Below are 57,671 nucleotides of genomic sequence, written 5' to 3' on the forward strand. Positions count from 1 at the left end.
GTGTGTGGGAGCTGAGCTTGCTCGCGATGGCATTGGATCGGGCGATATCTCTGTCGCCTGACATGATGCTATCGCGAGCAAGCTCGGCTCCCACAGTGGCCGGGGCAATTAGATATTGGCGGTTGAAGCCATCGCGAGCAGGCTCGCTCCCACAATGATCCGGGGCGAGCCTGCTGCGGTGGTTGTAAGGGACTCAGCGGAACCGATCGACTTCCTGGCGCAGGTCCTGCGCCAGTTTTTCCAGTTCCTTGGCAGTGACCGCCAGGTTCGAGACCACTTCGCGCTGCTCGCTGTTGGCCATGGCGATACTCTGCAGGTTGCTGCTGAGCAGGGTTGCCGTGCTGCTTTGTTCTTGGGTAGCGGTGGTAATTGCCGCGAACTGCTGGCCAGCCGAACGGCTCTGCTCATCGATGCGAGCCAGCGCCGAGGCCACGTTGGCGTTGCGCGACAGGCCTTCTTGCATCAACAGGTTGCCCTGCTCCATCGTACTGATGGCGTTGCCGGTTTCCTGCTGGATGCTGGTGATCATGCTGGAAATCTCGTCAGTGGCCTGACGAGTACGGGAGGCCAGGCTACGGACCTCATCCGCCACCACGGCGAAACCACGCCCCTGCTCACCCGCGCGAGCGGCTTCGATGGCAGCGTTCAGGGCCAGCAGGTTGGTCTGCTCGGCGATCGAGGTGATCACGCCGACGATCCCGCCGATTTCCTGGGAACGCTGACCCAAGGTGTTGATAACCGTGGCAGTGCTGTTCAGTGCGCCGGCGATCTGTTCCAGGGACGAAGAGGCTTCATCCATCGATGTCCGACCGATACGCGTCTGCTGGGCGTTTTCCTGGGCCAGGCGCTCGGTATTGCCCATGTTGTCGGCAATGTTCAACGAGGTAGCGCTGAACTCTTCCACCGCGCCGGCCATGCTGGTGATTTCGCCGGACTGCTGCTCCATCCCCTCATAAGCACCGCTGGACAACCCGGACAGGGCCTGGGCACGACTGCTGACCTCCTGGGAGGCCTTGCGGATATGCTCGACCATGGTCGACAACGCCTGGCTCATCTGATTGAAGGCACGGGACAGTTGGCCGATTTCGTCATGGCTCGACACGCTCAGGCGCACACTCAGGTCACCGGCGCCCAATGCTTCGGCCTGGCGCACCAGATCGCCCAGGGGCGCCAGCTTGCTGCGCAACAGCCACATCGCTGCGCCAACCGCCAGCAGCATTGCCAGCAAGCTGCCAATGGCCAGTTGCGTACCGACGCTCCAGGTCACCTCGCGAATCTCGGCCTTCGGCATGCTCGCCACCACCGCCCACGGCCCGCCCTCGAACGGTACGGCGACGCTATAGAAATCTTCGGCGGTGTCGCTCCAGAACGCGCCCTTGCCCGGTTCTTTCACCAGGCCAACGACGGTCGTGACAGCGGCATCCAGCGCCTGGACGCCGGCCGGCGGTACCAGCCATTTGCTTTGTTCATCCAGCAGGGCCAGCGAGCCGGTCTTGCCAATGCGGAAGCGCTTGAGGTTCTCGAACTGGGCATTCTGCGCATCGGTGTAGTCGAAACCGACGTACAGCGCGGCGATGATCTTGCCACCGCTGTCACGAACCGGGCTGTACTGGGTCATGTAGTAACGGCCAAAGAGCAAGACCCGGCCAATATAGCTCTGCCCACTCATCAAGCGGGCGTAAGCCGGGCTGGCGTGGTCCAGCATGGTGCCAATGGCTCGCGAACCGTCCTGCTTGGCCACCGACGTACTGACGCGGATGAAATCGTCGCCGCTGCGCACGAACACCGTGGCGGTCCCGGCGGTCATCTGCTTGAACTCGTCAACTTCCTTGAAGTTGTTGTTCAGCACTTCGCTACCCAGGCTCAGGCTCGGCGTCTGTATGCCCGCCACCGCAACCGGCTGGTCCGGGTGCACGTTCAGGCCCGCGCTGAAGCGCTTTTCGAACAGGCCAGCCAGGCGCTGGGTGCTCTCGCGCAAGGTGCCGTGGAAGGTATTGAGCTGATCGGCCATCAGACGCGCTTCACTGGCCAGATGCTCTTCACGAGTGGCAAGGTTGGCGGCGTCCAGCGAACGCAAGGCGAAGACGGTACTGCCGGAGATCACGATCGCCAATATCACGGCGAGGGCAAGGCCTAGCTGTGAGGCGATCCGGGCACGGGGTTGAGACATGACGGCTCCTGGCCGAGACACCGGATCATCCTGATCACGTCGCACGCTCGGCATTTTATTCAAGGTAGGTATATGTTTTGCCCTTTCTGAACGAGGGTTCCATGTCACGGGTTCGGCCGCAAAGCGAGATACTTGAGCGGCCAGCAAGGATTAATACAGGCTGCTATCACCCTTACTGCAACGTTTCAGCCAAGACGCTCCACCGCGGGCAGTTGCATGGCCTTGACTTCACCTTGCAGAAAATCGCTGAGCCGACGCAAACGTTCACCTCCCGGACGGGTTTTGGGCCAGACCAGGTAATAATGCTCGCCACTGGCGACGGCGGTCGGCCACGGCAGGCTCAAGCGCCCCTGAGCCACATCTTCGGCCACCATCAACAGGTCGCCCATGGAAACACCGTAACCGCGCGCCGCTGCAATCATGCCCAGCTCCAGCGTATCGAACACCTGCCCGCCCTTGAGCGAGACCTTGTCGGACAAGCCCATGCGCTCCAGCCAACTGCGCCAGTCGCGACGGTCTGGCGTGGGATGGAGCAGTTCGGCGTTGGCCAGCCGCTGCACATCCCACGGTTGATCGTTCAACAGGTTCGGCGCGCCCACGGGAATCAGCTCCTCGGGAAACAGGAAACTGGCCTCCCAATCCGCTGGAAAATGTCCATTGCCCAACAACACCGCACAATCGAAAGGCTCGGTGTTGAAGTCCACCGAATCGACGTCCATCCAGGCGCTGGTCAACTGCACCTCATTGCCCGGCTGCAAATGTCGAAAGCGACTCAGGCGCGCCAGCAGCCAACGCATGGTCAGGGTCGAGGGGGCCTTCATGCGCAGGATGCCGTCCTCACCCGACAGCGTATGGCAGGCCCGCTCAAGTGCCATGAACCCATCGCGGATACCTGGCAGCAGCAACCGCGCCGCTTCGGTCAATTGCAGATTGCGACCGCTGCGCTGGAACAGCCGGCAGGCAAAATGCTCCTCGAGCGTGCGGATGTGACGGCTCACCGCACTCTGGGTAATCGATAACTCTTCTGCGGCCCGGGTGAACGAGCTGTAGCGCGCCGCTGCTTCGAATGCCCGCAGCGCATAAAGAGGTGGGAGACGACGCGACATCGGGAAACGCTCCAATGACGAGGGCCTAGCAGAAAGAACCCATACATGAGTTTTAATCATATCTGCCATCGTTTTTATCCTTTTGTGCAAAGCGTCGCAAGCACCGAGAATCGACGGTTTACAGCCTCGTCTGAACATGGAGCGTGATGATCATGCAGCATCCTGTGCGTACCGAACTCCGGGCTATCCTGCGGCTGGCGGGGCCGTTGATTGCCTCGCAGTTGGCGCACATGTTGATGGTCCTCACCGACACCTTGATGATGGCGCGCCTGAGCCCCGAAGCCCTGGCCGGCGGTGGACTGGGGGCGGCGAGTTATTCGTTCGTGTCGATTTTCTGCATCGGCGTGATCGCGGCAGTGGGTACCCTGGTGGCGATCCGTCACGGTGCCGGCGACATCGAGGGGGCCACCCGTTTGACCCAGGCCGGGTTGTGGCTGGCCTGGCTGATGGCGCTGGCAGCCGGGTTACTGCTATGGAACCTCAAGCCGGTGCTGCTGATGTTCGGCCAGACCGAAACCAACGTGCTGTCCGCCGGACAGTTCCTGCTGGTGTTGCCGTTTGCCCTGCCGGGCTATCTAAGCTTCATGGCCCTGCGCGGCTTTACCAGCGCCATCGGCCGGGCCACGCCGGTCATGGTGATCAGTCTGGGCGGCACGGTGGCCAACTTCCTGCTCAATTACGCGCTTATCACCGGTATGTTCGGGCTGCCGAAACTGGGCTTGATGGGCATCGGCCTGGTTACTGCCATTGTTGCCAGTTGCATGGCCCTGGCGCTGGCCTGGCATATCCACCGGCATCCGGCATACCGCGCGTATCCACTGCTTGAGGGGCTGTTCCGGCCGAATCGCCAGTACCTCAAGGAGCTGTGGCGCCTGGGCCTGCCGATTGGCGGCACCTATGCCGTGGAAGTCGGGCTGTTCGCGTTCGCCGCGCTGTGCATGGGCACCATGGGCAGCACGCCGTTGGCGGCCCATCAGATCGCCCTGCAGATTGTGTCTGTGGCATTCATGGTTCCGGCAGGGATGTCGTACGCCATCACCATGCGCATCGGCCAGCACTACGGCGCCGGACAACTGCTGATGGCCCGACTGTCCGGACGGGTCGGCATTGGTTTCGGCGCTGCGGTGATGCTGGCTTTTGCCATGGTGTTCTGGCTGTTGCCGAATCAGTTGATCGGCTTGTTCCTGGACCACAACGACCCGGCGTTCCGTCCGGTGATCGACCTGGCGGTGAGCCTGCTGGCCGTGGCGGCGTGGTTCGAACTGTTCGACGGCACGCAGACCATCGCCATGGGCTGCATTCGTGGGCTCAAGGACGCCAAGACCACGTTCCTGGTGGGCCTGGGTTGTTATTGGCTGATTGGCGCGCCGGCGGCCTGGTGGATGGCGTTTCACCTGAGCTGGGGACCGACCGGCGTCTGGTGGGGGCTGGCCCTGGGGCTGGCCTGCGCGGCGGTAAGCCTGACGTTGGCGTTCGAAGGGAAGATGAAGCGGATGATCAGGGGCGAGCCGGGACAACAGGGTTTCGAGAACGTCCAGACTGAATGAAACCCCTGTGGGAGCGAGCCTGCTCGCGATAGCGGTGTGTCTGATACATCGATCTGACTGATCGACCGCCATCGCGAGCAGGCTCGCTCCCACCGGGGATTGTGTAAGCCCGCGGGGTGGGGTCAGCCCACCACGTCCCGCGTTGCCTGATGACCATCGAACGTCAGGTATTCCACCAGTTCAGGCAGCGGCAACGGTTTGCTGATCAGGAAGCCCTGCACCTGATCGCAACCGAAACCGCGCAACAGGTCCAGTTGCTCGCGGGTTTCCACACCTTCGGCCACCACCTCCAGGTTGAGGTTGTGGGCCAGGTTGATCATCGCGTGCACCAGCTTGCGGTTCTCTTCGCGTTGCTCCATACCGCCGACGAAGCTCTTGTCGATCTTCAGCAGGGCGATGGGAAGGCTGTTGAGGTGCACGAACGAGGAAAATCCAGTGCCGAAATCGTCCAGGGAGAAACGCACCCCCAACCGGCCGAGGGCATCCATCGTCTGCTTGACCAACTCGCTGCGACGCATGACCGCGGTTTCGGTGAGTTCGAACTCCAGCCATTGGGCTTCGACGCCCCGCTCGCTGATCAACCGACTCAGGGTCGACAGCAACTGGCTGTCCTGGAACTGCCGGAACGACAAGTTGACCGCCATGTGCAGCGGCGCCAACCCGCGCTCGCGCAGGGCCTGCATATCCCGCAGCGCACGGGAAATCACCCAGTAGCCCAGCGGTACGATCAGGCCACTCTGCTCGGCCAGCGGCACGAATTCACTCGGAGGCAGCAGCCCGCGCTCACCGTGACGCCAACGCACCAGGGCTTCGAGGCCGACGATGCGACCGCTTTCGAGGTCCAGGCGGGGCTGGTAGTGCAGCTCCAGTTCGTCGCGACGCAGCGCCCGGCGCAGTTCGCTTTCCAGATCGGCGAGGCTGCGGGCGTTGCGGTTGATGCGCTCGTTGAAGACATGAAAGGTGCAACCCTGGGTGCTCTTGGCCTGCTGCATGGCGATGTGGGCATGCCACATCAACGGATCGGCACCCGCCTGGGCCCGAGCATGGGCGATGCCCAGGCTGCAGCCGATCAGCAGGCTTTCGCCGTCCACCCAATAGGGCTCGGCCATGGCTTGGGTGATGCGCTCGGCCATCCATTCGGCCCGCTGAGGTGCCCGGCGGGTATCGATCAGCAAGGCGAACTCGTCGCTGCCCAGCCGTGCCAACTGATCGCCGGCTTCGAGCGCCCCCTTGAGACGCGATACCACCTGCAGGATCAAGCGGTCGCCGGCTTGATGCCCGAGGGCGTCGTTGGCGTGACGGAAGTTGTCCAGGTCCAGGTGACCGAGCGCCAGGCCACGGCCTTCGCTTTCAGCCAGGCGCGCCGCCAGCAGGGTCTGGAACCCCTGACGGTTCGCAATGCCGGTCAACGGGTCCTGTTCGGCGAGACGTTGCAAGGTGTTTTCCAGTACCCCGCGTTCACGTACATGACGCAGGCAACGACGCAGGGTCGCACTGTCGAGCAGGTCACGCACCAGCCAGTCGCTGGCGCCGTCGGGCAGCGACGCGGGCTCGTGATCAAGCAGCAGGATGGTCGGCAGAGGGCAGCGGCCGGGCGCTGGTTGCAAGGCCGCGACCGTCAACAGGACCGCGTTGCGGTTGTCTTCGAACAGGCTGTTGACCGACTCCCAGCTCGGGGCAATGATCAACACGACCGAGCCCGCCATAGGCGCCAGGCACTCGCGTAATATCGCTGACCACTCAGGCTCTTCGGCCAATAACAGCAAACGCAAGGGTTCGACAGGCGTGGACAAGCTGACTCCGTAGACTCTGCAAGGGGGGGTGCGCTGGGCATTATGACCTGCCGACCGACAATGACCAGTGCCAATAGTTCTCAAAAACGGGCTTCTGGCGATTTTTTTCCATTCCCAGGCCGAACATCAGCGCCAATCCACTCCAAATCCCAGCCTCAAGGCAGCGAAGCCTCGTCATACCGCGTCACAAGTCGGACAGAGCAGCACAATTCTCCAAGCCTGTTAAAATGCCGGCCCATTTTCGCAAACGACTCCCTGACCCTGTCATGTCCCGACTCAATCCCCGGCAGCAAGAAGCCGTGAACTATGTCGGCGGCCCTCTTTTGGTGCTCGCCGGTGCAGGCTCCGGCAAGACCAGCGTGATCACCCGCAAGATCGCGCACCTGATCCAGAACTGTGGCATCCGCGCCCAGTACATCGTCGCCATGACCTTTACCAACAAAGCCGCCCGGGAAATGAAAGAACGGGTTGGAGGCCTGCTGCGCGCCGGCGAAGGCCGTGGCCTGACGGTCTGCACCTTCCACAATCTGGGCCTGAACATCATCCGCAAGGAACACGTGCGACTGGGCTACAAGCCGGGCTTCTCGATTTTTGACGAGACCGACGTCAAGGCCCTGATGACCGACATCATGCAGAAGGAGTACTCGGGCGACGACGGCGTCGACGAGATCAAGAACATGATCGGCGCCTGGAAGAACGACCTGGTGCTGCCCGCCGAAGCCCTGGAAAACGCCCGCAACCCCAAGGAACAGACAGCCGCCATCGTCTACACCCATTACCAGCGCACGCTCAAGGCGTTCAATGCGGTGGACTTCGACGACCTGATCCTGCTGCCGGTCAAGCTGTTCCAGGAACACGCCGACATCCTCGAAAAATGGCAGAACAAGGTTCGCTACCTGCTGGTGGACGAATACCAGGACACCAACGCCAGCCAATACCTGCTGGTGAAGCTGCTCATCGGCAAGCGCAACCAGTTCACCGTGGTGGGCGACGACGACCAGTCGATCTACGCCTGGCGTGGCGCGCGTCCGGAAAACCTGATGCTGCTCAAGGAAGATTATCCGTCGCTCAAAGTGGTGATGCTGGAACAGAACTACCGCTCCACCAGCCGCATCCTGCGCTGCGCCAACGTGCTGATTTCCAACAACCCCCACGAGTTCGAAAAGCAGCTGTGGAGCGAGATGGGTCACGGCGACGAGATCCGCGTGATCCGCTGCCGCAACGAAGACGCCGAAGCCGAGCGCGTGGCCATGGAAATCCTCAGCCTGCACCTGCGCACCGACCGGCCGTACAGCGATTTTGCGATCCTGTACCGCGGCAACTACCAGGCCAAGCTGATCGAGCTGAAGTTGCAGCATCACCAGGTTCCCTATCGCCTGTCGGGGGGCAACAGCTTCTTCGGCCGTCAGGAAGTGAAGGACCTGATGGCCTATTTCCGCCTGATCGTGAACCCGGACGATGACAACGCCTTCCTGCGGGTGATCAACGTCCCGCGTCGGGAAATCGGCTCGACCACGCTGGAAAAACTCGGTAATTACGCCACCGAGCGCAAGATCTCGATGTACGCCGCCACCGACGAAATCGGCCTCGGCGAACACCTGGACAGCCGCTTCACCGACCGCCTGGCGCGCTTCAAGCGCTTCATGGACCGGGTCCGCGAGCAGTGCGCCGGGGAAGATCCGATCGCGGCACTGCGCAGCATGGTCATGGACATCGACTACGAGAACTGGCTGCGCACCAACAGCTCCAGCGACAAGGCCGCTGACTACCGCATGGGCAACGTCTGGTTCCTGATCGAGGCCCTGAAGAACACCCTGGAAAAAGACGAAGACGGCGAAATGACCGTCGAGGACGCCATCGGCAAGCTCGTGCTGCGGGACATGCTCGAGCGTCAGCAGGAAGAGGAAGACGGTGCCGAAGGCGTGCAAATGATGACGCTGCACGCCTCCAAGGGCCTGGAATTCCCTTACGTGTTCATCATGGGCATGGAAGAAGAAATCCTGCCGCACCGTTCCAGCATCGAGGCCGACACCATCGAAGAAGAACGGCGCCTGGCCTACGTGGGTATTACCCGGGCCCGTCAGACGCTGGCCTTCACCTTCGCCGCCAAGCGCAAGCAATACGGTGAAGTGATCGACTGCGCGCCGAGCCGCTTTCTCGATGAGCTGCCGCCGGACGACCTGGCCTGGGAAGGCAACGACGACACCCCGACTGAAGTAAAAGCCGTTCGCGGCAACAGCGCTTTGGCCGATATACGAGCGATGCTAAAGCGCTAGAATCGACTACTTTTTTCCGCCTTCAGAGCCCTTGAGGCGTTATCAGAGGAGGCTTCATGGAAGCCCTGCACCAGAAAATCCGTGAGCAAGGCATCGTGCTTTCCGATCAGGTCCTGAAAGTCGACGCTTTCCTGAACCACCAGATCGACCCGCAGTTGATGAAACAGATCGGCGATGAATTCGCCGCGCTGTTCAAGGATTCGGGCATCACCAAGATCGTCACCATTGAAGCCTCGGGTATCGCCCCGGCCATCATGACCGGCCTGAACCTTGGCGTGCCGGTGATTTTCGCCCGTAAGCAACAGTCCCTGACCCTGACGGAAAACCTGCTGTCGGCGACCGTGTATTCGTTCACCAAGAAGACCGAGAGCACCGTCGCCATCAGCCCTCGTCACCTGACCAGCAGCGACCGGGTGCTGATCATCGATGACTTCCTGGCCAACGGCAAAGCCTCCCAGGCGCTGATTTCCATCATCAAACAGGCCGGCGCCACCGTGGCCGGACTGGGGATCGTGATCGAGAAGTCGTTCCAGGGTGGCCGCGCGGAACTGGACGCCCAAGGCTATCGTGTCGAGTCCCTGGCGCGGGTGAAATCCCTGGCGGATGGGGTGGTGACCTTCATCGACTGACCGCACAGTTCCCCCTTTGTGGGAGCGAGCCTGCTCGCGATGAGGCCTGCACATCCAACATCAGTGTTGGCAGGTAGTCCGTCATCGCGAGCAGGCTCGCTCCCACAGGAAGGTCAGGTTGATTGTTGTTGCGCCGTGGCTTTGAGACCCGCCAGCAACAAGCGCTGGAACAGATCTTCCTTCAGCCCCTCCGTGCTCGCCAGTTGCATCCGCTCCAGATGCTCGGGGTACAACGAGGGCTCCGGGGCATCCAGCGCAGCCTTGCCCAACTCGAGTATTTCGGTGAGCTTGAACTTGCTCTTGAGCCAGTTCAGCGCCCGCAACAGGTCCCGCTCCACTCCGTCGAAATCAGCACCCAACGGATACTCTGGAAACAGATTCGGATGCCGCGCCTGGATCGCCTGCAAGCGCTCCGATGTGTTGTCGGCGAACCGCGGATCGAGGCGAAAATCCTTCGGTAGCTTTCCAGCATTCTGCGCCTGCTCGATCAACCCCGGTTGGAAGCGTGAATCACTGATGTTCAGCAACGCTTCGATCACCGCGGCATCGGTCTTGCCCCGCAGATCGGCGATGCCGTATTCGGTCACCACGATGTCCCGCAGGTGCCGAGGAATCGTGCAATGGCCATACTCCCAGACAATGTTCGAGCTGATCTCGCCCCCGGACTCCCGCCAACTGCGCAGGAGCAAAATGGAACGCGCACCTTCCAGCGCATGCCCCTGGGCGACGAAGTTGTACTGCCCGCCGACACCGCTGAGCACCCGTCCGTCCTCCAACTGATCGGACACCCCAGCGCCGAGCAGAGTCATGGTGAACACGGTATTGATGAAGCGGGCATCGAGACGCTGCAAGCGCTTGAGGCGCTCCTGGCCATACAACTCGTTGATGTAGCTGATGCGGGTCATGTTGAATTCGAGCCGACGGCTCTGCGGCAACTCGTGCAAGCGCTGGTAAAAACTGCGTGGCCCGAGAAAGAAGCCGCCATGGATACAGACGCCGTCGGGCTGGGCCGCCTCGTCGAGCGTGCCCGCGTTGGCCTGCTCCTGGGTCGGCTCATCGGGGTAGACCTTGCGCCGGATGATCCCGGCCTCCGCCAGCACCAGCAGACCGTTGACGAACATTTCACTGCAACCGTACAACCCCTTGGCAAATGGCTCGACCCCACCCTCACGCTCGATCAGTTGCGCCCACTGGCTGAGGTTCAGGTCCGCCAGTAACGCCCGATATCCGGCGTTATCCGCCTGACGCGCCAGCAGCGCCGCCGTCAGCGCATCGCCCATGGAACCAATACCGATTTGCAGCGTGCCGCCGTCACGCACCAGGCTGCTTGCGTGCAGGCCGATGAAATGGTCCTGGAACCCCACCGGCATGTTCGGCGTGGAAAACAGCGTGTGGTTGTCCTTCTCGTCGATCAACAGATCGAAAGCGTCGATGCCGATTTCAGCATTCCCCGGCATGTAGGGCAGATCGCTATGAACCTGGCCGACCATGAGGATGGTCTCCCCCGCCGCCCGCCGCTTCTCGATCATTGGCAACAGGTCGAGGGTGATGTCGGGGTTGCAACTCAGGCTCAGGCGATCCGGGTGCTGTGGATCGCTCGCCACCAGTTGCGCGATCAGGTTCAAGCCTGCGGCGTTGATGTCCCGGGCGGCGTGACTGTAGTTGCTGCTGACGTAGTTCTGCTGGGCCGATGCGCTGTGCAGCAGGCTGCCCGGCTGCATGAAGAACTGCTCGACCCGAATGTTGGACGGCAGGCTGTCCCGCTGCAGGTCGGCCAGGTAATCGAGTTCCGGATAGTCGCCGAAAACCCGTTCAATGAAGGGCTCGAGAAAGCGCTTTTGCAAACCGTCGCCCAGGTTCGGCCGACCCAGGCTCAGGGCTGTGTAGACGGTCAGTTGTCGTTCGGGCAGTTGGGCAACGCGCCGGTACAGCGCGTTGGCGAACAGATTGGGTTTGCCCAACCCCAGGGGCATGCCGAGGTGGATATGCGCCGGCAGGCGTTCCAGGACGTCATCCACTGCCTGCTCGATTGAACACAATTGCACCATCCTACCCTCCGGGTCATTCCGTGAATGTGGATTGGACCGAGCTTGCCGGGTCTTGGTTGCGATGAACAGCCCCGAGTGTTCGTTTCCGAGGCGCAAAAAAGCCGCTCGTAAGCGGCTTTTTTGAAGGATGCTGGCTTTATTTCAGGCCGGACATCTTCTGGATGGCGCCTTTGAGCTCTTCATCCGAGCAATCGGCGCAGGTGCCTTTAGGTGGCATGGAATTGATACCAGTAATGGCTTTCGCAAGAATGCCATCCAAACCACCTTGATGGTCAGCGCGCTCTTTCCAGGCGGCTGTATCACCTATTTTTGGAGCGCCCAGCAGGCCGGTGCCATGGCAAGCGTTACAGTGTTTTGCAATCACGTCATCGGGCGTTTTCTTAGCCCCACCACCCGCCGCAACGGCAACTTCCATGCCCTTGCATTCCTTCCCCGCAACGCAAACCTGGCCGACCGGCTCGAGGCGCTTGGCAATTTCGTCGTTGGTCGCCGCTTGGGCACTGACTGCCCAAAGGGCCAATACGGTTGCTGGTGCAGCCAGCATTTTCATAATTAGGTTCACGCGTACACCCTCATGGTGGCTAGTCACGCCTGCGGCCACGGTTGCAGGCGGGCGCAAGTATAGCGGTAAGCCTGTCACACTGAAACAACCCTAAAGTCACAAGGGTCTTGTTCGTTGTGACAGCTTCCCCCCCTGGCCGCCGCTGCCCGTGCGGGCTTGGCGCCTCTTCCTTAGAAATTGGCCGGTGTGGCTGCGCTGATCAGTCGCGCCGGCACATCGAACGGATTACGGAAACGGTGTGGCTTGGTGCTTTCGAAATAGTAGCTGTCCCCGGCTTCGAGCACGAACGTTTCGGCGCCGACGACCAGCTCCAGACGCCCTTCCACCAGAATCCCGGTTTCCTCGCCTTCATGGGTGAGCATCTCGTCACCGGTATCGGCGCCAGGCGGATAGATTTCGTTCAAAAAGGCAATCGCCCGACTCGGGTGTGCCCTGCCCACCAGCTTCATGGTCACGGCGCCGTCGGAGATATCGATCAGTTCGTTGGCTTTGTAGACGATCTGGGTCGGCTTCTCCTGGAGGATTTCTTCGGAGAAAAACTCGACCATGGACATGGGGATGCCGCCAAGGACCTTGCGCAGCGAGCTGATCGAGGGGCTCACGCTGTTTTTCTCGATCATCGAAATGGTGCTGTTGGTGACGCCCGCACGTTTGGCGAGTTCACGCTGGGAAAGGCCTTTGAGTTTACGAATGGCTTGCAGTCGTTCACCGACGTCCAATGCTGGAACCTCCAGGGGATCAGGTTGTGTGGAAAGTGAGCGTTATCATGGCGACAGCGTTCAGTATTTACAACACTTTGACCCGAATCCTGCGCGGTGAAGCGACCTTCGGTCGATCCCGCGTTGCGTCAGCCCCCGGAATAGAGCCGCGGCACCCGCCGCAGGTTGCAGAAAATCTGATAGGGAATGGTGCCGGCAGCCTTCGCCACATCGCTGGCGAGCACATGCTTGCCCCACAACTCGACGGTCGAACCGAGCCCGGCATGGGGGACATTCGTCAGGTCGACACACAGCATGTCCATCGACACGCGTCCGAGCAATTGGCTGCGCTGGCCGTCCACCAGCACCGGAGTACCGCTCGGAGCCTGGCGCGGGTAGCCGTCGGCATAGCCCATGGCGACCACCCCGACCCGGGTCGTCTGGGTGGTCACGTAACGGGCGCCATACCCCACCGGTTCGCCGGCCGGCAGCTCGCGCACGCAGATGATCTTCGACTCCAGGGTCATCACCGGCTGCAGGCGCGAAGCGGTGGCGTTGGCTTCATCGAAAGGCGTCGCGCCATACAGCATGATGCCCGGACGAACCCAGTCACTCGGCATCTGTGGCCAGCCCAAGACCGCCGGGGAGTTGCGCAGGCTGGTCTCGGCCGTCAATCCCTGGCAGGTCGCTTCAAACACTTCCAGTTGCCGGGTGCTGCTGGGATCATGCAGCTCGTCGGCACGGGCAAAGTGGCTCATCAACACGATTTTCGCCACTTTGCCGCTGGCCAGCAGCCGACGATAGGCGGCCTGGTAGTCTTGCGGATGCAGGCCGACCCGGTGCATCCCAGAGTCCAGCTTGAGCCAGACCGTGATCGGCTTGCCCAGCGCCGCTTTTTCAATCGCTTCGAGCTGCCACAACGAATGCACGACGCACCAGAAATCGTGCTCGACGATCAACGACAGCTCATCGGCTTCGAAAAACCCTTCCAGCAGCAACACCGGCGCACGAATACCGCCGGCCCGCAGCTCCAGGGCTTCCTCGATGCATGCCACGGCAAATCCATCCGCAGTGTCCTGCAAGGCTTGGGCGCAACGTACCGCGCCATGCCCGTAGGCATCGGCCTTGATCACTGCAAGGGCCTTGGCCCCCGTGACGTCACGAGCCAATTGGTAGTTGTGGCGCAGGGCTTGAAGATCGATAAGGGCACGGGCAGGACGCATGACGGCACGCTTCTAGGCAAACATGAAAAAAACCGGCGCGGGCTGATGGCGTGAACCACCCACAGCGCCGGGAGAGGGATCGTTTCGACAGCTTTAAGGCAGCGCGGCCACGACTGACAGCTCCACCAGGATTTCCGGCTCGCAGAGCTTGGCCTCTACCGTGGCGCGGGCCGGAGCCACCCCCTTGGGCAGCCACTTGTCCCAGACCGAGTTCATGCCTGCAAAGTCGGCCTCGATGTCTTTCAGGTAGATCGTGACCGACAGCAAGCGGCTCTTGTCAGTCCCGGCCAGGTCCAGCAAACGCTCGATATTGGCCAGGGTTTCGCGGGTCTGCTGCTCGATACCGGCGCCCATGTCGTCGCCGACTTGCCCGGCCAGGTAAACGGTGCCGTTGTGCACGACCACCTGGCTCATGCGGTCATTGGTGAGCTGGCGCTGGATTGACATGTTTTGCAGACTCCTGATGTTTGCTGCCATAACGGGAAATATCGAGACCTTCGGCGCTGATCTGCGGCTTTTTCTTCGCCATCAGGTCCGCCAGCAGGCGACCGGAACCACAGGCCATGGTCCAGCCGAGGGTGCCATGGCCAGTGTTCAGGAACAGATTCTTGAACGGGGTGGCGCCGACGATCGGCGTGCCATCCGGCGTGGTCGGGCGCAAGCCGGTCCAGAAACTGGCCTGGGCCAGGTCGCCGCCCAGAGGATAAAGGTCGTTGACGATCATCTCCAGGGTTTCACGGCGACGGGGATTGAGCGACAGGTCAAAACCGGCGATTTCCGCCATGCCACCCACGCGAATACGGTTATCGAAACGGGTGATCGCGACCTTGTAGGTTTCATCGAGAATGGTCGAGGTCGGCGCCATCGCCGGGTTGGTGATCGGCACGGTCAGGGAATAGCCCTTGAGCGGATACACCGGGGCACGGATACCCAGAGGCTTGAGCAATTGCGGGGAATAACTGCCCAGGGCCAGGACGTAGCGGTCGGCGGTTTCCAGCTTGCCGTCGATCCAGACGCCGTTGATACGGTCACCGGCCTGGTCCAGCCGCTGGATATCCTGGCCGAAACGGAACTCCACACCCAACTTCACAGCCATTTCCGCCAAGCGCGTGGTAAACATCTGACAGTCGCCGGTCTGATCGTTGGGCAGACGCAAGGCACCGGCCAGAATGTCGGTGACATTCGCCAACGCCGGCTCGACCCGTGCGATGCCTTCGCGGTCGAGGACTTCGAACGGCACACCCGATTCTTTCAATACGGCGATGTCCTTGGCCGCGCCGTCGAGCTGTGCCTGGGTGCGGAACAATTGTGTGGTTCCCAGGCTACGGCCTTCGTAGGCAATACCGGTTTCGGCGCGCAGTTCGTCGAGGCAGTCGCGGCTGTACTCGGACAGGCGCACCATGCGTTCCTTGTTGATGGCGTAGCGGCTGGCGGTGCAGTTGCGCAGCATCTGCGCCATCCACAGGTACTGGTCGATGTCGGCGGTGGCCTTGATGGCCAGCGGCGCGTGGCGCTGCAAGAGCCATTTGATGGCCTTGAGCGGCACGCCCGGCGCGGCCCACGGCGAGGCATAGCCTGGCGACACCTGGCCGGCGTTGGCGAAACTGGTTTCCATGGCGGGCGCCGGCTGACGGTCGACCACCACCACTTCGAACCCGGCACGGGCCAGATAGTAAGCACTGACGGTACCGATGACGCCGCTACCCAAGACCAGAACGCGCATGTTGTTGCCCTCATCGCGGGTGAACCGCTGACGTTTGTTGTACAGAACCGTAATGAGCGCAGTGTAAAAAAGAATAGGCAGTGCTTTTCACTATATAACTGCCTATATTTGGCGAGAATTCTCGGCAAAAACCCTTTTCACGGAGGCGCATCCCCTGTGCGTACCAATACCCAGACCAAGCGCGAGCTGGACAAGATCGACCGCAACATCCTGCGTATCCTTCAGGCGGACGGGCGGATCTCCTTCACCGAACTGGGGGAAAAGGTCGGTCTCTCGACAACGCCCTGCACCGAGCGGGTACGGCGCCTGGAGCGCGAAGGGATCATCATGGGCTACAACGCCCGGCTCAACCCGCAGCATCTGAAGGGTAGCCTGCTGGTGTTTGTCGAGATCAGTCTCGATTACAAATCCGGCGACACCTTCGAAGAATTCCGACGTGCCGTGCTGAAATTGCCTCACGTGCTGGAATGCCACCTGGTGTCGGGGGACTTCGACTACCTGGTCAAAGCACGGATTTCCGAGATGGCCTCATACCGCAAGCTGTTGGGCGACATTCTGCTCAAACTGCCCCATGTGCGGGAGTCCAAGAGCTATATCGTGATGGAAGAGGTGAAAGAGAGCCTGAACCTGCCGATTCCGGATTGATCGCTCCCGCGCGGAGCGTAGATCGTTCCCACGCTCCGCGTGGGAATGCAGCCAGGGACGCTCCGCGTCCCGAAAAAGCCAAACGCGGAGCGTCCGATGAGGCATTCCCACGCAGAGCGTGGGAACGATCTCGCTAGACCAACACCTGCCGATTGGCAGCCATGTACTCATGAATCTGCTGCTCGACCCGGGGATGGATCAACTCCACCGGTCGCCGCCCATTGGGGCACGGCAGCGTCGCCGTGGTGCCGAACAACCGACAGATCAGCGGCCGCTCGTCATACACGGTGCAGCCGTTCGGCCCCAGGTGCACGCAGTCGAGAGCCTCCAGGGCAGCGTCCTGCTCGGCGCGGGTTTTGCGCGGCAGGCGGGCCATCTCCTCGGGTGACGTGGTCACCGGCCCGCAGCAGTCGTGGCAACCCGGTACGCACTCGAACGAGGGAATCTGCTGGCGCAGCGTGCGGATTTTCTGACTGTTGCAGCTCATCGAGGCGTCACCTGGTGGGGATTGCTCCGGATTCTGCCCTAAAAGCCCTGTACCAGACAGCGCCAGCCGACCACTGTTGCCCACGGAGGAATCCGCGGCTTATGCTCCGTAAAATTTCTCAAACACAATAATCAGGATTACGCACATGAACGCCCGTGTTCAGCAACCTGTCCCGAGCCACGCGCACGCCGCCTCCTACTACGCCGCCAGCAGCCTGCCGCAACCGGACCATCCGTTGCTGCAGGGCGAGCTGGTGGCGGATGTCTGCGTGGTCGGTGGCGGGTTCTCGGGGTTGAACACGGCCATCGAACTGGCCGAACGCGGCATGAGCGTAGTGTTGCTGGAAGCACACCAGATCGGCTGGGGGGCCAGTGGGCGTAACGGCGGCCAGTTGATCCGCGGCGTCGGCCATGGCCTGGATCAATTCGCCCCAGTCATCGGCGCCGAAGGCGTCCGCCAGATGAAGCTCATGGGCCTTGAGGCAGTGGAAATCGTCCGGCAGCGCGTCGAGCGTTTCCAGATCGCCTGCGACCTCACCTGGGGTTATTGCGACCTCGCCAACAAACCCGCCGACCTGGAAGGCTTCGCCGAGGACGCCGAGGAACTGCGCAGCCTGGGCTATCGTCACCCGACCCGGCTGCTGCAAGCCCATGAGATGCACAGCGTGGTGGGCTCGGACCGCTATGTTGGCGGCTTGATCGACATGGGCTCTGGCCACCTGCATCCACTGAACCTGGCCCTGGGCGAAGCCGACGCCGCGCAGCGACTGGGGGTCAGGCTGTTCGAGCAGTCGGCGGTCACCCGGATCGATTACGGCCCTGAAGTGAAGGTGCATACCCGACAAGGCTCGGTTCGCGCCAAGACCCTGGTGCTCGGTTGCAATGCCTATCTCAACGGCCTCAACCAGGAATTGAGCGGCAAGGTACTGCCCGCTGGCAGCTACATTATCGCCACTGAGCCTTTGAGCCAGGCTCAGGCCCAGGCGTTGTTGCCACAGAACATGGCGGTCTGTGACCAGCGGGTGGCTCTGGATTATTACCGGCTTTCGGCGGATCGCCGCTTGCTGTTCGGCGGGGCTTGCCATTATTCGGGCCGCGATCCACAGGACATCGCCGCTTATATGCGTCCGAAAATGCTCAAGGTCTTCCCGCAGTTGGCACCCGTGAAGATCGACTATCAATGGGGCGGGATGATCGGCATCGGCGCCAACCGCCTGCCGCAGATCGGCCGCCTCAAGGACCGGCCCAACGTGTATTTCGCTCAAGCCTATTCCGGCCACGGTGTGAACGCCACGCACCTGGCCGGCAAGCTGTTGGCCGAAGCCATCAGTGGGCAGCAAGGCGGTGGGTTTGATCTGTTCGCCCGGGTCCCGCACATCACCTTTCCCGGCGGCAAGCACTTGCGCTCGCCGCTGTTGGCGTTGGGGATGTTGTGGCACAGGTTGAAAGAGCTGGTCTGATCCGAATGACACTGTAGGTAAGCCTGATGCTGTTTTTGTGGCGAGGGGATTTATCCCCTCGCCACAGCAAGCTCCCTCGCCACCTTTTGGTTGGATCAACCCCGCCAGAACGGCTTGAGGGCCTCCTCCCGCGCCTGCTGCGGATCCATCCCGATATCACGCAACTGTTCGGGTGTCAGCTCCAGCAAGACTCGACGTGTATGCAGACGATGCCAGAACAGGCCCCAGCGGCCCAGGCAGGTCGGAGCATTTCGAAACCTTGCGCCTCGAAGTTCCTTTTCCTGCCCAGCCTCCAGTTCCTGACTGTGTAACGTCAGCCGCACATCGCTCAAGCCGTTCATTTTCATTGCTCCTGTTTACTTGGGTAGCCAGAGGTTTCATGATGCGCGGACGGCCAAAATCGATACAGATTCAACGTCTGTATTTTATTTGCATACAGATAAAGCCTTTTTGCCACTGAATGCTGTTTTTACCGGCCAACTGTATTGGTTACCTGCTTCCCAACTTATCGAGAGCGCGCCATGACCCTCTACGTGAACCTCGCCGAATTGCTCGGCACCCGCATCGAACAGGGTTTCTACCGCCCCGGCGACCGGCTGCCATCGGTGCGGGCACTGAGCACGGAACATGGGGTCAGCCTGAGCACGGTGCAGCAGGCCTATCGCGTGCTGGAAGACAGTGGGTTGGCGATGCCGAAGCCCAAATCCGGCTATTTCGTCCCGGTCAGTCGCGAATTGCCAGACCTGCCGGCGATAGGCCGTCCGGCCCAACGGCCGGTGGATATCTCACAGTGGGACCAAGTGCTGGAGCTGATACGCGCCGTGCCGCGCAAGGATGTGGTGCAACTGGGACGCGGCATGCCGGACATCCACTCTCCAACCATGAAACCGCTGCTGCGCAGCCTGGCGCAGATCAGCCGTCGGCAGGACATGCCTGGCCTGTACTACGACAATATCCACGGCAACCTTGCGTTGCGCGAACAGATTGCCCGCCTGCTGCTGGATTCGGGCTGTCAGTTGGGGGCCAATGACCTGATTGTCACCACCGGCTGCCACGAAGCGCTGTCGGTCAGCATTCGCGCCACCTGTGAACAAGGCGACATCGTCGCGGTGGACTCGCCCAGCTTCCATGGCGCCATGCAAACCCTCAAGGGTCTGGGCATGAAGGCCATGGAAATCCCTACCGACCCACTCACCGGCATCAGCCTGGAGGCATTGGAACTGGCGTTGGAACAATGGCCGATCAAGGCCATACAGTTGACGCCCAGCTGCAACAACCCCCTGGGCTACATCATGCCGGAAGCGAACAAACGTGCGCTGTTGACCCTGGCACAGCGCTTCGATGTGGCAATTATCGAAGACGATGTGTATGGGGATCTGGCCTACAACTACCCACGACCCCGCACAATCAAATCCTTCGATGAAGATGGCCGCGTCCTGCTGTGCAGTTCGTTTTCCAAGACCCTGGCGCCGGGCCTACGAGTGGGCTGGGTTGCGCCGGGCCGGTACTTGGAGCGGGCGCTGCACATGAAGTACATCAGCACCGGCTCCACCGCGCCGCAGCCGCAGATCGCCATCGCCGAGTTCCTCAAGAACGGGCATTTCGAACCCCATTTGCGGCGGATGCGCACACAGTACCAGCGTAATCGCGACATGATGATTGACTGGGTCAGCCGCTACTTTCCAGCAGGCACCCGCGCCAGTCGCCCCCGGGGCAGCTTCATGCTGTGGGTCGAATTACCCGAAGGTTTCGATACGCTGAAGCTCAACCGGGTCTTGCACGACCAAGGTGTACAGGTCGCGGTCGGGAGCATTTTTTCGGCATCGGGCAAGTATCGCAATTGCTTGCGGATGAACTACGCTGCCAAGCCAACGGCACAGATCGAGGAAGCGGTGCGCAAGGTAGGGGCCGCCGCCATTGCGCTGTTGAACGAAACCCAGGACGGCGGCGTCTGAATGCTAAGCAGGGAAGCAGCACCCGACAGCCAATCAACGCCAACAAGCGGAACGATCCTACGTGAGATCCAAACCGGTCCTGCCTACGCTACTGCTTGTCGCCTCACTGTTGGGAGGCTGTGCCAGCGTTGATATCACCCGCGAGCCTTCCCAGACATTGCCGGCTTCCGAATCGTCATTCGGACGCTCGGTCCAGGCCCAGGCCCTGCCACATGAAGGGCGCTCGGGGTTTCGCCTGCTCTCCGACAGCACCGATGCCTTTACCGCCCGGGCCGAGCTGATTCGCAATGCCCAACGCAGCCTGGACTTGCAGTACTACATCGTTCACGACGGCATCAGCACCCGGATGCTGGTGGATGAATTGCTCAAGGCCGCCGACCGGGGCGTGCGCGTGCGGATCCTGCTGGACGACACCACCAGCGATGGCCAGGACCAGATCATTTCGACCCTCGGCGCTCACCCGCAGATCCAGATCCGCCTGTTCAACCCATTGCACCTGGGGCGCGCCACCGGCGTGACCCGCAGTCTCGGCCGGCTGTTCAACCTGTCGCTGCAACACCGGCGGATGCACAACAAGCTATGGCTGGCGGACAACAGCATGGCCATCGTCGGTGGGCGCAACCTGGGAGACGAATACTTCGATGCCGAACCTCACCTGAACTTCACCGATATCGACCTGCTCGGCGTCGGCCCGGTGGCCGAGCAACTGGGACACAGTTTCGACCAGTACTGGAACAGCGCCCTGAGCAAGCCCATTGAACAATTCCTGTCCCATCAGCCCACCGCCAAGGACTTGGCCAACAGCCGCCTGCGCCTGCAAGAGTCCCTGGAACAAACGCAAAAGGAAAACCACGCGCTGTACCAGCAGTTGACCACCTACCGGACCCAACCGCGCCTGGATATCTGGCGCAACGAATTGATCTGGGCCTGGAACCAGGCGCTGTGGGATGCGCCCAGCAAGGTGCTGGCCAAGGACGAGCCGGATCCGCACCTGTTGCTGACCACGCAACTGGGCCCTGAGCTGACGGGGGTCAGCAAGGAGCTGATCATGATTTCGGCTTACTTCGTGCCGGGACAGCCCGGATTGGTGTACCTCACCAGCCGCGCCGATGCCGGCGTGTCGGTCAGCTTGTTGACCAACTCCCTGGAGGCCACCGATGTGCCAGCGGTGCACGGCGGTTATGCGCCCTACCGCAGGGCCCTGCTGGAGCATGGTGTACGGCTGTTCGAGTTGCGGCGCCAGCCCGGGGACACGGGAGGCAGCAGCCCGCACCTGTTCTATAGCAAGTCCTACGGCGAATCGGACTCGAGCCTGCACAGCAAGGCGATCATTTTTGACCGGCAGAAGTCGTTCATCGGCTCATTCAATTTCGACCCGCGCTCAGTGCTGTGGAACACCGAGGTCGGCGTCTTGGTGGACAGTCCCGAACTCGCTGGCCAGGTCCGCGACCTCGCCTTGCAGGGCATGGCACCGGCCCTGAGCTATCACGCGCGACTGGAGGATGGAGCGCTTATCTGGACCACCGAAGACAACGGCAAACTCCACGACCTGGACCGCGAGCCCGGCAGCTGGTGGCGCCGGTTCAATGCCTGGTTTGCGACGACCATCGGGTTGGAAAAAATGTTGTAGGGCTGCCCCGCTCTTGTGGCGAGGGGGTTTATCCCCGCTGGGCTGCGTAGCAGCCCCAAGCAGATTGAATGTAATCAACTTGATGTACCGTGGCGCCTGGCTTCAGGGCTGCTACGCAGCCCAGCGGGGCGGTGCGACGTCTCGCTAAATCCCCTCACCACAAGAAGCTCCCTCGCCACAGGTTTTTCAGGCAGGCTGCGTAGCCCCGAACGCACCCTGGCGCAGCAACAGAATCACCAGCCCAAACGCACCCGCCGCCATGAACAACGGCAGCGCGTGCCCGCTGATCCATTGGCTGCCCGCACCCGCCACCAAGGGGCCGATCAGGCAACCGATTCCCCATAACTGGGCAATATGGGCGTTGGCCCGCACCAGCGCATCGTCGCGGTAACGCTCGCCGATCAGGATCAACGACAAGGTGAACAAGCCACCCGCGCTGGCTCCGAACAGCACCCACAAAGGCCAGATCAGTACGGTATCGATCAGCAACGGAACCGCCAGGCTGGATAAGGTCAGCGCCACCGCGCAGCCCGTGAGCAAGGTTCGCCGAGACAAATGGTCGGCCAAGGCGCCAATGGGCAGTTGCAGCAACGCATCACCGACCACCACGGTGCTGACCATCGCCAGCGCGACGTCGGCACTGAACCCCTGGCGCAGGCAATACACCGGCAGCAACGTCAGGATCATCGCCTCGAAGGCCGCGAACAACGACACCGCCCAGGCGATCGCTGGCAGCCCTCGGCAAAATGCCCACAAATCGCCCAAGGTAACGCTGCCGGCTTCACTGGTAGGCGCGCCGCTGCGACCGAGCAACAGCAGGGGCGCCACCAGTAGCAGGCCGACGCCCACCCAGAATCCGTAGTCGTGAACCGTACCCAGCGCACCGAGCAACAGCGGGCCGGACAACTGGCTGAGGGCATAACTGGCGCCGTACAGCGCCACCAGCCGGCCGCGCCATTGTTCGACGACCAGTTGATTGATCCAGCTCTCACCGAGGATGAACACCAGGGTCAGGACCACCCCGATCACCAGCCGCAGCACCAGCCAGACCGGGTAACTGGGCAACAGCGCCAGCAACCCGATGGACACCGCCCCGCCCCACAGGCACAAGCGCATCAAGGTCGCGGTCCCAAACCGCGCCGCCAGACGGCTGGACACCTTGGCCCCAAGCAACACCCCAACGGCCGGCATGGCCGCCATCACACCAATGGCGAACGAACCATACCCCCAGCCCTCCAGGCGCAGCGACACCAGCGGCATGCTGACCCCCAGGGCAAGGCCGACGCTCAGGACAGAGGCCAACACGGCGAAATAAGTCGCCCAACGCATTTCCACGCTCCTGTGGGTCGTCATCGATTATGGGTATCCCTCAAAACAATGTGGGAGCGAGCCTGCTCGCGAAGCGGCGCAACATTCAACAAAGCTGTCGACTGTCATACCGTTATCGCGAGCAGGCTCGCTCCCACAGGGATCAGCGCTGTGCTGTTACAGCTTGATCCAGGTCGACTTCAGCTCGGTGTATTTGTCGAAGGCATGCAGCGACTTGTCGCGGCCGTTACCCGACTGCTTGAAGCCACCGAACGGCGCGGTCATGTCGCCGCCGTCGTACTGGTTCACCCACACGCTGCCGGCGCGCAAGGCCTTGGCGGTCAGGTGGGCCTTGGAGATGTCCCGAGTCCATACCGCCGCCGCCAGGCCATATGGCGTGTCGTTGGCAATCTGGATGGCTTCTTCGGCGGTATCGAAGGCAATCACCGACAAGACCGGACCGAAAATCTCTTCCTGAGCAATTTTCATGGCATTGCTCACACCGTCGAAAATCGTCGGCTCGACATACGTACCACCGGTTTCCTCGAGGATCCGCTTGCCACCGGCCACCAGCTTGGCGCCGTCGCTGTGACCGGCTTCGATGTAGGACAGCACGGTATTCATCTGCTGGGTGTCCACCAGGGCACCGACATTCGTCGCCGGATCCAGCGGGTTGCCGGGCTTCCAGCCCTTGAGGGCTTCGATCACCAGCGGCAGGAAGGTGTCCTTGATGGAGCGCTCCACCAGCAGTCGCGAGCCGGCGGTGCAGACTTCGCCCTGGTTGAACGCAATGGCGCTGGCCGCGGCTTCGGCGGCAGCTTGCAGGTCCGGGGCGTCGGCGAACACGATGTTCGGGCTCTTGCCGCCGGCTTCCAGCCAGATGCGCTTCATATTGGATTCGCCGGAGTAGATCATCAGTTGCTTGGCGATCTTGGTGGAACCGGTGAATACCAGCGTGTCGACATCCATGTGCAGGGCCAGGGCCTTGCCGACGGTATGGCCGTAGCCTGGCAACACGTTGAGCACGCCTTTCGGAATCCCGGCTTCGACGGCCAGTGCGGCGATGCGGATGGCGGTCAGCGGGGATTTTTCCGACGGCTTGAGTACCACCGAGTTACCGGTGGACAGTGCCGGACCGAGCTTCCAGCAGGCCATCAACAGCGGAAAGTTCCACGGCACGATGGCGCCCACCACACCGACCGGCTCGCGGGTGACCAAGCCCAGTTGGTCGTGCGGGGTCGAAGCCACTTCGTCGTAGAGCTTGTCGATCGCTTCGCCGCTCCAGCTCAACGCTTGGGCCGCACCGGGCACATCGATGTTCAGGGAATCGCTGATCGGCTTGCCCATGTCCAGGGTTTCGAGCAGGGCCAGCTCCTCGACGTGCTGCTTGAGCAGGCCGGCGAAACGAATCATGGTGGCTTTGCGCTTGCTCGGCGCCAGGCGCGACCAGGCGCCGGAATTGAAGACCGCGCGAGCGTTTTCGACGGCACGCTGGGCGTCGGCAGCATCGCAGCTGGCGACCTTGCCCAACAGGCGGCCATCGACCGGGCTGAGGCAATCGAAGGTTTCGCCGGACACCGCATCGGTGTATTCGCCGTTGATGAAGGCGCGGCCCTCGATGGTCAGATCGCGAGCGCGTTGTTCCCAGTCGGCACGAGTCAGGGTGGTCATGCGAGTGTCCTCCTCTTATTGGGGTATGAGCGTCGCAGAGGTGCGCCCGCTCAGGAATTCTGCCCGGCCAGCCGGTTTTCGCGCATATTTTCGGCACAGGGCACCCACCACCCTAAACCAGCCGCCCCTCAAGTTTCAATATATTTGACACAAGGCCAGCAAACAGCCTTGCGATGTTCGTTTTAATAAACATAGACTCGAGCCTTCCAAGCAATCACCGGGGGATTACGGAAATGAGCATCCAGGACATCGTCGACTTCAGTCAGGCCAGCACCGTCGCCGATCGCTATCGCCCGGACCCGGCCAAGGTTCTCAAGGGCGATCCCGAACAAGCCGTGTACAACCACTACAACAGCCCCTGCGGACAAATGAATGCCGGCGTCTGGGAAGGCGCGGTCGGCCAGTGGACAGTCAATTACACCGAACATGAATACTGCGAGATCGTCCAGGGTGTCTCCGTGCTGCGGGACAGCGACGGCAATGCCAAGACATTGCGCGCAGGCGACCGCTTTGTGATTCCAGCGGGCTTCAAGGGTACTTGGGAAGTGCTGGAGCCGTGCCGCAAGATCTATGTGGTGTTTGAGCAGAAGGCTTGAGTTTTCATTGGCCGGGCTGGCCCCATCGCGAGCAGGCTCGCTCCCACAGGGATTGAATCAGGGCTGGAAGCCAGCCACAAAAAAGGCCCGTATCTCGCGATACGGGCCTTTTTCGTAAGAAGGAAAATCAATTACTTGATTTTGCCTTCCTTGTAGATCACGTGCTTGCGAACAACCGGATCATATTTCTTGATCTCGATTTTGTCCGGGGTAGTACGCTTGTTCTTGTCGGTAGTGTAGAAGTGACCAGTACCGGCGCTCGAGATCAAACGAATCAATTCACGCATGATTAGCTCCCTTAAACCTTGCCATCGCGACGAAGTTCGGCCAGCACGACACTGATGCCACGCTTGTCGATGATACGCATGCCCTTGGCAGATACGCGCAGACGCACAAAACGTTTCTCTTCTTCAACCCAGAAGCGGTGATGCTGCAGGTTCGGCAGGAAACGACGACGGGTTTTGTTGTTTGCGTGGGAAATGTTATTCCCAGTCACCGGACCCTTACCGGTAACTTGACAGACTCTAGACATGCCTCAGCCCTCTAAAACCACATGCCCAACCCGGCATGGGTTGGCCGCTTAATCTCTCAGTCATTTGGCGCCAGGCGCCGCGTTTCTTTAAGGGTCTTACCGGCTACACCTACAGTGAAGGAACCGGGCCCCTAGAAAAGAGCGCTGCTTTATACCAGAAAGACCTCGGTGCAACAACAGCCTGTGTGATTTGTCTTTGCTGGGAATCCTCGGGCAGCCGTGCCGAACGGCTGCGGCAAAGGCTGGCGATGGCTGCGACCGCTCGTCGCTGCATCCAGTTTTTTTCAACGCCGACCGCTTCCAGTGCATCGATGCGCGAGCGCAGGGTGCCGGAAAAAGCAAAAAGGGGATAGTCATTTGGCAGCGAGCCCACTAGGGTAGGCCTTTTCCAGACTGCACTCGCAGATGGGCCTTCGACCTGACAAGGAAACCGATCATGCGCCTCGCTGCCCTCTCACTGTTGCTCGCCCCCTTGCTGATCAGCCCATTGGCCCAAGCCGCCGCCCTGAGCGTCTGCACCGAGGCCAGCCCGGAGGGGTTCGATGTCGTTCAATACAATTCGCTGACGACCACCAACGCCTCCGCCGACGTCCTGATGAACCGACTGGTGGAGTTCGACACCGCCAGCGGCAAGGTGGTCCCCAGCCTGGCCGAGCGCTGGGACGTCTCGACCGATGGGCTGACCTACGTGTTCAACCTGCGCCCAAAGGTCAGGTTCCATCAGACCGAATATTTCACGCCCCATCGCGACCTGAGCGCCGAAGACGTGAAGTTCAGCTTCGAACGTATGCTGGACCCTGCCAATCCCTGGCATAAAGTCGCCCAGAGCGGCTTCCCGCATGCCCAATCCATGCAACTGCCGGCGCTGATCAAGAAAATCGATGCACTGGACCCGCTGACCGTGCGTTTCACCCTCGATCACGCGGACTCCACCTTCCTGGCCACCTTGAGCATGGGATTCGCCTCGATCTATTCGGCTGAATACGCCGATCAATTGATGAAGGCCGGCACCCCGGAAAAACTCAACAACCAGCCCATCGGCACCGGCCCGTTCATCTTCAACCGGTTCCAGAAGGACGCCTCGATTCGCTACAAGGCCAACAATGATTACTTCGGCGGCAAGCCCCAGGTAGACCCGCTGATCTTCGCCATCACACCGGATGCAAACGTGCGCCTGCAAAAACTGCGGCGCAACGAATGCCAGATCGCCCTGTCGCCCAAGCCTTTGGACGTGCAGGCCGCCCGGCAGGAAGCGACCCTGAAGGTGGAACAGACCGACGCCTTCATGACCGCCTTCGTGGCAATCAACAGCCAGCATCCGCCCCTGGACAAACCCGAGGTGCGCCAGGCCATCAACCTCGCCTTCGACAAGGCCAGCTACCTCAAGACCGTCTTCGAAGGCACCGCCGAAGCGGCCAACGGCCCCTACCCGCCAAACACCTGGAGCTACGCCAAGAACCTGCCCGGCTATGCCCATGACCCGGCCAAGGCCCGCGACCTGCTGGCCAAAGCCGGCTTGAAAGAGGGTTTCCAGACCACGATCTGGACCCGCCCTTCCGGCAGCCTGCTGAACCCCAACCCCAGCCTCGGCGCACAACTGCTGCAATCCGACCTGGCGGAAATCGGCATCCAGGCCGAAATCCGGGTGATCGAATGGGGGGAGCTGATCCGTCGCGCCAAGGCCGGCGAGCATGACCTGCTGTTCATGGGCTGGGCCGGCGACAACGGCGACCCGGACAACTTCCTGACGCCGCAGTTTTCCTGCGCGGCGGTCAAGTCCGGCACCAACTTCGCCCGTTATTGCAACCAGGACCTGGACAAGCTGATCAGCGCCGGCAAGACCACCGGCGAACAGGGCGTGCGTACCAAGCTCTATGAGCAGGCCCAGGCACAGATCCAGCAACAGGCCCTGTGGCTACCGCTGGCGCACCCGACCGCGTTCGCTCTGGTTCGCAAGGACCTGCAGGGTTATGCGGTCAGCCCGTTTGGGCGCCAGGATTACTCGAAGGTCAGCCTCAAGTAATGCGGTGAACCTTGTGGGAGCGAGCCTGCTCGCGATTGCGGCGTGTCAGAACAGACAATGTCACTGACGAACCGCTATCGCGAGCAGGCTCGCTCCCACAAAGGATTGCTCTGGGCACCAGATTTCGCTCACATCCACCCATACTCCGCCATCGACAGCGGCTCCCCATCACCAACGATGAAGTGATCGAGCACTCGCACGTCAATCAGCTCCAACGCCTCTTGAAGTCGCTCAGTGAGTAACCGATCGGCCTGACTGGGCTCGGTGTTGCCGGAAGGATGGTTGTGGCACAGGATCAGCGCGGCGGCGTTGTGGGCCAGGGCGCGCTTGACCACTTGCCGGGGATGAACGCTGGCATTGTCGATGGAGCCGCGAAACAGCGTCTCGAAGCCCAGCACCTGATGCCTGGAATTGAGAAACAGGCAGCCAAACACTTCATGGGGCTCGTGGCGCAGCATCGATTTCAGGTACTCACGGACGATGCCCGGGCTTTCCAGCGTCGTTCTTTGCCGCGCCCGTTCGGCCAGATGCCGCCGGCTCATCTCCTGCGCCGCCTGCAACTGCGCGAACTTCGCCGGTCCCAGGCCCATATGGCTGCTGAACGTGATCTGGTCGGCCTCCAGCAGCGCGCGCAGGCTGCCAAATTGAGTCAACAGTTGTCGCGCCAGATCCACCGCGCTTTTCCCCGACACGCCGGTTCGCAAGAAAATCGCCAATAGCTCGGCGTCAGAAAGACTCCCTGCCCCCGAAGCCAACAACCTCTCCCGCGGCCGCTCGGCCACGGGCCAATCCCGAATACTCATAGGCTCTCCCTGATGGTGGGCACCGCTGTTCCATAGCGGTCGCTGTGATATCGTAGCCCATCTTTTTTGCAGGCGATTTGCACCCCGGCAGGCTGCTGTCGAGAGGTTCGCCCTGCATTGACCACTGAAATCCAAAGGCAGGCTTATGCAGCGGCTGTATCGGAAACGCATCGTTCTGGGCGTCGGCGGCGGCATTGCCGCCTACAAGAGCGCCGAGCTGGTTCGCCGACTCATCGACCAGGGCGCGGAAGTGCGGGTCGTCATGACCCGTGGCGGCAGTGAATTCATAACCCCGCTGACCATGCAGGCCCTGTCCGGGCACCCGGTCCACCTGGATCTGCTCGACCCGGCGGCCGAAGCCGCCATGGGCCATATCGAACTGGCCAAGTGGGCCGACCTGGTACTGATCGCCCCGGCCACCGCCGATCTCATTGCTCGCCTGGCCCAAGGCATCGCCAATGACCTGCTGACCACCCTGGTGCTCGCCACCGACGCGGTGGTCGCTGTCGCACCGGCCATGAACCAGGCCATGTGGCGCGATCCGGCCACCCAGGCCAACCTGCAACTGCTCGAAAGCCGCGACCTGAAAGTCTTTGGTCCGGCCTCCGGCAGCCAGGCCTGCGGCGATGTGGGCATGGGCCGCATGCTCGAAGCCACCGACCTGGCCCAATGTGCCGCCGACTGCTTCCAGCGCCACGCCCTGACCGGCAAGCACGTGCTGATCACCGCCGGACCGACCCAGGAAAACATCGACCCGGTGCGCTACATCACCAACCACAGCTCCGGAAAAATGGGCTTCGCCCTGGCCGAGGCCGCAGTGGAAGCCGGCGCCCGGGTGACATTGATCACCGGCCCCGTGCACCTGCCGACGCCGGATCGGGTGACCCGCATCGACGTGGTCAGCGCCCGGGACATGCTCGCGGCCTGCGAAGCGGCCATCCCCTGCGACCTGTTCATCGCCTCGGCAGCGGTAGCGGACTACCGTCCTGAAGTCATCGCCCCGCAAAAATTGAAGAAAGACCCTACGAGCGGCGACGGCCTGCTATTACAAATGGTCCGCAACCCGGACATCCTGGCCACCATCGCCACCCGTCCCGACCGCCCCTTCAGTGTCGGCTTCGCCGCCGAAACCGAAAACCTGCTCGATTACGCCGCGCGCAAGCTCAAGGACAAGAATCTGGACTTGATCGTCGCCAACGACGTCGCCAACCCGAGCATCGGCTTCAACAGCGAAGAAAACGCCTGCAGCGTGATCGACCGCCAGTTGCACGCCACCCTTTTCGCCCAGACCAGCAAGGGCAAGATCGCCCGCCAACTGATCAATTTCATCGCCGAACGGCTGAACCAGGTTTAATTTTCCATGCACGCTCTACAAGCCAAGATCCTCGATCCTCGCATCGGCAACGAATTTCCGCTGCCGCAGTACGCCACGCCGGGCTCCGCCGGCCTCGACCTGCGGGCCATGCTCAAGCAGGACACCGTCCTGGAGCCGGGCCAGACCCTGCTGATTCCCACCGGCCTGTCGGTGTACATCGGCGATCCGGGCCTGGCCGCGCTGATCCTGCCGCGTTCGGGCCTGGGTCATAAGCACGGTATCGTGCTGGGCAACCTGGTGGGCTTGATCGACTCCGACTACCAGGGCGAACTGATGGTGTCGTGCTGGAACCGTGGTCAAACGGCATTCAACATCGCGGTGGGCGAACGCATCGCCCAACTGGTGCTGGTACCGGTGGTCCAGGCCCACTTCGAACTGGTCGAGGAGTTCGACGAGAGCCAGCGCGGCGCAGGCGGTTTCGGGCACTCCGGCAGTCACTGACAGGCGGGATCGGGCCGGGCATGCCGCCCGGCCGGTTTATTAAGCTTCTGTTTCAGGGCAAAAAATGCGCAATGGCTTTCTGCTAGGTTTCCCACCCGGAATCAAGGTATTAGGCGAGCGAGGCCAGGGTAACGCTGTCTCATGGCATTTTCCCACCACGAACTCTCTGTCAAAAACGCCGTCATACCCTTCAGCTTGAGCCTGCCGACGCTGATCGTCGGCCTGTCCAGTCACTTCTGAATAGAGCGTCCCGCCCATGAACACCCCAGCCGCAATCGCACCGATCTTTCCTGACAGCATCTTCCGCGCCTACGACATCCGTGGCGTGGTGCCGGAAACCCTGACCGGCGAAACCGCCTACTGGATCGGCCGCGCCATTGGCTCCCAGAGCCTGGCCCAGGGCGAACCGAACGTGTGCGTCGGCCGCGATGGCCGCTTGTCCGGCCCCGAGCTGGTCGAGCAGCTGATCAAGGGCGTTGCCGACAGTGGCTGCCACGTCAGCGACGTCGGCCTGGTCCCGACCCCGGCGCTGTATTACGCCGCCAACGTATTGGCCGGCAAATCCGGCGTGATGCTTACCGGTAGCCACAACCCGTCGAACTACAACGGCTTCAAGATCGTCATCGCCGGCGACACCCTCGCCAACGAGCAGATCCAGGCCCTGCACACCCGTCTCAAGACCAACGACCTGAGCAGCGGCAAGGGCACCGTCACCAAGGTCGATATCCTCGAGCGCTACAGCGACGAAATCGTCAGGGACGTGAAGCTGGCCCGTCGCCTGAAAGTGGTGGTCGACTGCGGCAACGGCGCGGCCGGCGTGATCGCCCCGCAGCTGATCGAAGCCCTGAACTGCGAGGTCATCCCGCTGTTCTGCGAGGTGGACGGCAACTTCCCCAACCATCACCCGGACCCGGGCAAGCTGGAAAACCTTGAAGACCTGATCGCCAAGGTCAAGGAAACCAACGCCGACCTGGGCCTGGCCTTCGACGGTGACGGCGACCGCGTGGGCGTGGTGACCAATACCGGCAGTGTCGTGTTCCCTGACCGCCTGCTGATGCTGTTCGCCAAGGACGTCGTGGCCCGCAACCCCGATGCGGAGATCATTTTCGACGTTAAATGCACCCGTCGCCTGGTGCCGCTGATCAAGGAATACGGTGGTCGTCCGCTGATGTGGAAGACCGGCCATTCGTTGATCAAGAAAAAAATGAAGCAAAGCGGCGCGCTGCTGGCCGGCGAGATGAGCGGCCACATCTTCTTCAAGGAGCGCTGGTTCGGTTTCGACGACGGCATCTACAGCGCCGCACGCCTGCTGGAGATCCTCAGCAAGGAAAAATCCAGCGCCGAAGACCTGTTCGCGACCTTCCCGAACGATATTTCTACGCCAGAAATCAATATCCATGTGACCGAAGAGAGCAAATTCAGCATCATTGATGCACTGCACGACGCTCAATGGGGCGAAGGGGCCGAACTGACCACCATCGACGGTGTGCGGGTCGACTATCCCCACGGCTGGGGCCTGGTTCGCGCGTCCAACACCACACCGGTGCTGGTCCTGCGTTTCGAGGCCGATAACGAAGCCGAGCTGCAGCGCATCAAGGATGTGTTCCACACCCAACTCAAACGTGTTGCACCCGATCTTCAACTACCGTTTTGATTTTTTGAAGCGCCACTGGAGCCCTGAATGACCCTCGAACGCGAAGCCGCCACCAACACCGCCAAGGTCCTGTCCGAAGCGTTGCCTTATATCCGACGCTACGTCGGCAAGACCCTGGTGATCAAATATGGCGGCAACGCGATGGAAAGCGAGGAGCTGAAGACCGGCTTCGCCCGCGACATCGTGCTGATGAAGGCCGTGGGCATCAACCCGGTGGTGGTGCATGGCGGTGGCCCGCAGATCGGCGACCTGCTCAAGCGCCTGTCGATCGAAAGCCACTTCATCGATGGCATGCGCGTCACCGACGCGCAGACCATGGATGTGGTGGAAATGGTCCTCGGCGGCCAGGTCAACAAGGACATCGTCAACCTGATCAACCGTCATGGCGGCAGCGCCATCGGCCTGACCGGTAAGGATGCCGAGCTGATCCGAGCGAAGAAACTCACCGTCACCCGCCAGACGCCGGAAATGACCCAGCCGGAAATCATCGACATCGGCCATGTGGGCGAAGTGGTCGGCATCAACACCGACCTGCTGAACCTGCTGGTCAAGGGCGATTTCATCCCGGTGATCGCGCCTATCGGCGTGGGCGCCAACGGCGAGTCGTACAACATCAACGCCGACCTGGTGGCCGGCAAGGTCGCCGAAGCACTGAAAGCTGAAAAACTGATGCTGCTGACCAACATCGCCGGCCTGATGGACAAGTCGGGCAAGGTCCTGACCGGGCTGTCGACCCAACAGGTCGACGATCTGATCGCGGACGGCACCATCTACGGCGGCATGCTGCCGAAGATCCGTTGTGCACTGGAAGCGGTGCAAGGCGGCGTCGGCAGCTCGTTGATCATCGACGGCCGGGTGCCGAATGCGATCCTGCTGGAGATCTTCACCGACACTGGCGTGGGTACGTTGATCAGCAATCGCAAGCGTCCATAAGCCACACCCCAAAAAAAGACCCCGCTCAGCCTGGCTGAGCGGGGTCTTTTTTTGCACCGGCCACCTGCGAGATACCCCATGTGGGAGCGAGCCTGCTCGCGATGGCGGAATGGGCTTCAACACTGATGTTGACTGATCCGCCGCTATCGCGAGCAGGCTCGCTCCCACAGGGGAATGTGCAAGCCGATCAGACGCCGAACTGCGCCCGATAAGCCTCGACCGCCGGCAAATGCTGCTTGAGCTGCGGGTCGTCAGCCAAAAACTCCAGGACCTGGGTCAGCGAAACGATGCTGATGACCGGAATGCCGAAGTCGCGCTCCACTTCCTGGATCGCAGACAGCTCGCCGTTGCCACGTTCCTGACGGTTCAGGGCGATCAGCACGCCGGCGGCCTTGGCGCCTTCCTGGGAAGCGATGATCTGCATCACTTCGCGGATGGCGGTGCCAGCGGTGATCACGTCGTCGATGATCAGCACGTCACCGGTCAGCGGCGCGCCCACCAGGCTGCCGCCTTCACCGTGGGCCTTGGCTTCCTTGCGGTTGAAGCACCAGGGCAGGTCGCGGTCGTGGTGTTCGGCCAGGGCGACGGCAGTGGTGGCGGCCAGCGGGATGCCTTTGTAGGCCGGGCCGAACAGCACGTCGAACGGGATTCCGCTCTCGACAATGGCCGCCGCATAGAAACGACCCAACTGGGCCAGGGCGGAACCGCTGTTGAACAGGCCGGCATTGAAGAAGTACGGGCTCGTGCGCCCGGACTTGAGGGTGAACTCACCGAAGCGCAAAACCCCGCGATCGATGGCAAAGCGAATGAAATCGCGCTGATACGCCTGCATGAAAAAAGCCTCAAATACCGCGGATTTAGCTAAATAGGTACACGGCGTGTATCATACACGCACGTGATTTTTGGGGCCATTTATGCGGATCATCAGTGTGAACGTCAATGGTATTCAGGCTGCAGTGGAGCGAGGTTTGCTCAGTTGGCTGCAAGCACAGAATGCCGACGTCATCTGCCTGCAGGACACCCGCGCCTCCGCCTTTGAACTGGACGATGCAGCCTTCCAACTGGATGGTTACTTCCTTTATGCCTGCGATGCCGAAGTCCCCGCCCAGGGTGGCGTGGCTCTGTACTCGCGGCTGCAACCGAAGGCTGTCATCAACGGTCTCGGTTTCGAGACGGCGGACCGCTACGGGCGCTACCTGCAGGCCGATTTCGACAAGGTCAGCATCGCGACCTTATTGCTCCCTTCGGGGCAGAACGGCGATGAAGATTTGAATCAGAAATTCAAGTTGATGGACGATTTCGCCCGTTACCTGGATAAGCAGCGGCGCAAACGTCGCGAGTACATCTATTGTGGCTCGCTGTACGTGGCGCAACAGAAGCTGGACATCAAGAACTGGCGCGACAGCCAGCAGTCCCCGGGTTTCCTGGCGCCTGAACGGGCCTGGATGGACGAGATCATCGGCAACATGGGCTATGTCGACGCCCTGCGCGAAGTCAGCCGCGAAGGCGATCAGTACAGCTGGTGGCCGGACAACGAGCAGGCCGAGATGCTCAATCTCGGCTGGCGCTTCGACTACCAGTTGCTGACGCCCGGCCTGCGCCGCTTCGTGCGCAGCGCCCGCTTGCCGCGCCAGCCACGCTTCTCGCAGCATGCGCCGCTGATCGTGGATTACGACTGGACGCTGACGATCTAAGCATCGTTTCGCACCCACAAAAAAACCGACAGCACTGTCGGTTTTTTTGTGGGCAATTCCTTTCCCCTGTGGGAGAGAGCCTGCTCGCGATGGCGGAATGGGCTTCAACACTGATGTGACTGATCCACCGCTATCGCGAGCAGGCTCGCTCCCACACGGGCCATGCGTTGATCGTTATTTGATCAACCGCCAGGTAAACGGGTATCGGTACGGCTGCCCTTCATTGGCCTTGATCCCGCCGATGATGGTCAACACCAGCGCGCCGATGGCGATCAGCCCGAACAGGAAGAAGCCGATCACCACGATCATCAACAGGAAGCTGATAAGCGAGGCAATCGCCACGGTAATCTGGAAGTTCAGCGCTTCCTTGCCCTGGGCATCGATGAACGGATCGGACTCGCGCTTGATCTGCCAGAGCACCAGCGGCCCGATCAGCGTACCGAACGGAATCACCAGGCCCGACAAGGCGGACAAGTGGCAGAACATCGCCCATTGACGCGCCTCCCTGTCCGGCTGGGGCAGTAGCACTTGTTCATCACTCATGACGCTCTCCTTGTCTGAAGCGCTGTGGATCAATCGGCCAGGGCGGCCTTTTGCAGTTCGAAAATTTCGCTCATGCCTTTCTTCGCCAGCTCCAGCATAGCGTTCAGCTCTTCAGGCTGGAACGGCGCGCCTTCGGCGGTGCCCTGGACTTCGATGAAGCCGCCAGCACTGGTCATGACCACGTTCAGATCGGTCTCGGCGGCGGAGTCTTCCAGGTAATCCAGGTCCAGCACCGGCTCACCCTGGTACATGCCCACGGACACCGCGCCGATCATCTGCTTGAGCGGGTCGCCGCCCTTGAGGCCGCCGCGCTTCTTGATCACCTTCAAGGCGTCGACCAAGGCCACCATGGCACCGGTGATGGACGCGGTGCGGGTGCCACCGTCGGCCTGGATCACGTCGCAATCGACGTACAGCGTCACGTCACCCAGCTTGGACATGTCCAGGGCAGCGCGCAGCGAACGGCCGATCAGGCGTTGGATTTCCAGGGTGCGCCCGCCTTGCTTGCCACGGCTGGCCTCGCGCTGGTTCCGCTCACCGGTGGCGCGCGGCAGCATGCCGTACTCGGCCGTCAACCAGCCCTGGCCCTGGCCCTTGAGGAACCGTGGCACGCCGTTCTCGACGCTGACCGTGCAGATGACCTTGGTATCACCGAATTCGACCAGTACGGATCCCTCGGCGTGTTTGGTGTAGTTGCGGGTAATGCGGATCGAGCGGAGCTGATCGGCAGCGCGACCACTTGGACGTTTCATAGGGAACACCTGTACAGAGGACGGAAAACTGCCGGCATTATAAAGCCGCGAATCGTCCTAGGGCAGTTTAAAACGTCGCACCGCTTTGAAACCGCCGCGCCGCATGCCGCTCAAAGGCCCGCCCGACGGGTTGCAGCGCTTTGTCACAGGCACGGTTTGGGGGCACGCGCCTCACTGCGCTACAATCCTGCGCCTTTGCTGCCCGTCGGCTTTTTATCCACAGACCCCAGGCGCCACGACCCCGGTCGTGCCCGGCCTGCATTGCGAGGAACCTCCATGGTGCACAGCATGACCGCCTTCGCCCGCGTCGAAAAGGCCGGCGCCCAAGGCACCCTGAGCTGGGAACTGCGCTCGGTCAACAGCCGCTACCTGGAGCCGCACCTGCGCCTGCCCGAGTCCTTCCGCGACCTGGAAGGTGGTGTGCGCGAAGCACTGCGCCAGGGCCTGTCCCGGGGCAAGCTGGAATGCACCCTGCGCTTTACCGAAGAAAGCACCGGCAAGCCATTGCAAGTGGACCGCGAGCGCGCCGCGCAATTGGTGGCCGCGGCCGAAACCGTTGCCAGCCTGATCAAGAACCCCGCCGCCCTGAACCCGCTGGAAGTCCTGGCCTGGCCCGGCGTGCTGGTGGGCGATGCCAGCGATCCCCAGGCCCTGAACGCCGAGGCGCTGGCGCTGTTCAACCAGGGGCTCAAGGAACTCAAGGCCGGCCGTGAGCGCGAGGGCGCGGAACTGGCCCGGCTGATCAACGAGCGCCTGACCTCCATCGAAGAAGACGTGGCGACCCTGCGCGAACTGGTTCCGCAGATGCTCGCCACCCAACGCCAGAAAGTCCTGGATCGCTTCGCCGACATGAAGGCCGAGCTGGATCCGCAGCGCCTGGAACAGGAAATGGTCATGCTCGCGCAGAAAAGCGACGTGGCCGAAGAACTGGATCGCCTGAGTACCCACATCATCGAAGTCCGCCGGGTGCTCAAGTCCGGCGGTGCGGCCGGTCGCCGCCTGGACTTTCTGATGCAGGAACTCAACCGCGAAGCCAATACACTGGGCTCCAAAGCCTTCGACCCGCGCAGCACCCAGGCTGCGGTCAACCTCAAGGTGTTGATCGAGCAGATGCGCGAACAAGTGCAGAACATTGAGTAAGGCTAACCCGACATGACCCACAGCACCGGCACTCTCTACATCATTTCCGCGCCCTCGGGCGCAGGCAAGACCAGCCTGGTCAAGGCCCTGATCGACGCCGAGCCGCAGATCCGCGTCTCGGTCTCCCACACCACCCGCGCCATGCGCCCGGGTGAAGTGAACGGCGTGAACTACCACTTCGTCGACCGCGAAGAGTTCGTGAAGATGGCCGAGCACGGCGACTTCCTGGAGCGCGCCGAAGTCTTCGGCAACCTCTACGGCACCTCGCAGAGCTACTTGCAGCAGACCCTGGACGAAGGCCACGACCTGATCCTGGAAATCGACTGGCAAGGCGCCGAACAGGTGCGCAAGCTGATGCCCCAGGCCCGTTCGATCTTCATCCTGCCACCGAGCCAGCAAGCCTTGCGCCAGCGCCTGAACAACCGTGGCCAGGACAGCGACGAGATCATCGAAGGCCGGATGCGTGAAGCCGTCAGCGAAATGAGCCACTACGTGGACTACGATTACCTGATCATCAACGATGATTTCGCCCACGCGCTGAACGACCTGAAGGCGGTTTTCCGCGCCAATCAGCTGCAACAGAAACGCCAGCAGCAACGTTTCGGTAAATTATTGGCCGAACTGCTGGGCTGACCGCCCCTTCCCAAAACCGCTGCAACGGCTTTACATTGGTACTTGCAGCGCGCCGAGGGGTTTGGTCAAAAAATCAGCGCTTCCCTAAACGCTGGTGTTTTTTTAAACTGTCGAGTCCGCTCGCCCAACCGGGCAGCGCGCATATCGCATTCGCTCCGAGGAATACCATGGCCCGCGTAACCGTTGAAGACTGCCTAGAACACGTGGAAAACCGCTTTGAGCTGGTCATGCTCTCTACCAAGCGTGCCCGTCAACTGGCCACCGGCGGCAAAGAGCCATTGGTCCAGTGGGAAAACGACAAGCCTACCGTGGTAGCGCTGCGTGAAATCGCCGAAGGCCTGATGAGCTACGAGTTCATCGCCAACGCTGAAATCGTTGAAGACGAACCGCTGTTCGCAGCGTTCGAGGACGAGTCCAACGAGGCGGTCTAAATCTATGCCTGGTCGACGTAGCACGGCGCGGGGTCACAGCAAACGGCAGGAGTCATCATCATGCCGAGCATAGACGCCCTCGCCGATCGCTTATCGGCCTACCTCGGCACGGACCAGGTCAATCTGGTCCGCCGAGCCTACTTCTACGCCGAACAAGCCCACGACGGCCAACGCCGCCGCAGCGGCGAGGCGTATGTCACGCACCCGCTCGCGGTGGCGGGCATCCTTGCCGACATGCACATGGACCATCAGAGCCTGATGGCGGCCATGCTCCATGACGTGATCGAAGACACCGGTATTGCCAAGGAAGCGCTGCAAGCGCAGTTCGGCGAAACCGTGGCCGAACTGGTCGATGGGGTCAGCAAACTGACCCAGATGAACTTCGAGACCAAGGCCGAGGCCCAGGCCGAAAACTTCCAGAAAATGGCCATGGCCATGGCCCGCGACATTCGCGTGATCCTGGTCAAGCTCGCCGACCGCCTGCACAACATGCGCACCCTGGAAGTGCTGTCCGGCGAAAAACGCCGACGCATCGCCAAGGAAACCCTGGAAATCTACGCGCCCATCGCCAACCGCCTGGGCATGCATGCAATCCGCATCGAATTCGAAGACCTCGGCTTCAAGGCCATGCACCCGATGCGTTCGGCGCGCATCAACCAGGCCGTCAAGCGCGCCCGGGGCAACCGCAAGGAAATCGTCAACAAGATCGAAGAGTCTCTGAGCCACTGCCTGGCCATCGACGGCATCGAAGGCGAAGTCAGCGGGCGGCAGAAACACCTCTACGGCATCTACAAGAAAATGCGCGGCAAGCGCCGGGCCTTCAACGAGATCATGGACGTCTACGCGTTCCGGATCATCGTCGACAAGGTCGATACCTGCTACCGCGTGCTGGGTGCTGTGCATAATTTGTACAAACCGCTGCCGGGACGCTTCAAGGACTACATCGCGATTCCCAAGGCCAACGGCTACCAGTCGCTGCACACCACGCTGTTCGGCATGCACGGCGTACCGATCGAGATCCAGATCCGTACCCGTGAAATGGAAGAAATGGCCAACAACGGCATCGCCGCCCATTGGCTGTATAAATCCAGCGGTGACGAACAACCCAAGAGCACCCATGCCCGGGCCCGACAGTGGGTCAAGGGCGTGCTGGAAATGCAGCAGCGGGCCGGCAACTCCCTGGAGTTCATCGAGAGCGTCAAGATCGACCTGTTCCCGGACGAGGTCTACGTCTTCACGCCCAAGGGCCGGATCATGGAGCTGCCCAAAGGCTCCACGGCGGTGGACTTCGCCTACGCGGTGCACACCGACGTCGGCAACAGCTGCATCGCCTGCCGGATCAACCGTCGCCTGGCGCCGCTGTCCGAACCGCTGCAAAGCGGCTCCACGGTGGAAATCGTCAGTGCCCCCGGTGCGCGGCCGAACCCGGCGTGGCTCAACTTCGTGGTCACCGGCAAGGCCCGTACCCACATCCGCCACGCCCTGAAACTGCAACGCCGCTCCGAATCCATCAGCCTCGGCGAACGCCTGCTGAACAAGGTGCTGAACGGTTTCGACAGCTCGCTGGAAAAAGTCCCGGCCGAGCGCGTGCAAGCGATGCTCCAGGAATACCGCCTCGAACTGGTCGAAGACCTGCTCGAAGACATCGGCCTGGGCAATCGCATGGCCTATGTCGTCGCCCGCCGCCTGCTGGGCGAAGGCGAACAACTGCCAAGCCCCGAAGGCCCACTGGCGATCCGCGGCACCGAAGGCCTGGTGCTCAGCTACGCCAAGTGCTGCACGCCGATCCCGGGCGACCCGATTGTCGGCCACCTGTCCGCCGGCAAGGGGATGGTGGTGCACCTGGACAACTGCCGCAACATCAGCGAAATCCGCCACAACCCGGAAAAATGCATCCAGCTCTCCTGGGCCAAGGATGTCACCGGCGAATTCAACGTCGAGCTGCGGGTCGAGCTGGAACACCAGCGTGGCCTGATCGCCCTGCTGGCCAGCAGCGTCAACGCCGCCGACGGCAACATCGAGAAAATCAGCATGGACGAGCGCGACGGCCGCATCAGCGTCGTCCAACTGGTGGTCAGCGTGCACGACCGCGTACACCTGGCCCGCGTGATCAAGAAACTGCGAGCCCTGACCGGCGTTATCCGCATCACCCGCATGCGCGCATAACCCCCAATAGCCCAGCCATTACAAGGAGTCATACATGACCAAAACCGTCATCACCAGCGACAAGGCCCCGGCCGCCATCGGTACTTATTCCCAGGCGATCAAGGCGGGCAACACCGTGTACATGTCGGGCCAGATCCCCCTGGACCCGAAAACCATGGAGCTGGTGGAAGGCTTCGAAGCCCAGACCGTACAGGTCTTCGAAAACCTCAAGGCAGTGGCCGAAGCCGCCGGCGGGTCGTTCAAGGACATCGTCAAGCTCAACATCTTCCTCACCGACCTGAGCCACTTCGCCAAGGTCAACGAGATCATGGGCAAGTACTTCGACCAGCCCTACCCTGCCCGCGCCGCCATCGGCGTAGCGGCCCTGCCAAAGGGCGCGCAGGTCGAGATGGATGCCATCCTGGTCATCGAGTAACAAGGCCGGCGCAGCGTCCCCCGCTGCGCCGTTTTCGTTTTGAAAGGATTCCACCATGCGCAAAGCGCTTGCTCTCCCGCTGCTCGCCCTCCTCCTGGCCGGCTGCGCCAGCGACCCTGCCGACCGTGACATCAGCGGCACCTGGATCAACCAGGCCGCCATCGACGCTGCCGCCAAGGGTGGCCCCCTGCGCGAAGCGCTGCAGGCCTATGGCCCCAACCTGGAATGGAACATCAACACCCGGGCCGGCCAGGCGCGCTACACCAACGGTTTTGAAAACGTCGAAGGCAAGTTGCTGGCCGAAGAAGACGGCCTGTGGAAAGTCGACATCTACGGCAGCGCCGCCAGCGAACTCAAGCGCGACGGCAACCAACTGAGCCAGGCCGCCACCGAGAACGAGCCGCAGCAAGTGTTCGACCGCGCGCAACTCCAGGTACCGGAAGGCGCCCCCATCGGCGCGAGCTTCGAGCGAGCGCTATACGCCGCCTACCTGAACGGCACCTGGAACATCGTCAACGGCCCCGGCCAAGGCGCCACCGTCCAGTTCCAACCCGACGGCCAAGTCAGCGGCCTGCCGGGGGTCGACCGCTACGCCCTGTGCCTGGCAGGCGACTGCGCCACCATGAGCAACGGCAACGACACCATCTGGCTGCAGCAGAAAGGCCATGGGAATACCTGGATCTTTGCTCGGGATGGTAAGCAGCTGCAAATCTTCCAGACTGTGAATGCGTCGTTGGCGGATGAGATTCCGTCGTATACGGCGGGGACTCGGCAGTGGGTGTTGGAAAAGCAGTAAGCCGCTCTCTCCTGCACTAGCCCGCCCGATTCAACGGCGGGCAATGCCTACCACCACGAGTAATCTGATTACTCAAAAATTTCCGCTCTGCCCCACATGCCTCGGAATGCTACAAATCTAATTTGTAAGAGGTGCGCCCAACACAAAGACATCGGCAACTTGTTCAGCGCAGGGGATAGTGATGTCCGTACCCAGCTTGATGTCGACAGTTTTTAATCGATATCACAATTGAAGTCGTCATTCGTAATCTCCTCCCAGCTTTTCCTCCCCGCAAGCAGGTCATTCAGGGAGTGATCGTTGAGCCTCCAGCGACCGCTCTTGTGCTTGTCCTTCGGACAAAAAAAGCCCAGGACCGCCGGGCAGGTTCTAAAAATTACCTGCGAGCTGTACTGAGCTGTTGAGCAATCTTGGGTCAACGTTGTCACCTCCGTCAACCCCGAATAACTGGAATAACCAGATCATAGGAAACCAGAGATGGCCGAACGGATTCGATCCGAAGCAGCCCTTCGCGGAAGGCTGCTATCGGCCAATAGCGTACATTCACAAAAAGGTGGCATAGCGTAAGCGGTTGGTCGATCTACCTAGACGAGTTCGACTTCAAAATCACTGCCAAGAAATCCGGCGTAATCATGGATAAAAAGCTGAAAATCGGCATGGATGAACCAGACGAACAACAGGATGGATCGTGGGGTTGATGCACGACCGAAGCTATATGGCTTCCTCTATGGGATACACAAGGGGATACCCACTCATGACTTCACCTACGTCCAGCACCTTAACGATCTGCCGAAGGCAATGAAGAAGCGTGTCATTGACGACCTACGAAATGATGAGCAGCTAACAGCCCAGGAGCTGGACAGCATCCTTATACAAGCGAGGATAACGCTAGACGAAGCCCCACCGGCCAAGCCACAAGCGACGGGCCGGCACTTGCCGCGCAAGATCAGAAGCCAGTCGTTGTCACGCCTCCAGCAGCATCAGAGCAGGACAAGCCAGTTCAGCCAGGATCTGCAGCTACGGGCAAACCAACAGATACAAAACGCCCACCGGCACAACCTGGCAAGATGTAATCCCTGACAATGGCTGTGAGACCGAAGTCAGACAGCGATCATTCTGCGGTATCGCTGTTCTAGGGCTTGCTTACCACCCTCCATGATTTCGCATACCTCACGCCTTACGTCTGGCTCCTGAAGGCCGCCAGATGCAGCCACCTCAATACTACCTTTGTCTTGAAGAGCTACAACGAATTCAGAGTCACCGTTGACGACAATATTGGGATTATGAGTGACTACTATGACTTGTCTTCTCGACTTGTTTTCCTGAAGCTTAGAGACAATCAACGAGGAAATTAAGCCGTTATCTAGGTCATCTTCTGGTTGATCCAAAATCAGAGGCTCATTCCCATAGGACAATAGGAAGGAGAGTACGGTAGCCGCTTTCTGACCAGCAGACCCCTGAGAAATATCCTTCAGCCTTTTGCCATCATTGAATTTAACAACTAGTCGATCATCAGGGAACCACAGATTAAGTTTGTCAAAAATTTGCGGTTGCAATTGGCTCAACAAATCTGAAAACCGTTTACCGATGGGCATGCCCATGATTTGCCCCGAGCTATAATTAAACAAGTGGCTCTTAAAACCATGAACGCAGGTAAAGCTCTGAGTGAGATCGTTTGGCACTGCTGGGTTTTTGTTATGTTCAGCAATTAGAGCCACCCAAAGAGAATACAAGAACCCTGTCTGCTTTTCCTTATCAAGTATATCACTTGCAAAAGCAGCATCAGTACGGCCGATGACAGCCCGGAATGATTCTTCCATATCATCAATATTACATAACGGCTCTATAGATAAGCTGACAGATGGATTATTTGATAAATGCTGGCGAACGAAATCTCTGCGCCTATTGGTTAGTGATTTTCTCAATTCAATTAGATCAGCATAAATCAGATTGATTTCAGTTGTTGCTTGGCGCTCTAGTGATTCAAAAGTTTCTATCTCGGCAAGCTTCTTTTCAATACCACTTTTTGTTTCTACGAGCTGTTGATATTGATCTGGATTATCCACTCCATTCTGAGTGAGGGTTGCGACAAGAGATGCATATTGGCTAAACGATGATTCTTGCTGCTTACCAAAAGAGCTACTAGCCTGCCATTGGCTAAATTCTTCAAGACTGTGATTCATGCCAGCTATGAGTGAATTCATCTTGCTTTTGAATTCCAGATAAGCCTGATTCATCACGCCAACGCGTTGAAGCACCTCAACATCAATTTCGTTCGTAGCCGCAAACACTGTACTATTAAATTTAAGCTGATCAGCAGTCCGCATCTGCTCTGAAAGTTTTCCTCCCAAATTTGAATAGGACTCTTTAAAATCTTCTATTGCTTTATTTTTTGTTACTGCCTCATTAAAGTCGGACAATACCTGAGCATGTCCTGACGACTCAATAATGGCAATCTTTTGATTCACATCTGATAACTGTCCTTCAAGAATATTCTTGTTAGCCATTTGACCTTGGAGGACTCTTCTCTGACTACAGAGAGACAAAAATTTATTCTCTTTCTCAGTCCAAGCCATTTTCCAACCGAACAAATCAACTACATCTGTTTCGTCAATAATTCTTATTAAGGCACTCGGATTTTTTGCCATATCATATATTTGCTTTTGGCTAAATATCTTTACCGGGAACCTACTTCGCGCATCACCATGTTCTGCCTTCCACTCCTGACCATCCCATTTAAATATTGCTACGCTAGGTGCGTTGGATGCCCATTTTAGAAGGTAATACGCGCCCTCTTTTAGAATCACGCAACTAATACATGTTGCATCGAGCAGAACTCCCTCGGCCTCACGATTTGCTGACTTTTGTGCAAACCGTGAAAATGTATCCTTAACCTCATTACGGCCAGGTATATCTAACAAATCCTTATCCCGACCTAATCCAAGCCGGATGAATTCAAGGATAGAAGATTTCCCGCTCCCACGTCCGCCGATAATAGAATTCAGCCAGGGGTTAAAGACAATTTCTAACGGTTTACCTCTACCACAATATTTTGCTTTATCAATAGATATAGAATGAATCACGTTACTTGAAGCAGCATTTGGATTGCCTGTAACCGTGTTTGATCGTTTGATTGATGAAGCACCATCAACCAACGCCAACCTTACACCATCAATAGTAGGGCTAGACATCTTGACCCAGGTATAGGCCCTACCTACCTCATCTGGACGGTGCGCGTCAGATCCTATGACTTCGGCCAAACCCGAATCCAGGGCCTTGTACCGCCTTAAACATTCATCATGTTCTAGACCACGCCCGCCTTCTGGAAAAATCACTTCAATGGCAGAGGATTTTTGGCAGATCTGACTTATTGTATGGCTTGACTGTATTTGACACATTCCTGCCTTCATATCGACATGAGCAGGGATCGCAATGCCACCTAATTTGGTGATTTCATCGACAATATTTTCGGCGCTTTCACCAGCCACTGCATCACTATTGCCGTACTCGCCTCGAAATTTCGCAGCACCAACAGCAGCCATTACAATTTCAGATGATTTAGAAGGGTCGAAAATAGCAAGAATATGGACATTACCATTGGCTGTAATTTCTACACCAGGAAAGACATGGATAATCTTTCCTTCATCCCTCATCACTGCAGCTTCTTCTTGGAGACGGTCTACCCAAGATGCAGTGTTGTGATCCGTAACCGCTACGCACTCAATGCCCTTTTCTACAAACGATGATAACCACTCCCTAGGCGTCACGGTGTTGCGAAGATGAGGCTCATGGCGCCCATAGTCCATCGAGGCTGGCGTATGCGTATGAAAGTCGAGTTTCCACCATCTTGCTCCTACCTGAACCATCAACCTTCATCCTTAAGCACGCCAAACGGGTACTGCCTCCTAGGTTCAGGTTGCAGCCATGAGAGCTATGAGCTTACCCGTAATGGCGAAAGCCTACTATCAGCCTGATGGATGCCCTTCAGGGACTGCTTGAGGTGAGGGCTCTAAGGCAGAGGTAGATGGCTCGTGAGCGCCCGAGATTCTCTTAACGGACCAACCGTAAAGGACAACATACCTATGGGCCGGCACTTGCTCCGCTAGGTCAGAACCATCCCTGGCAGTGCATTCAGCTCCAACGGTCACAAGGCAGGAAAAGCCGGATCAGCCAGATTCTTTAGCATCTGGCAAGCCTAAACCCCCTATACGACCGCCTAGTAAACCGAGGAAGGCATGATGCACTCTTCGCCCTTTCCAGCACTGCCAGGCTCTTTCGGTTTCTGACATGATCATCGCTAATGGAGGCTCCCAAGGATCGAGGCTGTTGGGGAGCCTGACGTACCTAAAGGATTAACATGTTCCGCAAAACTCACATCATTACCTTTCCAGCCCTTATCGCGACGGTGCTTTTACTGACCGGTTGCCCGCCGTCATCTGAATTCACGCGGTGGAAACGCCCTTCGACATCTGTTGAGGGTGTCAAAGCCGCAATGACAGAATGTGGCGATCCGGTAAGCACTTCGATGACGCATTTGCCAATCAACGAACAGGTGCAGCAATTCCAATGCATGAAACGTCTTGGTTTCATTCGAAAAGACGGTTTTGAATACTGTGAAGTAATGAAAGACATGCCTGCCTGCGTCGAAGAAAGGCAAGGGCATCCTCTCAGCTTGTCCCAGCTCGAGGCTTTGCCATTTGTGGAGGACGAAGCATTTCACCCTATCAAGCCGAATTCTGGCAGGGATGAACGCACGCAAGTCACCTGGTGCAAGGCGGGAGCATCACCGTATTTCTCAGTCCAGGTAGCGAATGATGGCGAAGCCCTGCCGGTGATGTACGCATGCGGCTATGCCAAACCGCTTGGGTCAAATATGGACGCTGCAAGCATCGGGGACACAGCCAAAGCGCAACGCTGCATGATTGATCACGGCTTTGAGCCAAAGCACAAATCAACACTAGTTTGCCTGATCTATCCACAAGTGACTGTTTGTTCGTCAACAAATCTTGATCGCTATTTCAGAAAGTAAATAATGGATACCCGTAGCTCCTAGCCAATTTAATAATTAGGCGATTGTAAAAAATGCTCAACAAAAAACAAGTAGCAAGTCCTTCTTCCACAGGCGACCGGGGAGGTGCATTTGAACGAAGAGTACAAGCCTCAAGATTGCTAGCAATGTGCCTGGGGCTTCCTTGCGCTGGTGTGCCGACTGGATATTCAATTCAGAAATTGCAGTTTCAGGGACGAGTACTGGGGCATAATACAGACGACCTTATTATTACTTCCGTATGCGCAAGAACTGGCGAAAATGCCATAGTGCGAATGCAGATGAAGCGTACTCTGACACCTAGTACAAATGATTTTAAAGAAGCAGTTGGACTGGCTTGGCTTGATTTCGTCGACCCATCTTTTAATAAAGATATAGATCAAATACAAATTGTTTTCGATTCTTCAAGCCTGGGTCCGATGAAAGGAGCACAACAAATTGTTGCATTCGCCCGTTCGACATTGACTCATGACGTGTGGAAAACCAAAGTTAACACCAAAAATTTTAGTAACGAAAAAAATAGAAAGGCATACGACGCTATAGAAAGCGCTGTTAAAAATTATGATTCAGGCGCATTCAGCGATGATAGGTTTCACGAATTTGTTAAGTCAATAGAGTTTCTTGGAGAAAGCTTAGATTCCGATAATGATGCAGGTACCAACACACAAAAACAATTTATTTCTCAGCAATTACCTAGCCTCGACAAAAACATGGTTTGGGCACGGCTAGTTTTGGTATGCGTTGAGCTAAATGGAGTCGCTGGTGAAATTTCTCTGAGTAACCTCGACGCGTTTATGCCAGAGCTGGTTGACGACTTGGGCATTGCACGACTCCTGTTGAGGGCAATGGGCACTTCAACTGAAAGCGGATTTCTAGAGATTAAACAGCATAAGTTTTATGAAAAGCTTCAAAAAAAGTTATTACAAATAGGCTCGCCTGTAATGAGTCATGATATAAATAATAATTTATCTAAAGATAAACCTGAATTTGCTAGCCTAAAGCTGTCTTCTGCAATTAGTGAGGTTAGTAAAAATCAAGCCCGGATTGAGCAAGATAGAGTTATCTCTACCATCTACGCGAAAAACAAGGGCATCTCGGCTATTAAGCAACTTACAAATGATTCGATCGGAGAAATCTTAAACTCTTGGTTTCCAGATCATGAGCACACTGCAAACACAAACTATCGATTTATAATACAAGAGCTTCAGTGTGAATTATTCGCAGCGAACATACATACTGGTGAGCTAACAGAAGAAAGGTTCGAAACAACAGCCTATGCTGAAATATTAGTATCTACAGGCGAAGACCCACTGTTAGAAAGAGAGCACAAACTCTGGGTATCGGGGCATGGGCATGATGAACTAGAAGTTTCTTGGCAGTTTTCGTTTAATCTTTCAAAGCAAAAGGATCACTTAGTAAGAATCAAACATTTCTCTTCCTCATTTTTTGCGAGTGATTATTTCCGCAAGAAGCTTAATGCTTATGAGAAGGTACTGGAGAAGATATTGGTTGGCTGGAAACCCGTTGTCCGCCTTGAAATGCTAGGCAGAAAAGATGACCGATATCATAATCATTTGGGCCTAATTTCAAATGTTCCAAAAAATGAAGAATTATTAGAAATGTATCGGCGGATGAAAGTAATCAACCTTATTCTAAGTCTTGCCGAGAAGAATGAAATCCATCTCCGACTTTCCGACGCAGCCTTTGATAAAATGTTGACAGAAGAACTAATTGTGACTGCGGTTCAGGATTTAGTAAAAGCTTGTACGCCTTATCTGCCGAATCCTTATCGATCAGTCGCTTATGTACGAGGGGAAGATTGGGAAATCTGCATGATAGTGAAAAATTTTTTCATAGGATTTCAAAAGCTTAAGTTAATTAACCAAGCGTGAGATTTTGACTTTGCGGGATGGTGGTGAGAACAGAAGCCCCGAAGGGTATGGCGAATTCGGGGCTTCGCTTTACTCAGCATTCAGGCCCACTATCTCATTCAAGACCATCGAAACCGCGAACACGATCGCTGAAAACGGCCTTTAGCAGCGTTCCATTTTTAGCTAGCTCGACGACATCTTCGAGGGAGGGAAGGATCATCCGTGGCTCCTCAGTGGGGCGCAATTTGTTGGCAAGTTCTATCGGTAGCGAGGGTAGGCTGGGAATGGCATTGCGTCGTCTGAGGTAACGCGTCTGCGCCGCGACCACTCCATGTATGGCAGCACTGTGAAACGAGGAATTCAAAACGGAGTCTACGTTTTTTTACACGGCTTGGGTTAATAGCTGGCGGTGGTGGATGACCGCTTTTGGCCGACAGCAGTCGCTAAAGAACGTCTGTATGAATCAGAAATTCAACAATAATACAACTATGGATTATGTGAACCCGACGCAATGCGCCGGGTTTTTTATTTAGAAGCTAACCTCTACCGCGGCTCAACATTATCCAGCGCCCGGTTCGCCAGCAACGAACTCAGTTCGATCAGTTGCTGAATGCCGAGGGCAACGTGACGACGTGAACCGTCCAACTCGAATGCCAGATCACTGACCATGGCATCAGCCGAAGCCAGGGTTTCGCTGAGGTTGGCGAGCAGGCATTCGTTGTCGACTTCTTCTACGACGGTGAATAGCTGGCCCGGTTGAGTGTCCGCTTTGGGCTTTGTCTGTTTGGGTAACAGGTAGAAATCTAGAGCACGTTTGGCGGCGGCATCGACTTTTTGGGCATTGATGCCATCGATATGGGGGGAGGTTGGGTCTGCTTCTGGAGGATTCGGAGTTATTTTGAACATTCGTATATTTCCACTAGTAGGGCCGCAACCGTCTCGCTACTAAACGAAAAGGCGGCAGCTGTGCGCAAGTTAGTAGACCGGTGAAATACACAAAGCCCGGCGCGCCCGAAGGCGCCATGCGCACAGCCACCATCGAATGCAGGCGAACGCCTGATTGATGAGGCTCATGCAGCCATGTGTATTACCGGGCTACTAAACCCGACCACTGATGGGCAGTGGCAGGAAAACGATAGAGCCTAGGGACATGGCGCACAAGCGGGCGGATTCTGGCGTAGTTGTAGGTAAAGGCGCAAGGATGCGTGGCCTGTCGGAAGCACGGCAGTCAGGCGCTGAGTCCCGCCCTGGCGGGACGGCCTGCACGGCGATGTGAAACCAAGCAATGTAATGCTGAGCGAAGACGGCGTTCGCCTGTTCGATTTCGGCTTGGGCCTGGCAACGGAGGGGCCCTTGAAAGACCTGCCCCACCTGAATCGCAATCGCCTCAACGCCTGGACCCCAGGCTACGCCGCGCCTGAACTGTTGGACGGCTCGCCGCTGTCGGCGAGGGCCGATGTCTATGGCGTGGCTTGCGTGTTGTATGAACTGGCGAGCGGCAGACATCCGTTCCGCCGCCTGCCTTCAACCCAGGCCCGCGATGACGGGTTGGAGCACGAACTCAAAGCCCCACCCAACCTGCCCAGGCGCCGCTGGCCGGCGTTGCGAACGGCCCTGGCGCTGGATCCGGGGCGGCGCAATATCGGCGCGGCTCAGTTGCGTGATGCTTTGGGAGGTGTTTCGTCCTGGTGGTGAGGGGCTGGGGCGAGAAAAGCGGAAGAGGCAGTACTTGTCAGCCAACCATCAAAAACTTTGGGAACGGAGTTGCTCGCGGATGCGAACTGTCAGTCGCATCAACATCGAGTGTTCCGGCCTCATCGCGAGCAGGCTCGCTCCCACAGGGTGGGTGGTGGTGTTGTGACTATTGCGCTTCGACGTTATCCAGAGTGCTCGGTTTGCGATCCCGCTCGAATATCAGATTGCTGACCGCCTGCCTGCTGAACGTATTTCGGAATGGGGATGGTATTTGCTGGCATCGCCTTCCAAGGGATTGGCGAGGCGGCAATTTGCCATCTACTCTGCGAGTGGGCGTGCAGAACCTCCTGAGCCCCCTCGCCTTCTTAGGGAAGAGATCATGATTAACATTAACGTGACTTGGTCATCCGTGGTTGTGGCTGTTTGTTTACTGACAGGATGCGCGCCTTATCAGAAGTCACGGGTTCTTGAGGCCGACGAGCGGTTGCTGACCTACTCCACTCGGGTGGATGGAGATGGCAACAAAACCGAGGTGCTGTGCCCCGAGCCCAGCCCGGATGCGCTCAAAACGTTGGCCGGTTCGTTATCCGCAGAAAAAGCGGATGTGGCTGCACTGGCGGCCGCGTTCCAGGAATCAGGGGCAAGTATCGGCCTGCGAACCCATTCGATCCAGCTGTTGAGGGATCAGCTTTACAGTATTTGCCAAGCCTACGGTAACTCCGGCATTACATCGAGCGCCTACCGGATGATGCTCACCCGGAACCAGCGCAACACTGTCGCTCTCATGGCGATTGAACAACTCACAGGGGTTGTCCGTAGCCCAAGCGTAACGCTGAGCGGCTCAGCGACAGCAGACAGAGCGGGCGCTGTGCTTGAGCTGACCACCCAGTTGAATGAGGCGAACGCGAAGTACAAGAGTATGGATCCAGCGACGGATGAAGCCAAGCAGTTGAAAGCGTCGATTGATTCCATTGAGGCTGCGCTGAAGGAGGCGAGAAAGTCGCTGGTCACGGCCTCTGGATCAAGCGCCTCTACATTGGCAAGCACGAGCGAGATCAACAAGGACGTAATGGCTGTGGTTGCAGCCAGTGTCGAGAAAATTGCTGGCTCGGTTATCGGCGTAGATGATCAGTTTTATCTGTGCCTCGATCTGTATGAAAGTATTGGCGAAGCCAGGGTCCCGGCCGTGCTGAGGGAAAGGTGCTCTGCTGTTTTTGCCAGAGACTTGAGCGTGAAAAGCTTAGGTCGATCAGATCAACAAGAGCAGCCAGGTCAGCCCGGTGCTGGGGGCGTTGTGGATACGACGCCACCTCCTACTCTTGTAGATAACTCCAGAGTCGCTGATACGACACTACCTCCTGCTCTCGGAGATAACTCCAGAGTCGCTCGTACGGTAACCCTGCCATCGGGTGCACAGCTGTTTATCTATGATGATAAGAGTATGGCGGTGATGAGAAAGCTGGAGCCCGGTGAGTCGTCCGAGAAGGCGATGGCCGCCGACTCCAAAGGTGTGCAAAAAGTGATTGAGGAACTTCGCCGAGGGGCGATGTAGTTTTCGTGAGAAGCGAGCCAGAGCGGAATGACCTCGCAGCCTCTTCAGCAAAAGGCCAAGTTCGCACCTTGGCCCCAGCCTTGATTGCGCTAAAAGCCCCGGCGACCTTCACACACCCGACGGAATAGGCGCTTTCTTACCCAAGCGGATCAACTCATTGGAGAAGCACAGCCCCACGATGATCAGCGCCGCGCCCATGTACAGGCTTTCACGCGGGACTTCATTGAGCACCACGAACGCCAGCAGCGCGGCGAACAACGGTTCGGTCAGTTCCAGCGCTTGCACCTGGGAAGGCTTGAGGTATTCGATGGCCTTGGTGGTGCAGAAAAAGCCGAGGATGGTCGGCAGCGCGGCCAGCGCCAGCAGAGCGGCAATGGCCAGGGGCGACAGCTCGCCGATCACGAAGCCGTCGGCCGCCGCTGGCATCAGCAGGTACAGGCTGCCGAAGAACAGCAATTGACGGGTGAAGTGCAGCCCACCGGACACACCCATCCGCTTCATCGCCACCGAAAACGCCCCGTAGCCGCAGCCGGCCATGGACGCGAGTGCCGCGCCCTGGAGGGTGAAGCCCTGTTGCAGGTCGGCGCCGAAGATCACCGCGATGCCGGCAATCGCCAGCGTGGCGCCCACGGTGGCGTTTGCGGTGATGGCGTCCTTCAGGAATATGCGACCCAGCACAATCGAGGAGATTGAGGCACTGGCCATCAGCATCACCACGACGCCCGCCGCGGCGTAATGCCGATAGGCAGAGGTTTCGAAGTGGAACAGCACGAAGATGCCGAGGAACGCGCAGATCGCCGCCTGGGTCCATTTAGCCGTCGTCGCAGGGCGTTTGAGGAACAGCAACAAGGCCGAGAGCAACAGGCATCCCAGGAAGGTCTTGATGACGGCAACGCTGCTGGCGGTGAAGCCATTGCTCATGAGCACTTTGCTGAGCACACCGATTGTTGCGTTCAGTGCAGCGGCGGAGAGTGCAAAGATGACGCCTTTGCTGAAACTGGCTTGCATGGATGACGGTCCCTGTCGCGGTTGGGTCGTTCGATAGAGGTCGGCCACATCGACGACGCAAAATTAGAGGAGATGCATATCCCGCCAAACCCGGCAGTCGTTGCGGCATAGTCCGCGTCGCAGAGCAGGATCCGATGGGCCTTCTTGAGATTCCAGTACGGGGTGGCAAAAAAGAGAGGGTGAATCGGGTGGAAGTTCTCTCCATGCATGACCGCGAAGAATGCTCGGCGAGTTCAATCAACCAAGTCAAGGCCCTGGAGGCATGTTGCCGCTGGCAACGTGATGCTTGACAGGATACCGTTGCCGCCGACCGGCAAGCCGGATCGCCAGTAGGGAAACAATCATCCATCTAAAGGACCTGACATGAGCGACACGTACATCCAGCCGAAGGGCTTTCGCAGCATCATCGCCAACCTGGGCATCAAGGACAGCCGTGACGATTTCATGGCTGTCATCTCCGACGTGCCGGCCAGCATCAGTGCCGTGTTCACCCAGTCGCGCTTCGCCGGCCCAAGCGTGACCCTGTCCCGCGAAGTCGCGCAGCGTGATACCGCACGGGGCGTGGTGGTAATTGCGCGCAATGCCAACGTCGCCACTGGCCCCGAAGGCCTGGCCAATGCCCAGGAGGTGCGCACGGGGTTGGCTCGGGCGGTGGACGTCGACCCGCAGGAGTTGGTGATCGCCTCGACCGGCGTGATCGGCCGCCAGTATCCGATGGAGAAGATCCGCGCCTTCCTGGGTGACGTGCCGCCATCGCAGCCTGCCGATTTCCAACGCTGCGCGGCGGCGATCATGACCACCGACACCCACACCAAGTACGCAGCGCGCACGGTTGGCAACGCAAGCCTGGTGGGCATCGCCAAGGGTGTCGGCATGATTGAGCCGAACATGGCGACCCTGCTGACGTTCTTCTTCACCGACGCCAGGATTGCCCCCGATGTGCTGGATGCGCTGTTCCGTCGGGTCATCGACAAAACCTTCAACGCCTTGAGCATCGACACCGATACCTCCACCAGCGACTCGGCGGCGATCCTCGCCAACGGGCTGGCTGGCGAGGTGGACCTGGTGGCGTTCGAGCAAGCGCTTTACGACATCGCCTTGGGGCTGGTGCGCATGATTGCCTCGGACGGCGAAGGGGCGAGCAAGGCCCTGGAGGTGCAGGTCACGGGAGCCCGTGACGATGCGCAAGCCAAGCGTGTGGCCAAGGCCATCGTCAATTCGCCGCTGGTGAAGACAGCCGTACATGGCGCAGACCCGAACTGGGGACGCGTGGCCATGGCGATCGGCAAGTGCGAGGCGGAGCAGGACATCGACCCGGACAAGGTCCGCATTGTGTTTGGCGAAACCGAGGCCTATCCGCGCCAGTTGGACGAGGCCGGGTTACTGGCGGTCAAAGGTTACCTGCAAGGCAAGGAAGTGTTGATCTCGGTTGACCTGAACATCGCCCAAGGGCAATTCACCGTTTATGGTTGCGACCTGTCGGAAGGGTATATCCGGATCAATGCCGACTACACGACCTGAAGCGTAACCAATGTGGGGGCGAGCCTGCTCGCGATAGCGATGGGTCAGCTAGCATCCTGTCAATGTGCCGACGCTTCGCGAGCAGGCTCGCTCCCACAGGGGCCTGCGTCGGCCCATTGGCCTTTTAGCAGCGCCCTTCCAGGATCGCCGCATAGCCTTCGCGAAAGCTCGGGTAGCGCGGGGTCCAGCCCAGGGCTTTGGCCCGGGCGTTGCTGCAGCGCTTGCTGCCGGCGCGGCGCACGCTGGCGTCTTCGGCCCATTCGGTGACGCCCATGTATTCGCGCAGCCAGCCCACCACCTCGGCGAGTGCGGCGGGGGCATCGTCGACGCCGATGTAGCAGTCGTCGAGGGGTTTGCCTTGGCGATCCGCTTCCAGCAGAAACGCCAGCAGGCCTGCGGCGTCGTCGGCGTGGATGCGGTTGGCGTACAGCGGCGGGTCGACCACCACGCGGTAGCCCTGGCGCACTTGGCTCAACAGCCATTCACGGCCCGGGCCGTAGATGCCGGTCAGGCGCACGCGGCTGGCCGGGATGCCGCTGTCGAGGGCCAGTTGCTCGGCTTCGAGCATCAACCGGCCGGAGTAGCCGTCGGCTTCGGTGGGCGAGGTTTCATCGACCCACTCCCCCGCTTTCTGTCCGTATACGCTGCTGCTGGACACGAACAGCAACCGTTTGGGCTGCTGGCCATGCTGCTTCAACCAACCCAACACATGTTGTAACCCTTCAATGTAGGCCGCCCGATAGCCCGCTTCGTCATGCTCGGTCGCGGCCGCGCTGTACACCAGGTAGTCCAGCGGGCCGGTCGGCCAAGCGGCGGGGCATTGCGCGCTGAACAAATCCCCCGCCACCCCGATAACCCCCGCCGGCAGGCTCGAAACCGAGCGTCGCAAGCCATAGACCTGCCAATGTTCAGCCAGCAACTGGCTGGCGAGGCGGCCGCCGATATCACCGCAACCGGCGATCAAAACAGAAGACACGGACATCAAGCTCTCCTCGGGTAAAGCCGCAGACTAGCGCGCGGAAGAGACGGGCGGCTAGGAATGCAGGAAAAAAAGATACTCTATTACTTTTGTTAACAAGAATTACTTGCAATAATGCACCCCACTTTTGTTCTCGGCCTCACGAGGCCTGGAAGAACATCGACTTCTTTACTCTCAGGTCCGGCCAGCATGAATCGCTCTCTATCCTCCGCTTCGCCAACCAACCGACCTCGCGCCTGGGGCGCCATGGCAGCGCTGCTGTTCAGCCTGCTGCTGGCCCCTGCTGCCGCGTTCGCCGACGCCGCCACCCCTGCAGCCGCCAACGAACCCGCCGCGAACACCCAGGCAGACGTACCGAGAAACCCTGACGGCAGCGTCGATACCTCGGCCCTCTCGCCCGAAACACAAAAGGCGCTGGCTGAATTCGGTGAAGCCATGAAGCATCTGGGAGAGGAGCAGAAGGACGACAACTCCCTGGGCATGGCCCACGACCTGTCCCCATGGGGCATGTACCAGAACGCCGACATCATCGTGAAACTGGTGATGATTGGCCTGGCGATCGCTTCGATCATCACCTGGACCATCTGGATCGCCAAGGGCTTCGAGCTGATGGGCGCCAAGCGTCGCTTGCGCGGTGAGATCGCGGCCCTGAAGAAAGCCACCACCCTCAAGGAAGCCAGCGCCACGGCGGCGAAGGAAGGCACCCTGGCCAACCTGCTGGTGCACGACGCGCTGGAAGAAATGCGCCTGTCCACCAACAGCCGCGAGAAGGAAGGCATCAAGGAACGCGTGAGCTTCCGTCTCGAACGCCTGGTGGCGGCCTGCGGCCGCAACATGAGCAGCGGCACCGGCGTTCTCGCCACCATCGGTTCCACAGCGCCGTTCGTGGGCCTGTTCGGCACCGTGTGGGGCATCATGAACAGCTTCATCGGCATCGCCAAGACCCAGACCACCAACCTCGCCGTCGTCGCCCCCGGCATTGCCGAAGCGTTGCTGGCAACTGCCCTCGGGCTGGTGGCGGCCATTCCTGCGGTGGTCATCTACAACGTCTTCGCCCGCTCCATCGCCGGCTACAAGGCCCAGGTGTCCGACGCTTCGGCCGAAGTGCTGCTGCTGGTGAGCCGCGACCTCGACCACCAGCCGACCGAGCGCAGCTCGCAACCGCACATGGTGAAGGTGGGGTAATCGGCCATGGGCCTGCATTTGAAGGAAGGCGCAGACGACGATCTGGCCGAGAACCACGAAATCAACGTCACGCCGTTCATCGACGTGATGCTGGTGCTGTTGATCATCTTCATGGTGGCCGCCCCGCTGGCGACCGTGGACATCAAGGTTGATCTCCCGGCGTCGACGGCCAAGCCATCGCCGCGTCCGGAGAAACCGGTGTTCCTCAGCGTCAAGGCCGACCAGCGCCTGTTCCTGGGCGAGGACGAGGTCAAGACCGAAAACCTCGGTGCCACCCTCGACGCCAAGACCCAGGGCAAGAAGGACACGACGATCTTCTTCCAGGCCGATAAAGGCGTGGACTACGGCGACCTGATGAGTGTGATGGACGCCCTGCGCGGCGCCGGCTACTTGAAGGTCGGCCTGGTCGGACTCGAGACGGCGCCGAAGAAATGATCACGACGCGCCAAAAGCTGACGCGTTACGGGGCTAGTCTGGCGGTGGTGTTGGGCGTGCATGCGCTCGCCATTGCGCTGGCGCTGAACTGGACGTCGCGCCCGCCCATCGAATTGCCGCCCCAGGCCATGATGGTCGAGCTGGCGCCAATGCCGGCCCCGCCACCGCCCGCGCCGCCGAAGGTCGTCACGCCGCCGCGGCCGCCGGAACCGGTTGAAGAGCTGCCGCTGCCGAAACTCGCCGAAGCGCCGAAGCCGGAGATCTCCGTGCCCAAGCCGGTCAAGCCCAAGCCGAAGCCTCAACCGCCCAAGCCCAAGCCTGTGGAAGAGAAAAAGCCGGAGCCGCCGAAGGAAGAGCCGTCGGATAAGAAGCCGAGCGACACCCCGCCGACCCAGGCCCCGAGCGAAAAGTCCGCGCAACCGGCTCCTGGCCCGTCGCCGGCGCAAATGGCGGCCAAGGCCAACTGGCAAGGCACGCTGCTGGCGCACTTGGCCAAGTACAAGAAGTACCCGCTCAGGGCCCGG

The 57,671-nt window shown here is 59.5% G+C and carries 50 protein-coding genes and 2 pseudogenes (1 of these 52 cut by a window edge); 28 read left to right on the forward strand and 24 right to left on the reverse strand.

Going from position 1 to position 57,671, the window contains the following annotated elements:
- Positions 1–193: 193 nt before the first annotated feature.
- Both PCOSP_RS28220 and PCOSP_RS28225 read right to left on the reverse strand, forming a co-directional pair.
- The gene (locus PCOSP_RS28220; RefSeq protein ID WP_139641118.1) at positions 194–2,170 is read right to left on the reverse strand and encodes a methyl-accepting chemotaxis protein; all 1,977 of its coding nucleotides are present in this window, start codon (positions 2,168–2,170) and stop codon (positions 194–196) included.
- A 185-nt stretch (positions 2,171–2,355) separates the two neighbouring features.
- Positions 2,356–3,276, reverse strand: coding sequence for a LysR substrate-binding domain-containing protein (locus PCOSP_RS28225; protein WP_047702568.1), 921 nt, complete (start codon positions 3,274–3,276; stop codon positions 2,356–2,358).
- Between the two features lie 146 nt (positions 3,277–3,422).
- On the opposite strand from PCOSP_RS28225, the gene PCOSP_RS28230 reads away from it, so the two are divergent.
- On the forward strand, positions 3,423–4,823 hold the full coding sequence (locus tag PCOSP_RS28230; protein ID WP_139641120.1) for a NorM family multidrug efflux MATE transporter: 1,401 nt from the start codon (positions 3,423–3,425) through the stop codon (positions 4,821–4,823).
- Positions 4,824–4,945: 122 nt separating this feature from the next.
- On the opposite strand, the gene PCOSP_RS28235 is transcribed toward PCOSP_RS28230, so the two are convergent.
- Positions 4,946–6,616 carry a putative bifunctional diguanylate cyclase/phosphodiesterase gene (locus PCOSP_RS28235; RefSeq protein WP_139641122.1) on the reverse strand — a complete coding sequence of 557 codons (1,671 nt, stop codon included), beginning with the start codon at positions 6,614–6,616 and terminating at the stop codon, positions 4,946–4,948.
- A gap of 266 nt (positions 6,617–6,882) precedes the next feature.
- Here PCOSP_RS28235 and rep point away from each other — a divergent pair, with 266 nt between their 5' ends.
- Positions 6,883–8,892 (forward strand): DNA helicase Rep, encoded by a 2,010-nt coding sequence (gene rep / locus PCOSP_RS28240; RefSeq protein WP_139641125.1) that lies wholly within the window; start codon positions 6,883–6,885, stop codon positions 8,890–8,892.
- A gap of 56 nt (positions 8,893–8,948) precedes the next feature.
- Complete coding sequence (locus PCOSP_RS28245; protein ID WP_139641127.1) at positions 8,949–9,521, forward strand: xanthine phosphoribosyltransferase; 573 nt, start codon at positions 8,949–8,951, stop codon at positions 9,519–9,521.
- Between the two features lie 113 nt (positions 9,522–9,634).
- On the opposite strand, the gene PCOSP_RS28250 is transcribed toward PCOSP_RS28245, so the two are convergent.
- From PCOSP_RS28250 to dadA, 6 genes are all read right to left on the reverse strand, one after another.
- A complete protein-coding gene (locus PCOSP_RS28250) occupies positions 9,635–11,569 on the reverse strand; it encodes an acetyl-CoA hydrolase/transferase C-terminal domain-containing protein (RefSeq protein WP_464709947.1) in 1,935 nt (644 codons plus the stop codon).
- Between the two features lie 136 nt (positions 11,570–11,705).
- Positions 11,706–12,119, reverse strand: a complete 414-nt coding sequence (locus PCOSP_RS28255; protein ID WP_047702807.1) for a c-type cytochrome — start codon at positions 12,117–12,119, stop codon at positions 11,706–11,708.
- Between the two features lie 182 nt (positions 12,120–12,301).
- A complete protein-coding gene (locus tag PCOSP_RS28260; RefSeq protein WP_024780576.1) occupies positions 12,302–12,850 on the reverse strand; it encodes a cupin domain-containing protein in 549 nt (182 codons plus the stop codon).
- A gap of 128 nt (positions 12,851–12,978) precedes the next feature.
- On the reverse strand, positions 12,979–14,052 hold the full coding sequence (alr, locus tag PCOSP_RS28265) for an alanine racemase (protein WP_139641131.1): 1,074 nt from the start codon (positions 14,050–14,052) through the stop codon (positions 12,979–12,981).
- Between the two features lie 93 nt (positions 14,053–14,145).
- Entirely contained in the window at positions 14,146–14,499 is a 354-nt protein-coding gene (locus PCOSP_RS28270; protein ID WP_139641132.1) for a RidA family protein, read from the reverse strand.
- Positions 14,471–15,775: a D-amino acid dehydrogenase gene (gene dadA, locus PCOSP_RS28275; protein ID WP_139641134.1), complete on the reverse strand. Its 1,305-nt coding sequence runs from the start codon at positions 15,773–15,775 to the stop codon at positions 14,471–14,473. Before dadA ends, PCOSP_RS28270 begins: the two co-directional genes overlap by 29 nt.
- Positions 15,776–15,931: 156 nt before the next feature.
- Between dadA and PCOSP_RS28280 the strand changes: the two genes are divergently transcribed.
- A complete protein-coding gene (locus tag PCOSP_RS28280; protein WP_003206849.1) occupies positions 15,932–16,420 on the forward strand; it encodes an Lrp/AsnC ligand binding domain-containing protein in 489 nt (162 codons plus the stop codon).
- A gap of 133 nt (positions 16,421–16,553) precedes the next feature.
- Here the strand turns inward: PCOSP_RS28280 and PCOSP_RS28285 are convergent, their stop codons facing one another.
- Positions 16,554–16,907, reverse strand: a complete 354-nt coding sequence (locus PCOSP_RS28285; RefSeq protein WP_139641138.1) for a YkgJ family cysteine cluster protein — start codon at positions 16,905–16,907, stop codon at positions 16,554–16,556.
- Between the two features lie 145 nt (positions 16,908–17,052).
- On the opposite strand from PCOSP_RS28285, the gene PCOSP_RS28290 reads away from it, so the two are divergent.
- Entirely contained in the window at positions 17,053–18,366 is a 1,314-nt protein-coding gene (locus PCOSP_RS28290; RefSeq protein ID WP_464709949.1) for an NAD(P)/FAD-dependent oxidoreductase, read from the forward strand.
- Between the two features lie 95 nt (positions 18,367–18,461).
- Here PCOSP_RS28290 and PCOSP_RS28295 read toward each other — a convergent pair whose 3' ends face one another.
- Positions 18,462–18,707, reverse strand: coding sequence for a DUF1127 domain-containing protein (locus tag PCOSP_RS28295; protein WP_041024408.1), 246 nt, complete (start codon positions 18,705–18,707; stop codon positions 18,462–18,464).
- Between the two features lie 180 nt (positions 18,708–18,887).
- Here PCOSP_RS28295 and PCOSP_RS28300 point away from each other — a divergent pair, with 180 nt between their 5' ends.
- Together PCOSP_RS28300 and PCOSP_RS28305 are read left to right on the forward strand one after the other, a co-directional pair.
- A complete protein-coding gene (locus PCOSP_RS28300) occupies positions 18,888–20,321 on the forward strand; it encodes an aminotransferase-like domain-containing protein (RefSeq protein ID WP_464709950.1) in 1,434 nt (477 codons plus the stop codon).
- 61 nt (positions 20,322–20,382) lie between these two features.
- Positions 20,383–21,951 carry a phospholipase D family protein gene (locus PCOSP_RS28305; RefSeq protein WP_464709951.1) on the forward strand — a complete coding sequence of 523 codons (1,569 nt, stop codon included), beginning with the start codon at positions 20,383–20,385 and terminating at the stop codon, positions 21,949–21,951.
- Between the two features lie 186 nt (positions 21,952–22,137).
- Here PCOSP_RS28305 and PCOSP_RS28310 read toward each other — a convergent pair whose 3' ends face one another.
- Entirely contained in the window at positions 22,138–23,280 is a 1,143-nt protein-coding gene (locus PCOSP_RS28310; RefSeq protein WP_139641145.1) for an MFS transporter, read from the reverse strand.
- Positions 23,281–23,436: 156 nt separating this feature from the next.
- Positions 23,437–24,930 (reverse strand): aldehyde dehydrogenase, encoded by a 1,494-nt coding sequence (locus tag PCOSP_RS28315; RefSeq protein WP_175362815.1) that lies wholly within the window; start codon positions 24,928–24,930, stop codon positions 23,437–23,439.
- 233 nt (positions 24,931–25,163) lie between these two features.
- Here PCOSP_RS28315 and PCOSP_RS28320 point away from each other — a divergent pair, with 233 nt between their 5' ends.
- Positions 25,164–25,526: a cupin domain-containing protein gene (locus tag PCOSP_RS28320; RefSeq protein ID WP_139641149.1), complete on the forward strand. Its 363-nt coding sequence runs from the start codon at positions 25,164–25,166 to the stop codon at positions 25,524–25,526.
- Between the two features lie 131 nt (positions 25,527–25,657).
- On the opposite strand, the gene rpmG is transcribed toward PCOSP_RS28320, so the two are convergent.
- The 3 genes from rpmG to PCOSP_RS28335 all read right to left on the reverse strand — a co-directional run bounded on the left by rpmG (position 25,658) and on the right by PCOSP_RS28335 (position 26,431).
- Positions 25,658–25,813 (reverse strand): 50S ribosomal protein L33, encoded by a 156-nt coding sequence (gene rpmG / locus PCOSP_RS28325; protein WP_003177274.1) that lies wholly within the window; start codon positions 25,811–25,813, stop codon positions 25,658–25,660.
- 11 nt (positions 25,814–25,824) lie between these two features.
- On the reverse strand, positions 25,825–26,058 hold the full coding sequence (rpmB, locus tag PCOSP_RS28330) for a 50S ribosomal protein L28 (RefSeq protein WP_003177273.1): 234 nt from the start codon (positions 26,056–26,058) through the stop codon (positions 25,825–25,827).
- 109 nt (positions 26,059–26,167) lie between these two features.
- The gene (locus PCOSP_RS28335; protein ID WP_139641151.1) at positions 26,168–26,431 is read right to left on the reverse strand and encodes a hypothetical protein; all 264 of its coding nucleotides are present in this window, start codon (positions 26,429–26,431) and stop codon (positions 26,168–26,170) included.
- A 63-nt stretch (positions 26,432–26,494) separates the two neighbouring features.
- On the opposite strand from PCOSP_RS28335, the gene PCOSP_RS28340 reads away from it, so the two are divergent.
- Positions 26,495–28,081 (forward strand): ABC transporter substrate-binding protein, encoded by a 1,587-nt coding sequence (locus PCOSP_RS28340; RefSeq protein ID WP_139641153.1) that lies wholly within the window; start codon positions 26,495–26,497, stop codon positions 28,079–28,081.
- Between the two features lie 128 nt (positions 28,082–28,209).
- Here PCOSP_RS28340 and radC read toward each other — a convergent pair whose 3' ends face one another.
- A complete protein-coding gene (gene radC, locus PCOSP_RS28345; protein WP_139641155.1) occupies positions 28,210–28,884 on the reverse strand; it encodes a RadC family protein in 675 nt (224 codons plus the stop codon).
- A gap of 145 nt (positions 28,885–29,029) precedes the next feature.
- Between radC and coaBC the strand changes: the two genes are divergently transcribed.
- The 4 genes and pseudogenes from coaBC (at position 29,030) to argB (ending at position 33,287) form a co-directional block, all read left to right on the forward strand.
- Positions 29,030–30,238 carry a bifunctional phosphopantothenoylcysteine decarboxylase/phosphopantothenate--cysteine ligase CoaBC gene (gene coaBC, locus PCOSP_RS28350; RefSeq protein WP_464709952.1) on the forward strand — a complete coding sequence of 403 codons (1,209 nt, stop codon included), beginning with the start codon at positions 29,030–29,032 and terminating at the stop codon, positions 30,236–30,238.
- A gap of 6 nt (positions 30,239–30,244) precedes the next feature.
- Entirely contained in the window at positions 30,245–30,700 is a 456-nt protein-coding gene (gene dut, locus PCOSP_RS28355; protein WP_047702584.1) for a dUTP diphosphatase, read from the forward strand.
- Positions 30,701–30,950: 250 nt separating this feature from the next.
- Positions 30,951–32,354, forward strand: a pseudogene (locus tag PCOSP_RS28360) (phosphomannomutase/phosphoglucomutase); the annotation flags it as partial.
- A gap of 27 nt (positions 32,355–32,381) precedes the next feature.
- The gene (argB, locus tag PCOSP_RS28365) at positions 32,382–33,287 is read left to right on the forward strand and encodes an acetylglutamate kinase (protein WP_053192101.1); all 906 of its coding nucleotides are present in this window, start codon (positions 32,382–32,384) and stop codon (positions 33,285–33,287) included.
- Between the two features lie 187 nt (positions 33,288–33,474).
- On the opposite strand, the gene pyrE is transcribed toward argB, so the two are convergent.
- Positions 33,475–34,119, reverse strand: coding sequence for an orotate phosphoribosyltransferase (pyrE, locus tag PCOSP_RS28370; protein ID WP_041023878.1), 645 nt, complete (start codon positions 34,117–34,119; stop codon positions 33,475–33,477).
- A gap of 82 nt (positions 34,120–34,201) precedes the next feature.
- On the opposite strand from pyrE, the gene PCOSP_RS28375 reads away from it, so the two are divergent.
- A complete protein-coding gene (locus PCOSP_RS28375; RefSeq protein ID WP_013694557.1) occupies positions 34,202–34,981 on the forward strand; it encodes an exodeoxyribonuclease III in 780 nt (259 codons plus the stop codon).
- A 174-nt stretch (positions 34,982–35,155) separates the two neighbouring features.
- Here PCOSP_RS28375 and PCOSP_RS28380 read toward each other — a convergent pair whose 3' ends face one another.
- Positions 35,156–35,524, reverse strand: a complete 369-nt coding sequence (locus PCOSP_RS28380; protein WP_024780255.1) for a DUF4870 domain-containing protein — start codon at positions 35,522–35,524, stop codon at positions 35,156–35,158.
- Between the two features lie 29 nt (positions 35,525–35,553).
- Positions 35,554–36,276, reverse strand: coding sequence for a ribonuclease PH (rph, locus tag PCOSP_RS28385; RefSeq protein ID WP_024780256.1), 723 nt, complete (start codon positions 36,274–36,276; stop codon positions 35,554–35,556).
- 276 nt (positions 36,277–36,552) lie between these two features.
- Between rph and PCOSP_RS28390 the strand changes: the two genes are divergently transcribed.
- The 6 genes from PCOSP_RS28390 (at position 36,553) to PCOSP_RS28415 (ending at position 41,857) form a co-directional block, all read left to right on the forward strand.
- Entirely contained in the window at positions 36,553–37,416 is an 864-nt protein-coding gene (locus PCOSP_RS28390) for a YicC/YloC family endoribonuclease (RefSeq protein WP_464709953.1), read from the forward strand.
- Between the two features lie 12 nt (positions 37,417–37,428).
- Positions 37,429–38,049, forward strand: a complete 621-nt coding sequence (gmk, locus tag PCOSP_RS28395) for a guanylate kinase (protein ID WP_139641160.1) — start codon at positions 37,429–37,431, stop codon at positions 38,047–38,049.
- 167 nt (positions 38,050–38,216) lie between these two features.
- Complete coding sequence (rpoZ, locus tag PCOSP_RS28400; protein WP_003177259.1) at positions 38,217–38,480, forward strand: DNA-directed RNA polymerase subunit omega; 264 nt, start codon at positions 38,217–38,219, stop codon at positions 38,478–38,480.
- A 60-nt stretch (positions 38,481–38,540) separates the two neighbouring features.
- Positions 38,541–40,646 (forward strand): bifunctional GTP diphosphokinase/guanosine-3',5'-bis pyrophosphate 3'-pyrophosphohydrolase, encoded by a 2,106-nt coding sequence (spoT, locus tag PCOSP_RS28405; protein ID WP_055135215.1) that lies wholly within the window; start codon positions 38,541–38,543, stop codon positions 40,644–40,646.
- Between the two features lie 34 nt (positions 40,647–40,680).
- Entirely contained in the window at positions 40,681–41,061 is a 381-nt protein-coding gene (locus PCOSP_RS28410; protein WP_014340863.1) for a RidA family protein, read from the forward strand.
- A 55-nt stretch (positions 41,062–41,116) separates the two neighbouring features.
- A complete protein-coding gene (locus PCOSP_RS28415; RefSeq protein ID WP_464709954.1) occupies positions 41,117–41,857 on the forward strand; it encodes a hypothetical protein in 741 nt (246 codons plus the stop codon).
- A gap of 1,097 nt (positions 41,858–42,954) precedes the next feature.
- On the opposite strand, the gene PCOSP_RS28420 is transcribed toward PCOSP_RS28415, so the two are convergent.
- Complete coding sequence (locus PCOSP_RS28420; RefSeq protein WP_464709955.1) at positions 42,955–45,720, reverse strand: TrlF family AAA-like ATPase; 2,766 nt, start codon at positions 45,718–45,720, stop codon at positions 42,955–42,957.
- Between the two features lie 491 nt (positions 45,721–46,211).
- Here PCOSP_RS28420 and PCOSP_RS28425 point away from each other — a divergent pair, with 491 nt between their 5' ends.
- Both PCOSP_RS28425 and PCOSP_RS28430 read left to right on the forward strand, forming a co-directional pair.
- Positions 46,212–46,883 (forward strand): hypothetical protein, encoded by a 672-nt coding sequence (locus PCOSP_RS28425; protein WP_464709956.1) that lies wholly within the window; start codon positions 46,212–46,214, stop codon positions 46,881–46,883.
- Positions 46,884–46,936: 53 nt separating this feature from the next.
- Positions 46,937–48,793 carry a hypothetical protein gene (locus PCOSP_RS28430; RefSeq protein WP_464709957.1) on the forward strand — a complete coding sequence of 619 codons (1,857 nt, stop codon included), beginning with the start codon at positions 46,937–46,939 and terminating at the stop codon, positions 48,791–48,793.
- 522 nt (positions 48,794–49,315) lie between these two features.
- Here the strand turns inward: PCOSP_RS28430 and PCOSP_RS28435 are convergent.
- A complete protein-coding gene (locus PCOSP_RS28435; protein WP_139641172.1) occupies positions 49,316–49,678 on the reverse strand; it encodes a DUF6124 family protein in 363 nt (120 codons plus the stop codon).
- Between the two features lie 345 nt (positions 49,679–50,023).
- Here PCOSP_RS28435 and PCOSP_RS28440 point away from each other — a divergent pair.
- Together PCOSP_RS28440 and PCOSP_RS28445 are read left to right on the forward strand one after the other, a co-directional pair.
- A pseudogene (locus PCOSP_RS28440) lies at positions 50,024–50,467 on the forward strand (protein kinase domain-containing protein); the annotation flags it as partial.
- A gap of 169 nt (positions 50,468–50,636) precedes the next feature.
- The gene (locus PCOSP_RS28445) at positions 50,637–52,019 is read left to right on the forward strand and encodes a hypothetical protein (protein ID WP_464709958.1); all 1,383 of its coding nucleotides are present in this window, start codon (positions 50,637–50,639) and stop codon (positions 52,017–52,019) included.
- Positions 52,020–52,127: 108 nt separating this feature from the next.
- Here PCOSP_RS28445 and PCOSP_RS28450 read toward each other — a convergent pair whose 3' ends face one another.
- Entirely contained in the window at positions 52,128–53,027 is a 900-nt protein-coding gene (locus tag PCOSP_RS28450) for a DMT family transporter (RefSeq protein WP_041024071.1), read from the reverse strand.
- 363 nt (positions 53,028–53,390) lie between these two features.
- Between PCOSP_RS28450 and argJ the strand changes: the two genes are divergently transcribed.
- Positions 53,391–54,548 (forward strand): bifunctional glutamate N-acetyltransferase/amino-acid acetyltransferase ArgJ, encoded by a 1,158-nt coding sequence (gene argJ, locus PCOSP_RS28455; RefSeq protein ID WP_175364173.1) that lies wholly within the window; start codon positions 53,391–53,393, stop codon positions 54,546–54,548.
- Positions 54,549–54,672: 124 nt separating this feature from the next.
- Here the strand turns inward: argJ and PCOSP_RS28460 are convergent, their stop codons facing one another.
- Positions 54,673–55,530, reverse strand: a complete 858-nt coding sequence (locus tag PCOSP_RS28460) for an SDR family oxidoreductase (RefSeq protein ID WP_464709959.1) — start codon at positions 55,528–55,530, stop codon at positions 54,673–54,675.
- Positions 55,531–55,716: 186 nt separating this feature from the next.
- Between PCOSP_RS28460 and exbB the strand changes: the two genes are divergently transcribed.
- The 3 genes in view from exbB to PCOSP_RS28475 are tightly spaced (at most 6 nt apart) and all read left to right on the forward strand, a layout consistent with a single transcriptional unit that may run on beyond the window.
- Positions 55,717–56,712 (forward strand): tonB-system energizer ExbB, encoded by a 996-nt coding sequence (exbB, locus tag PCOSP_RS28465; protein ID WP_175364171.1) that lies wholly within the window; start codon positions 55,717–55,719, stop codon positions 56,710–56,712.
- Between the two features lie 6 nt (positions 56,713–56,718).
- On the forward strand, positions 56,719–57,147 hold the full coding sequence (gene exbD, locus PCOSP_RS28470) for a TonB system transport protein ExbD (protein WP_042731271.1): 429 nt from the start codon (positions 56,719–56,721) through the stop codon (positions 57,145–57,147).
- Positions 57,144–57,671, forward strand: partial view of an energy transducer TonB gene (locus tag PCOSP_RS28475; RefSeq protein WP_139641184.1) — the 5' portion only. 231 nt of this gene lie beyond the right edge of the window; only the first 528 of its 759 coding nucleotides appear in the window; the start codon lies at positions 57,144–57,146; its stop codon lies beyond the right edge, outside the window. The genes exbD and PCOSP_RS28475 overlap by 4 nt, the downstream gene beginning before the upstream one ends.

The organism is Pseudomonas sp. MAFF 730105 (assembly GCF_055380705.1).

Coding starts and splice junctions, on each gene's coding strand:
- PCOSP_RS28220 (WP_139641118.1), bottom strand. CDS start 2,170: ATGTCTCAACCCCGTGCCCGGATCGCCTCACAGCTAGGCCTTGCCCTC.
- PCOSP_RS28225 (WP_047702568.1), bottom strand. CDS start 3,276: ATGTCGCGTCGTCTCCCACCTCTTTATGCGCTGCGGGCATTCGAAGCA.
- PCOSP_RS28230 (WP_139641120.1), top strand. CDS start 3,423: ATGATCATGCAGCATCCTGTGCGTACCGAACTCCGGGCTATCCTGCGG.
- rep (WP_139641125.1), top strand. CDS start 6,883: ATGTCCCGACTCAATCCCCGGCAGCAAGAAGCCGTGAACTATGTCGGC.
- PCOSP_RS28245 (WP_139641127.1), top strand. CDS start 8,949: ATGGAAGCCCTGCACCAGAAAATCCGTGAGCAAGGCATCGTGCTTTCC.
- PCOSP_RS28250 (WP_464709947.1), bottom strand. CDS start 11,569: ATGGTGCAATTGTGTTCAATCGAGCAGGCAGTGGATGACGTCCTGGAA.
- PCOSP_RS28255 (WP_047702807.1), bottom strand. CDS start 12,119: ATGAAAATGCTGGCTGCACCAGCAACCGTATTGGCCCTTTGGGCAGTC.
- alr (WP_139641131.1), bottom strand. CDS start 14,052: ATGCGTCCTGCCCGTGCCCTTATCGATCTTCAAGCCCTGCGCCACAAC.
- PCOSP_RS28270 (WP_139641132.1), bottom strand. CDS start 14,499: ATGTCAATCCAGCGCCAGCTCACCAATGACCGCATGAGCCAGGTGGTC.
- dadA (WP_139641134.1), bottom strand. CDS start 15,775: ATGCGCGTTCTGGTCTTGGGTAGCGGCGTCATCGGTACCGTCAGTGCT.
- PCOSP_RS28285 (WP_139641138.1), bottom strand. CDS start 16,907: ATGAGCTGCAACAGTCAGAAAATCCGCACGCTGCGCCAGCAGATTCCC.
- PCOSP_RS28290 (WP_464709949.1), top strand. CDS start 17,053: ATGAACGCCCGTGTTCAGCAACCTGTCCCGAGCCACGCGCACGCCGCC.
- PCOSP_RS28295 (WP_041024408.1), bottom strand. CDS start 18,707: ATGAACGGCTTGAGCGATGTGCGGCTGACGTTACACAGTCAGGAACTG.
- PCOSP_RS28300 (WP_464709950.1), top strand. CDS start 18,888: ATGACCCTCTACGTGAACCTCGCCGAATTGCTCGGCACCCGCATCGAA.
- PCOSP_RS28310 (WP_139641145.1), bottom strand. CDS start 23,280: ATGCGTTGGGCGACTTATTTCGCCGTGTTGGCCTCTGTCCTGAGCGTC.
- PCOSP_RS28315 (WP_175362815.1), bottom strand. CDS start 24,930: ATGACCACCCTGACTCGTGCCGACTGGGAACAACGCGCTCGCGATCTG.
- PCOSP_RS28320 (WP_139641149.1), top strand. CDS start 25,164: ATGAGCATCCAGGACATCGTCGACTTCAGTCAGGCCAGCACCGTCGCC.
- rpmG (WP_003177274.1), bottom strand. CDS start 25,813: ATGCGTGAATTGATTCGTTTGATCTCGAGCGCCGGTACTGGTCACTTC.
- rpmB (WP_003177273.1), bottom strand. CDS start 26,058: ATGTCTAGAGTCTGTCAAGTTACCGGTAAGGGTCCGGTGACTGGGAAT.
- PCOSP_RS28340 (WP_139641153.1), top strand. CDS start 26,495: ATGCGCCTCGCTGCCCTCTCACTGTTGCTCGCCCCCTTGCTGATCAGC.
- radC (WP_139641155.1), bottom strand. CDS start 28,884: ATGAGTATTCGGGATTGGCCCGTGGCCGAGCGGCCGCGGGAGAGGTTG.
- coaBC (WP_464709952.1), top strand. CDS start 29,030: ATGCAGCGGCTGTATCGGAAACGCATCGTTCTGGGCGTCGGCGGCGGC.
- dut (WP_047702584.1), top strand. CDS start 30,245: ATGCACGCTCTACAAGCCAAGATCCTCGATCCTCGCATCGGCAACGAA.
- argB (WP_053192101.1), top strand. CDS start 32,382: ATGACCCTCGAACGCGAAGCCGCCACCAACACCGCCAAGGTCCTGTCC.
- pyrE (WP_041023878.1), bottom strand. CDS start 34,119: ATGCAGGCGTATCAGCGCGATTTCATTCGCTTTGCCATCGATCGCGGG.
- PCOSP_RS28375 (WP_013694557.1), top strand. CDS start 34,202: ATGCGGATCATCAGTGTGAACGTCAATGGTATTCAGGCTGCAGTGGAG.
- PCOSP_RS28380 (WP_024780255.1), bottom strand. CDS start 35,524: ATGAGTGATGAACAAGTGCTACTGCCCCAGCCGGACAGGGAGGCGCGT.
- rph (WP_024780256.1), bottom strand. CDS start 36,276: ATGAAACGTCCAAGTGGTCGCGCTGCCGATCAGCTCCGCTCGATCCGC.
- PCOSP_RS28390 (WP_464709953.1), top strand. CDS start 36,553: ATGGTGCACAGCATGACCGCCTTCGCCCGCGTCGAAAAGGCCGGCGCC.
- gmk (WP_139641160.1), top strand. CDS start 37,429: ATGACCCACAGCACCGGCACTCTCTACATCATTTCCGCGCCCTCGGGC.
- rpoZ (WP_003177259.1), top strand. CDS start 38,217: ATGGCCCGCGTAACCGTTGAAGACTGCCTAGAACACGTGGAAAACCGC.
- spoT (WP_055135215.1), top strand. CDS start 38,541: ATGCCGAGCATAGACGCCCTCGCCGATCGCTTATCGGCCTACCTCGGC.
- PCOSP_RS28410 (WP_014340863.1), top strand. CDS start 40,681: ATGACCAAAACCGTCATCACCAGCGACAAGGCCCCGGCCGCCATCGGT.
- PCOSP_RS28415 (WP_464709954.1), top strand. CDS start 41,117: ATGCGCAAAGCGCTTGCTCTCCCGCTGCTCGCCCTCCTCCTGGCCGGC.
- PCOSP_RS28420 (WP_464709955.1), bottom strand. CDS start 45,720: ATGGTTCAGGTAGGAGCAAGATGGTGGAAACTCGACTTTCATACGCAT.
- PCOSP_RS28425 (WP_464709956.1), top strand. CDS start 46,212: ATGTTCCGCAAAACTCACATCATTACCTTTCCAGCCCTTATCGCGACG.
- PCOSP_RS28430 (WP_464709957.1), top strand. CDS start 46,937: ATGCTCAACAAAAAACAAGTAGCAAGTCCTTCTTCCACAGGCGACCGG.
- PCOSP_RS28435 (WP_139641172.1), bottom strand. CDS start 49,678: ATGTTCAAAATAACTCCGAATCCTCCAGAAGCAGACCCAACCTCCCCC.
- PCOSP_RS28450 (WP_041024071.1), bottom strand. CDS start 53,027: ATGCAAGCCAGTTTCAGCAAAGGCGTCATCTTTGCACTCTCCGCCGCT.
- argJ (WP_175364173.1), top strand. CDS start 53,391: ATGAGCGACACGTACATCCAGCCGAAGGGCTTTCGCAGCATCATCGCC.
- PCOSP_RS28460 (WP_464709959.1), bottom strand. CDS start 55,530: ATGTCCGTGTCTTCTGTTTTGATCGCCGGTTGCGGTGATATCGGCGGC.
- exbB (WP_175364171.1), top strand. CDS start 55,717: ATGAATCGCTCTCTATCCTCCGCTTCGCCAACCAACCGACCTCGCGCC.
- exbD (WP_042731271.1), top strand. CDS start 56,719: ATGGGCCTGCATTTGAAGGAAGGCGCAGACGACGATCTGGCCGAGAAC.